Source organism: Pseudomonas sp. PsB (assembly GCF_043658375.1).
Taxonomy (GTDB): Bacteria; Pseudomonadota; Gammaproteobacteria; order Pseudomonadales; family Pseudomonadaceae; genus Aquipseudomonas; species Aquipseudomonas putida_Z.
Window position 1 is genome coordinate 1 of sequence record NZ_JBIGLU010000031.1, and the last position, 49,609, is coordinate 49,609.

Below are 49,609 nucleotides of genomic sequence, written 5' to 3' on the forward strand. Positions count from 1 at the left end.
CGCTTTCCTCATTTGCTGTCAAGCGTTTATTTTGAAGTTTTTTGCGAGAAACTCGTTTAGCTTCAAACACTTGACTCAACAGGGTGGCTGGCTTTGCTTCGCTACCGCGTTGGAGTGGTGCGCATTATAGGGCGGCGTTTCAGGAGGTCAACCTTTAATTTCAATAATTTAGGTTTTTTTGAAAAAGACCGCGTCAGGGCCGCCAGGTGCTCGATCTCACAGGCGCCAGAAAACTCATGGCCGGCACCTTGCCCCACACCCTCATAATTGCGCACTATATTGCTCACCCCACCCCGCTCAAGGATCGCTGCACAGAAATGAACACCCAGCCCCGCAGCCTGGCCGCTACCCTCTTCCCGATCGGCCTGCTGCTCATCGCCATGGCATCGATACAGTCCGGTGCCTCCCTGGCCAAAAGCATGTTCCCCCTCATCGGCGCCCAAGGCACCACCACCCTGCGCCTGATCTTCGCCAGCATCATCATGCTGCTGATCCTGCGCCCGTGGCGTGTGCGCATGACCCGCAACACCCTGCGCAACGTCATCATCTACGGCATGGCGCTGGGCGGCATGAACTTCCTCTTCTATATGGCCCTGCAAACGGTACCGATCGGCATCGCCGTGGCACTGGAGTTCACCGGCCCGCTGGCCGTGGCGATCTTCTCCTCGCGCCGGCCGATCGACTTCCTGTGGATTGCGCTGGCCATCGTCGGCTTGCTGCTGTTGCTGCCGGCCGGCCATGGCGGGCAGGCCCTCGACCCGGTCGGCGCAGCCTATGCCCTGGGCGCGGGCGTGTGCTGGGCACTGTACATCCTGTTCGGGCAGCGGGCCGGGGCCGAGCATGGTATCCAGAGTGCCGCACTGGGCGTTGTGGTCGCCGCGCTGTTCGTTGCCCCCATCGGTATCGCCCACGCCGGCAGCGCATTGCTCACTCCCGCCGTGATCCCCATGGCCCTGGGCGTCGCGGTGCTGTCCACCGCCCTGCCCTACAGCCTGGAAATGGTTGCCCTCACGCGCATCCCGGCACGCACCTTCGGCACCCTCATGAGCATCGAACCAGCCTTCGGCGCACTGTCCGGCCTGCTGTTCCTGGGCGAGGTCCTGACGATTACCCAGTGGCTGGCCATCCTGGCGATCATTACCGCGTCGGTTGGCACCACCCTGTCCATGCGCAAGGAACCCAGCCCGGCCGTCGCGGCAGACTGATATGAGAAATATTTTCATTTGAGACAGGATTAATGATTGTAGCGACCCGTCTCGCTCATTAAGCTGTCACAGAATCATCATCTTTACGCTATCTACTGGACCGAACACGGACGCTGGGGAAATTTCAGGAAGAACCGAAGCGATAACGACAGGGCCTGGCAGCTGATCCGCCCTGCATTTAAGGACAGGAATGAAACGTATTTTGCTCATCCTGGCCATCTTGGCTATTGCTGGATGTGCCGCCACGGCCAAGACTGAGGTCAAAAGGGGCAAGAAGGGCCTGCATATCAATTGCTCCGGCCTGTCTTCCTCGTGGGACAACTGCTACAGCAAGGCCGCAAGCTCCTGCAGCACGCGCGGCTACCGGGTCATTGCACGCTCGGGCGATAGCGATGAAGAACCCGGTGATTACTTGTTCGGCATCAACCCGGCGGGTTACACCAGCCGCAGCATGATCGTCATCTGCAAGTAGAAAAAAAGGGCAGCTCGCAAGCTGCCCTTTTCATTTGCCGCCTTACAAGGGCACGGTACGCGCCTCCAGCCAGGCCAGCGCGTCCCCCTTGAGCAACGGCGCCAGGCGCTCGCGTACCCTGGCGTGATAGCCGTTCAACCAGTCCAGCTCTTCCCTGGCCAGCAGTTCGGGCACCAGGCAGCGGGTATCGATCGGGCACAGCGTCAGGGTCTCGAAGTTCAGGAAGTCGCCGAAGGCGCTCTTGCCGGCCTCGCGGTTGACCACCAGGTTCTCGATGCGCACACCCCACTGCCCTGGGCGGTACGTGCCCGGCTCGATCGAGCTGATCATGCCCACCTGCATCGCCGTCTGCGGCGTGGGCGCCGCCTGGTAGGCAATGACCTGCGGCCCCTCGTGCACATTCATGAAGTACCCCACCCCATGCCCGGTGCCGTGGCCGTAATCCACCTGGTCAACCCAGATCGGTGCCCGGGCAATGGCATCGAGCAACGGCGACAGCACGCCTCGCGGGAAGGTGGCCCGCGACAGGGCGATCATGCCTTTGAGCACGCGCGTGCAATCCTGCTTCTGTGCAAGGCTCGGGTTGCCCACCGGCACCATGCGGGTGATGTCGGTGGTACCGCCAAGGTACTGCCCGCCCGAATCGATCAGCAGCAGACCATCGCCCTCGATGACCGCATGCGACTGCTCGGTGGCACGGTAATGCGGCATCGCGCCATTGCCATTGAAGGCGGCAATGGTCGAGAAGCTCAACGACACGAAGCCTGGGCGGCGGGCACGCGCGGCACTCAACTGCTCGTCGACCGTCAGTTCGGTAACCCGCTCCCGACCGAGGTTGGCCTCGAGCCAGGCGAAGAACTCGCACAAGGCCGCGCCGTCCTGCTCCATCACCTGGCGGATGTGCACCAGATCGTCATCACCTTTGCACGACTTGCTCAGGGTGCTGGGGTTGAGCCCCTCGACCAGTTCCACCCCGGCCGGCAGGTTATCCAGCAGGCCGCAGGTTACCCGGGCCGGGTCGACCAGCAATCGGCTGCCGGCCGGCATGGCGGCAAGGGCCTTGCCTGCTTCGGCGTAGTCGCGCGCCTCGATACCATCGGCCGCCAGCACCTGGCGTAGATGTTCGTCGAGCTTGTCCTGGCCGACGAACAGGATGGCCTGCTGCTGGCTGATCAAGGCAAAGGCGACGAACACCGGGTTATAGGACACATCGCTACCGCGCAGGTTGAACAGCCAGGCAATGTCATCCAGGGTAGCGATGAAATGCCAGTCGGCCCCCTTGGCCTGCACGCTCTGGCGCAACTGCGCCAGCTTCTCCGCACGGCTTACCGTGGCGTGCGGTGGCAAATGCTGGTAGACCGGGTTGCCTGGCAGCGCCGGGCGCCCTTCCCATACCTGGCCCAGCAGGTCCTTGTCCGTCACCAGTCGCGCCCCGCGCGCCTTCAGCCGGTCGCCAAGCTGGCGCGCCGAAGCCAGGGCCATGACCGCACCGTCTACCGCCACGCTGCCATTGGTCTCGACGTGCTCGCCCAGCCATTCCAGCGCACCAGGCTTGCCCGGCAACAGCTTCATCAGCTCGATGCCGCTGCCAGCCAGCTCGTGTTCCGCCTGTTCCCAGTAGCGGCTATCGACCCACAGCCCGGCAAAGTCAGCCGTGACCACCAGCGTGCCGACCGAGCCGTGGAAACCCGACAGCCACTGGCGCCCTTGCCAGTAACCGGGCAGGTATTCGGAAAGATGGGGGTCGGCCGAGGGTACCAGCAAGGCATCGATGCCCTCTGCGGCCATGGCCTGGCGAACCCGCGTCAGGCGCTGCGGCACGCTTTGCCCAAAGGTGGTCTGAACGTTCATGCGCTCTCCTGCGGCTACATCACGGTTTATCCAGTGTGCCGATAATGGAACAGCCGCCAAAGCCCTGCAATCGTGGCGACCGACACACGGCATGCATTGCCCGTCACGCCCTGCGCCTACCGGACATTTCCTACAGACGGGCCAGGACCACCGATCAAGTTGCGCTGAACTTCCTCAAAGCACCGGCTTCACACTCAGTACATTCATTGCACACAGGCAAATGACCATGCCCAATGCCTGCGCCCCTAAAAGCGGCGTGGTGCTGCTCGACACCCGCGCGCACACCCCCGACCACGAGCATGCCGTACACCTGAAGCTTGCTGATGGCCTGGCCCGCCTGCTGAGCTGCCCACATGTGCAACCCGGCCAGCCACCAAGCGCCACCGATGGCTACTACTACCTGCCCACCGAAACCCTGGTCGATCCCAAGCGCCATGCCGCCCTGGGCATCTGCAGCGAGCAGGACCTGTTCGGTGGCCTGGTCGCACACCCCTACATGGCGACCAAGGCGATCTCCCACCCGTTGCCAGCCGGGGCCAGTTTCCCGCCGGGCTGGACCGATGCCTTCGCCCGCCAAGCCAGCGACGCCCTGCTGCGCGGCTATACCGTGTTCAGCAAGGCTGATGCGCGCACCGCCGCACAGCTGTTGTTGGCGGACGGCCCGTTGCGGATCAAGCCGGTACTGGCCTGCGCAGGCCGTGGGCAACAGGTCATCACCGCGGTGGATGAACTGGAACCGCTGCTGGCCGGCATGGATGACCAGGACCTTGCGCTGTGGGGGCTGGTGCTCGAGGAAGACCTGAGCGAAGTGCAAACCTTCAGCGTCGGCCAGGTACGTGTCGCCGGCCTGACCTGCAGCTATCACGGTACCCAGCAACTGACCCGCGACCACCAGGGCACGGAAGTGTATGGCGGCTCCGACCTGGTAGTGGTGCGCGGTGACTACCAGGCACTGCTGCAACTGCCGCTGGACGAGCCGCTGCGCCTGGCCATCAACCAGGCGATGGCCTACGAGCAGGCCGCCGAGCAGCACTTCCCCGGCTTCATCGCCTCACGGCGCAACTACGACATCGCCCGCGGCGTCAATCCCCTGGGCCACCTGCGCAGCGGCGTACTCGAACAATCCTGGCGCCTGGGCGGAGCCAGCAGTGCCGAGCTGCTGGCCTTGCAGGCGTTCGCCGACGACCCGGCATTGCAACGGGTGCGTGCCTCCACCCATGAAGTGTTCGGCACCCCCGAACTGCCCACTGACGCCACCCTCTTTTACCAAGGAAACGACAGTGAACTCGGACAACTCAGCAAATTCGCGCGGATTCGTGAACATGACCATTCAGAGTGAAACCGTTGAACTGCAGGTCGAGGATGACAGCATCGTCGGCACCCTGGTCAGCCCCGGCAGCAAGATGCCGGGCATCCTCTTCGTCCACGGCTGGGGTGGCAGCCAGCAACGCGACCTGGCCCGCGCCCGGCATATCACCGGGCTGGGCTGCGTGTGCATGACCTTCGACCTGCGCGGCCACGAAAAAACCGAAAGCCAACGGCTGACGGTCACCCGCGAACAGAACCTGACCGACCTGCTGGTGGCCTACGACCGGCTGGTAAGCCACCCGGCCGTCGACACCAGTGCCATCGCCATCATCGGCAGCAGCTATGGCGGCTACCTGGCCACCCTGCTGACCCGCGAGCGGCCGGTCAAATGGCTGGCCCTGCGGGTACCCGCGATGTACTGGGACGACGAATGGAACCTCCCCAAGCAAACCCTCGACCGGCAACGGTTGAACGCCTACCGCCAGCGCCCGCTCGGCCCGGCGGACAACCGCGCACTGGCCGCCTGTGCCGAGTTCAGTGGCGATGTACTGCTGGTGGAGTCCGAGCAGGACGACTATGTGCCGCACAGCACCTTGATGAGCTACCGCTCGGCATTCGTCAGCGCCCATTCGCTCACCCACCGCATCGTCGACGGTGCCGACCACGCGTTGTCCAGCGAAGAGAGCCAGAAAGCCTACAGTTCGATCCTGGCGGCATGGATCAGTGAAATGGTCGTTGGCGCCCGCCTGGACCGCTACCCGCACTACGCGCCCTGGTATGCCTGAGGCTCGCCCACCTGGCAATGCAGGCCGCCATCGGCGCCGCGCACCAGGCTACGCAGGGTCTGGTAGGCAGCAAAGTTGACCCCACGCGCCTGATGCTGGCCAAGCAGTTCGAGGAAAGGTTCCCCGACGAAATAAACGGCCGCCGCTGCCCACGCCTGGCGGGACTGCCATTGCAGATACTGCAGCACCCGGCTGCCATCGTCGCTGGCCTGGATGCTGACACCCTGCAGCCCTTCGCAACGCGCGGCCAGCGCTTCGCTGCGCGCCACCAGCGCCTGGGCCAACGCCTGCTGGAACCTGCCAGGCACTTCATATTCGATCATCTGGGTAAACCACAGGGCATGGGATGTTGCCGTCATGAACGGTCTCCTGGTGACGGACGCCTACAGCGCGATGCCGAGCAGGGTAAAACCTCGAGTTATGTCAAGGTCAAGCGGTTTTCCGCACCGGGAACGCCCCGCGCCCTAACCCGATACCGCGAAGCGCCGCCGGTAATCACTCGGGGTCAGGCCGGTTATGCGCTGAAAAACCTTGCGAAACGCACCCGGGTCCTGGTAACCGACGCCCCAGGCGATCTGCTCGACATTGCGCCGGGTGAACTCCAGCAAGCGGCACGCCCGCCCCACCCTCACCTGCTGGCAGTACTCAGTTGGCCGTAGCCCCGTGGCAGCACGAAAACGCCGCAGGAAGGTGCGTTCCTCCAGCCCCGCGCACGCAGCCATGCCGGCCAGGTCGGCATCCTGCCCACCGTTGCCCTGCAACCAGTGCTGCACTTTCAGCACCGCCTCATCGCCATGGTCCAGGCGTGGATTGAACACTGCACCAGGCAGCGGCGCCGCGACCGGATCGACCGCCAGGTAGCGGGCAGTTTCCCGCGCCACCGTCGCGCCCATGAAGCGCTCCAGCAAGCGCAAGCCCAGGTCGGTCCAGGCCATCAGCCCAGCCGAGGTGACGATGTCGCCATCGTCCAGCAACGGTTGCTGGGCCTCGACCCGCACCTTGGGAAAACGCTGGGCAAGCGAATGCACGTAGTTCCAGTGAGTGCAGGCCGGGCGCCCGTCGAGCAGGCCACTGGCGGCGATGAAGAACACCCCGATGCACACCGATGCCAGCACCGTGCCGTGCCCGTGCAACTGGCATAACGACGCACGATGGCGCTCAAGCAGCTCACCGTGAGGCGCCGACTCCAGGCTCGGCGGAATGATCAGCACCCGCAGATCGGCCGCGGCGGCAGGTGGGCTCTCAGGGGCAGGCTGCAACTGCCCCGCCTCGTCTGCCTGCCAGAAGCTGATACGCACCGATGGCAACTCGACGGCCCCCAGTTCGGCGACCACCCGATTGGCCACCAGGAACAGGTCGGCCAGCCCATGCACGGCAGCACGTTGCGCGCCGGGGTACAGCAGCAGGCCGATGTCCAGGCTGGCGGGGTTGTCAGTTTTTGCCTGCATAGTGTCGTTCGCGCCAATCCTCAGGTCAGTGCACACAGCCTATAACTAACGTCATCCAACGACTACTGCCACAGGAGGCAGCATGAGCAAGCAGGCGCTGATCATCATCGACATCCAGAACGACTACTTCCCGGGCGGCAAATGGACCCTCGATGGTGCCGACCAGGCAGCCGACAATGCTGCCCGCCTGTTGGCGGCGGCGCGTCAACGGGGCGACCTGGTGGTGCATGTGCGGCATGAGTTCGACAGCGCCGATGCGCCGTTCTTCGCGCCAGGCTCGCAGGGTGCGGCGATCCATGCCAAGGTCGAGCCTCAGGCCGGTGAACCGGTGGTGCTCAAGCACAAGGTCAACGCCTTCCTCGGTACCGACCTTGAGCACACGCTGGACCGGCATGGCGTCGAGGCCCTGACCATCGTCGGCAGCATGAGCCACATGTGCGTCGACGCCGCCACCCGGGCCGCGGCCGACCTGGGTTACGACGTGACCGTGGCGCACGACGCCTGTGCCACGCTGCCACTGGAGTTCGATGGCAAGCAGGTGCCGGCGGCGCAGGTGCATGATTCGGTGATGGCGGCGTTGGCGTTTGCCTATGCCAAGGTGGTCAGGACCGATGAGTTGCTGAATAGCTGATCAGGCTTGCTCAGCACCTGTGGGAGCGGGCGTGCCCGCGAATCAGGCGACGCGGAGGATGGCACCGGCTCCGCCGGTGTTCGCGGGCATGCCCGCTCCCACAGGTGGTGCAGCCCTGCGCGCTCTTAGATCACCACATTGCGCACAAACCGCACCGCAACCGCCCCATCGTTGCGATAGGCATACCGGCAATTGCTGGGAAACACATGGAACTGCCCGACCTGCAGGCGATGCTCGGCCCCTTCGATAATCAGCGTCAGTTGCCCTTGCGCCACATAGATCTGCTCGCTCCAGCCCTCGGCATCAGCCTCGCTGGAATAGCACTCGCCCGGTGCCAGGTTCCATTCCCACAGCTCCACCTCGCGCCGCGCCACACTGCTGCCCAGCAGCACCGCCCGGCTCTGCGGGTGCTCCCCGGCCCAGGCCAACTCTTCGATGCGCCCGGGATCACGCTGGTCAGGTGCCTGGATCAGGGTACTGAAAGCCACGCCCAAGGCTTCGGCAATCAGGTCGAGGGTAGTCAGGCTGACATTCTTTTCGCCCGCCTCGATCGCCACCAGCATGCGCCGACTGACACCGGAGCGTTCCGCCAGCGCCGTCTGGCTCATGCCCGCGGCATTGCGCAGGCTGCGTACATTGAGGCTGACATGTTGCAGCACCGATGCCCGGTGCGAGGAATCTTTGTGCACTATATTGCTCACTGGTCGGTATTGCGCAGTATACTGCCCACTTTGCGGCGATTGTGCGCCGCCCCCTCCGAGTGCGCAAGACCATGAGCCAGCCCAACAGCAAACCGACCCCTGCCATTGCCTTTCGCCTGAGCAAGGCCGAACTGGTGCTGGTGTTCATCACCATGCTGTGGGGCGGCACCTTCCTGCTGGTGCACAACGTGATGACCGTCAGCGGCCCGATGTTCTTCGTCGGCCTGCGCTTCGCTGCAGCCGCGCTGTTCGTCGGGGTGGTCTCGGCGCGGGCGCTGCCGGGGCTGACCTTCACCGAACTGAAGGCCGGCATGCTGATCGGGGTGTCGATCATGCTCGGCTACGGCCTGCAGACCATGGGCCTTCAAACCATCAGCAGCAGCCAGTCGGCGTTCATCACCGCGCTGTACGTGCCGTTCGTGCCGCTGCTGCAATGGCTGGTGCTGGGCCGGCGCCCCGGCCTGATGCCCAGCATCGGTATCGGCCTGGCGTTCATCGGCCTGATGCTGCTGGCCGGCCCGGAGGGTGGCAGCCTGCACTTCAGCGAAGGCGAGCTGGTAACCCTGGTCAGCGCCGTGGCCATTGCCGGCGAAATCATCCTGATCAGCCGCTACGCGGGCCAGGTCGATGTGCGCCGGGTCACCGTGGTGCAGCTGGCGACCGCCTCGCTGCTGGCGTTCCTGATGATCGTGCCGACCCAGGAGCGCATACCCGACTTTTCCTGGCTGCTGCTGGCCAGTGCCGTGGGGCTGGGCGCCATGAGCGCGGTGATCCAGGTGGCAATGAACTGGGCGCAGAAGTCGGTCTCGCCCACCCGCGCCACCCTCATCTATGCCGGCGAACCGGTATGGGCCGGGATCGTCGGGCGCATCGCCGGTGAGCGCCTGCCGGGCGTGGCACTGCTCGGCGGCCTGCTGATCGTGATCGCGGTGGTGGTCAGCGAACTCAAGGTGCGCCGCCCGCGCGAGGTGGCCGAAGCACGGGACGTGCAGGATGAAGGCGAACGCCAGGCTGGCCTGTAAAGCCGCCAACTGCGGCTATGCTTTGTAAGAATCTGTTATAAAAAAACAGCTTGTCACAGCCTGTTTGTAGGATTCTGCGACAGCTTGCGTGTTGGTGATCAACCCCTCGGCACGTATGATTCTTTGCAAACTTCTCCAGAATAGAACGCTATGTCATTGATAGTGCTATTGCTTCTGCCGTTCGTGGGCAGTTGCCTGGCAGCCGTGCTGCCGCACAACGCACGTAACGCGGAGTCCATTCTCGCCGGGCTCGTGGCCCTGGTCGGCACTGTCCAGGTAGCACTGCTGTACCCTCAGGTTGCCCACGGCGGCGTGATTCGCGAAGAATTCCTCTGGCTGCCCAGCCTGGGGTTGAACCTGGTGCTGCGCATGGACGGCTTCGCCTGGCTGTTCTCTCTGCTGGTGCTGGGCATCGGTACGCTGGTGTCGCTGTATGCCCGCTACTACATGTCGCCACAAGACCCGGTGCCGCGCTTCTTCGCCTTCTTCCTCGCCTTCATGGGCGCCATGCTCGGCCTGGTGATCTCCGGCAACCTGATCCAGCTGGTGTTCTTCTGGGAACTCACCAGCCTGTTCTCATTCCTGCTGATCGGTTACTGGCACCATCGTGCCGACGCCCGCCGCGGCGCCTACATGGCGCTGATGGTCACGGGCGCGGGCGGCTTGTGCCTGCTGGTGGGTGCCCTGCTGCTCGGCCATGTGGTCGGCAGCTATGACCTGGACAAGGTCCTGGCTGCCGGCAACACCATCCGCCAGCATGCGCTGTACCCGGTGCTGCTGCCACTGATCCTCATCGGCGCCCTGAGCAAGAGCGCACAATTCCCCTTCCAGTTCTGGCTGCCCCATGCCATGGCAGCACCCACCCCGGTATCGGCTTACCTGCACTCGGCGACCATGGTCAAGGCCGGGGTGTTCCTGCTGGCGCGCCTGTGGCCGGTGCTGTCGGGCAGCGAGGAGTGGTTCTGGATCGTCGGCGGTGCCGGCGCCCTCACCCTGCTGCTCGGCGCCTTCGCTGCCATGTTCCAGAACGACCTCAAGGGCCTGCTGGCGTACTCGACCATCAGCCACCTGGGCCTGATTACCCTGCTGCTGGGCCTGAACAGCCCGCTGGCCGCGGTCGCGGCGGTGTTCCACATTCTCAACCACGCCACCTTCAAGGCCTCGTTGTTCATGGCCGCCGGCATCATCGACCACGAAAGCGGTACCCGTGACATCCGCCGCCTCAGCGGGCTGATACGCCTGGTGCCATACACCGCCACCCTGGCCATGGTGGCCAGCGCCTCGATGGCCGGCGTGCCGTTGATGAACGGTTTCCTGTCCAAGGAAATGTTCTTCGCCGAAACGGTGTTCATCAGCTCCACTGCCTGGGTCGAGGCCACGCTGCCGGTGATCGCCACCCTGGCCGGCACCTTCAGCGTGGCCTATGCCCTGCGTTTCACCGTCGATGTGTTCTTCGGCCCCACGGCGCAGGACCTCCCGCACACCCCGCACGAACCGCCACGCTGGATGCGTGCGCCGGTCGAACTGCTGGTGCTTACCTGCCTGGTGGTGGGCATCTTCCCTGCCCAGTCGGTCGGCCCGCTGCTGGCCGCCGCCGCCCTGCCGGTGGTGGGCGACACCCTGCCGGAATACAGCCTGGCCATCTGGCATGGCTGGAACGCGCCGCTGATCATGAGCCTGGTGGCCATGAGCGGCGGTATCGTGCTGTACCTGCTGCTGCGCAAGCAGCTGCGCCTGGGCCGCTTCCCCTACCCGCCGGTGATCGAGCGTTTCAACGGCAAGCGCCTGTTCGAACACGGCCAGGTGCAACTGATGCTGCTGGCGCGGCGCATCGAGCGCCTGCTCACCAGCCGCCGCCTGCAGTCGCAGCTGTTCATGCTGGTGCTCGCCGCCTTCCTCGCCGGCCTCACCCCCATGCTCTACAGCGGCCTGAGCTGGGGCGACCGGCCGAAGATTCCGGGCTCGGGCGTGTTCGTCGCGCTGTGGCTGATCGCCATTGCCTGCGCCATCGGCGCCGCCTACCAGGCCAAGTATCACCGTTTGGCGGCGTTGATCATGGTCAGCGTCTGCGGCCTGATGACCTGCATCACCTTCGTCTGGTTCTCCGCGCCCGACCTGGCCCTGACCCAGCTGGTAGTGGAAGTGGTCACCACCGTACTGATCCTGCTCGGCCTGCGCTGGCTGCCGCGGCGGATCGAAGGCGTATCGCCGCTGCCGGGCAGCCTGGAGCGTGCGCGCATGCGTCGCCTGCGCGACCTGCTGCTGGCGGTGCTGGTCGGTGGCGGCATGGCCGTGCTGTCCTACGCCATGCTCACCCGGCCGACGCCGAACGACATTTCCTCGTTCTACTTGAGCCGGGCCCTGCCCCAGGGCGGTGGTACCAACGTGGTCAATGTCATGCTGGTCGACTTCCGTGGTTTCGATACCCTCGGTGAAATCACCGTGCTGGTGGCCGTGGCGCTGACCGTGTTCGCCCTGCTGCGGCGCTTCCGCCCGCCGAAGGAAAGCATGCAACTGCCGGCGCAGCAGCGCCAGCTGGCACCTGACGTGGTCACCGACCTGATCAACCCACGGCATGCCACGGACACCGCCCTGGGCTTCATGATGGTGCCTGCGGTGCTGGTGCGCCTGCTGCTGCCGATCGCCCTGCTGGTGTCGATGTACCTGTTCATGCGTGGCCACAACCAGCCCGGTGGCGGCTTTGTCGCCGGCCTGGTGATGTCGGTGGCGTTCATCCTGCAGTACATGGTGGCCGGCACCCAGTGGGTCGAGGCGCAGATGAGCCTGCGCCCGCTGCGCTGGATGGGCACCGGGCTGCTGTGCGCAACCCTGACCGGCGCGGGCGCCATGCTGCTGGGCTACCCGTTCCTCACCACCCATACCGCCCACCTGCACCTGCCGTTGCTCGGCGATGTGCACGTGGCCAGCGCGCTGTTCTTCGATGTCGGCGTGTTCACCGTGGTGGTCGGCTCGACCCTGCTGATCCTCACTGCCCTGGCGCACCAGTCGGTGCGCGCCTACCGCCCGGGCAACCCGGCGAAAACCAGCCAAGCAGGAGCCGCCTGATGGAAGAAGTGATTGCAGTTGCCATCGGCGTGCTGGCCGCCTCGGGGGTGTGGCTGATCCTGCGCCCGCGAACCTACCAGGTGATCATGGGCCTGTGCCTGCTGTCGTACGGGGTCAACCTGTTCATCTTCAGCATGGGCAGCCTGTTCATCGGCAAGGAACCGATCATCAAGGACGGCGTGCCCCAGGACCTGCTGCACTACACCGACCCGCTGCCGCAGGCCCTGGTGCTCACCGCCATCGTCATCAGCTTCGCCATGACCGCGCTGTTCCTGGTGGTGTTGCTGGCCTCGCGCGGCCTGACCGGTACCGACCACGTGGATGGCCGGGAGCGTGACGAATGAGTGGCATGAGCCAATTGATCATCGCGCCCATCCTGCTGCCCCTGGTGACCGCGGCAGTGATGTTGCTGCTGGGCGAGAAACACCGGCAGATAAAAGCCCGGCTGAACCTGCTGTCGACCTTCGCCGGCCTGGCCATCGCGGTTAGCCTGCTGCTGTGGGTGCGCACCCAGGGCCAGGCGGAATCGATCGGTGTCTACCTGCCAGGCAACTGGCCGGCGCCGTTCGGCATCGTGCTGGTGGTCGACCACCTTTCGGCCCTGCTGCTGACCCTCACCGGCATCATCGGCTTCAGTGCCCTGCTGTTTGCCCGCGCCCGCTGGGACGGTGCCGGGGCCAGCTTCCACGCACTGTTCCAGATCCAGCTGATGGGCCTGTACGGCGCCTTCCTCACCGCCGACCTGTTCAACCTGTTCGTGTTCTTCGAGGTGCTGCTGGCCGCTTCCTATGGCCTGCTGCTGCATGGCTCGGGCCGCGCCCGGGTGCGTGCCGGCCTGCACTACATTGCCATCAACCTGTTCGCCTCGTCGCTGTTCCTGATCGGCGCGGCGATGCTGTATGGCGTGACCGGCACCCTGAACATGGCCGACCTGGCCCTGAAGATTCCGCTGGTGCCGGAGGCCGACCGTGGCCTGCTGCACGCCGGCGCGGCGATCCTGGCCATGGCCTTCCTGGTCAAGGCCGGCATCTGGCCGCTGAACTTCTGGCTGGTGCCGGCCTATGCCTCCGCCAGCGCGCCGGTGGCTGCGCTGTTCGCCATCATGACCAAGGTCGGCCTGTATGCCGTGCTGCGCCTGTGGACACTGCTGTTCTCCGGGCAGGCCGGGGCCTCGGCGCACTTTGGTGGTGAATGGCTGGTGTACGGTGGCCTGGTCACCCTGGCGGTGGCGGCGGTTTCGATCCTGGCCGCGCAGCGCCTGGAGCGCATGGCCGCCCTCAGCATCCTGGTTTCGGCCGGCACCCTGCTCGGCGCCGTCGGTTTTGCGCAATCGGCGCTGACCGGCGCAGCATTGTTCTACCTGGTCAACTCGACCCTGGCACTGTGCGCACTGTTCCTGCTCGCCGAACTGGTCGAGCGTTCGCGCTCGGCCAACGAAGCACCGCTGGACGACGAAGAAGACGCCATGCCGCCACCGCTGGAATCACTGCACCCGCCCAAGGGCATCAACCTCGACGATGAGCAGAAGGTGGTGATCGGCCAGATCATCCCGTGGACCATGGCCTTCCTCGGCCTCAGCTTCATCGCCTGCGCCCTGCTGATCATCGGCATGCCGCCGCTGTCGGGCTTTGTCGGCAAGCTCAACTTGATCAGCGCGCTGTTCAACCCACTGGGGCTGGGCGTACCTGCCGAGCGGCCGCTGGGCACGGCGGGCTGGGGCCTGGTGGCGTTGCTGATCCTGTCTGGCATGGCCTCGCTGATCGCCTTCGGCCGCGTCGGCATCCAGCGTTTCTGGAAGCCTGAGGAACGCCCGTCGCCGGTGCTGCGCCGTTATGAATGCCTGCCCATCGTCATCCTGCTCGGCCTGTGCATCATCCTCAGCTTCAAGGCCGAACCGCTGCTGCGCTACACCCAGGACACCGCCGCCAGCCTGCAGGCCCCCGACGCCTATATCGAAGCCGTGATGGCCGCCCGGCCGATTCCTGGCCCCACCTCGCTCGACGTACAGGTGCAGCCATGAATCGACTGTTCCCCGCACCGCTGTTATCGGTTTCGCTGTTCGGCCTGTGGCTGTTGCTGAACCTGTCGGTCAGCCCCGGCAACCTGCTGCTGGCTGCCGCGCTTGGCGTGCTGGCGCCGCTGCTGATGGCACCGCTGCGCCCGCAGCATGCCCATGTGCGACGGCCGCTGGCCATCGCACGGCTGATTGGCCGGGTCGGCATCGATGTGATCGTGTCCAACCTGCTGGTTGCCCGTGGCGTGCTGCGCGCCGGCAAGCAGCCGCCGCGCTCGGCGTTCGTGCACATCCCGCTGGCCCTGCGCGACCCGCATGGCCTGGCGGCGCTGTCGATGATTACCACGGTGGTGCCCGGCACGGTCTGGTCCGAGCTGGCGCTGGACCGCAGCGTGTTGCTGCTGCATGTGTTCGATCTGGACGATGAGGCGGCCTTCATCCAGCACTTCAAGGACACCTACGAACGCCCGCTGATGGAGATTTTCCAATGACAGGCCTGCTCGCCAACGCTGTCCTCGCCAGCCTGTTCATCTTCGCCCTGGCCATGGCCCTGGCGCTTATCCGGCTGTTCCGCGGCCCGTCCGCCCAGGACCGGGTGCTGGCGCTGGACTACCTGTACATCCTGGCCATGCTGACCATGCTGGTACTGGGAATCCGTTATGCCAGTGACACCTACTTCGAAGGTGCCCTGCTGATTGCGCTGTTCGGTTTCGTTGGCTCGTTTGCCCTGGCCAAGTTCCTGCTGCGCGGTGAGGTGATCGAATGACTGAAACCCTGCAACTCCCCTTCTGGCTGGAGCTGGTCACTGCCGCGCTGCTGCTGACCGGCAGCCTGTTCGCCCTGATCGGTGCCGTGGGCCTGTTGCGGCTGAAGGACTACTTCCAGCGCATGCACCCGCCGGCTCTGGCCTCGACCATTGGTGCCTGGTGCGTGGCACTGGCCTCGATCATCTACTTTTCCTGGCTCAAGGAAGCCCCGGTACTGCACGCTTGGCTGATTCCGATCCTGCTGTCGATCACCGTACCGGTGACCACACTGTTGCTGGCCCGGGCGGCGCTGTTCCGCAAGCGCATGGCGAAAGAGCCGGTCCCTGAAGAAGTCAGCAGCGGCCGCGATCGAGGCAACTGAAAGGTTGCCGCCTCACCCTTGGGCCAGGCGCTGCAGCTCGCGCCGGACCATGGCCGCATAAGGCGGCGGGCCGAGGCGATACAATTCCCCTGCCACCCAGTTCAACCAGGCGCCCTGCAACTCTTCGCGCCTGGCTAGCAAACGCTCGGCCTCGGCCACGGCATCCGCCTGATGCTGCCGATGGAACTCGGCACGCGTGGCGGGCGCGTCGTCACTGTGGGTCATTCACTGGCCTTGAAGGTGGTCAGCTCACCTTTGCGCCATTTGGCAACCTTGCCGGTCACCGCCTTGAGCAACTTGCCCAGGCCTTCCTGTACCTGTTGCTGAGCGGCGAACACCAGCATCACACCGTGGCCTTCACGGAACACGATGCCCTCGCCTTCGGGCACCGAGACGAAGGCATAGTCGCCCACGCCATACACGTTCAGCTTGATTTCGCGAAAGCGCATTTCCAGTTTGCCGCCTTCGCGGCTGGGCAGTACGGCGGCGCGAAAGTGGTCGCCCACCTTCAGTTCCAACCGCTGCTTGTCATCGACGACCAATGCGCTTTCGGTGTCGATTTCGGCCATGTACAGGCCTTCGGGACTCTGTTCGGTGACATAGACAAAGCGGCCCTGGAACAGCTGGGCCAATTTACCGCGCAAGTCGCCCAGGGCGAACAACGCATGGGTATCAAGAGTGCTGACTGCCAATGAAGTAATCCTCAACCGGTTACAACCCGCCCTCACCCAAGCTCGGTGAGGCACGGCCATTTCTTATCGATAGGCGAAAAGAGTAATGAAGCGATATGCGAAATGTCTGTGCACGCTGGCGATGCAGCGTGCAGGAATCTTTACTCTGGCTTGCCAGATCTGGCCTCAAATACAGGCTTTCGGCATATTCCCGATTCGGGAAGCGTAATATCTGACAGCAAAACCGCCAGAAAAGATGCGGCAGGCGATGCCAGAGCGCACGTGAGAACGGGCCCTGCAATCCATCAGCGCATTACTGGGGGAAGAATATGCACGAAAACACCGAAATTCGTCGAGAGGCAAAGTACATTTCTTACAGAGGAACGCCCTGAACGACACCCTGTTCGCTCGTCGGCAGCACTCACTGCACTCAAGCCGCCAGGCCCTTCTTCAACTGCTGCTGCCAGGCCGCCTGGCACTCCAGCGCTTCTTCACGGGTGGCGAATGGGGTACCACGGCGTTCGCCATTGACCAGCACCACCCAGCAGATGCGTTTACCCAGCGCACGCAGTATGGCGGGCACACCCGAACCAATCATCACGGCTACATCGACCCGGCTATTCATCATTCCCTCCGGAATTTAATTAGCACCCTAACGATGAAGCCATGATACGCCTGCGTACGGCGCGGAAACAGCGCATCCCGGTACAGCAGTGTTACGTGCGGGGCAACAAAACCGCGGCCGGCAAGAAACGCAAAAAGCCCCAGGGATCGCTCCGTGGGGCTTGGCACACCGCGCGGAGTTACACCTGGCGCTGGTGGCGGTCGAGCTGCTCGTGGCGCTCCTGGGCTTCGATGCAGTACTTGGTGGTCGGGCTGATCAGCAGACGCTTCAGGCCGATTGGTTCACCGCTGTCATCGCACCAGCCGAAGCTTTCGTCGGCAATACGGTCCAGGGCCATTTCCAGCTGCGGCAGCAGGCGCTGGTCGCGGTCGATGGCGTTCACCAGCCAGCTACGCTCTTCTTCGACCGAAGCCACGTCGGCAGGATCCGACGGGGTGTCCAGGCCTTCGATGGTGGCACGGCTCAGCTCGATGCGTTCATGGGTTTCGACTTTCATCGCCTGCAGCAGGCCAGCGAAGAAAGCCAGCTGGTCAGCGTTCATGTAGTCATCGGCCGACATGGCCAGCAACTGTTCCTTGGTCATCGATTTCTCTATGAAAAAATGTGCATTTGGGCGATTCAGGTGCCGCCGACGCCTTGACATCGGCAGCGGAATTCTTCAAGCGCCAACCGGCACTCTTTTACAGGGGGCGGCAGTCTAAGGCGCCGCGTCGCGTGGAGCAACTGCAATTGGGTGCGAATTTGCTTCCATTGCTCGGAATCCGCTGGTCGGTGCATGGATGGCTGGCCCTGGGAGAGGGGCCTGTGGGGCATGGGGGGATTGAGTAGGAGTCACCAATTGCTCGCCACAACATGTTCAGCGCCTGTGAGATCGAGCGCCGCCCGCGCGGCGCTTCGCAGCGCAAGGCTGCTCCTACATTTATTTCGGGCCAATTATTCCTGAGGCGAACGCGCGCGCCCCCTTGGTGTCCACCTCGATATCGTGTCGGACAAACAAGGCGGTCGCGCGCATTGGTACAGGCGTTACTGGCCCGAAACAGATGTAGGAGCAGCCTTGCGCTGCGAAGCGCCGCGTGGGCGGCGCTCGATCTCACAGGCGCCGGACCTCTCAAGGCATGCACCCAGAGGCCCAGCGCAAATCCACAACCAGAATCAACGATCCTTGAACTGCGCCTCGCGCTTGGCAATGAACGCAGCCATTCCCTCTTTCTGGTCTTCGGTAGCAAACGCCGCATGGAACACCCGCCGCTCGAAGCGCACACCCTCGCTTAGGGTGACTTCGAACGCACGGTTGACGCTCTCCTTGACCATCATGCTCACCGGAATCGACTTGCTGGCAATGGTCGCAGCCACCTTCAGCGCCTCTTCCACCAGTTCCGCCTGCGGCACGATACGCGCCACCAGGCCAGCACGCTCAGCTTCCTCAGCCCCCATCAGACGACCAGTCAGGCACAGTTCCATGGCCTTGGCCTTGCCCACCGCACGGGTCAGGCGCTGGGTGCCGCCCATGCCCGGCAGCACGCCAAGGTTGATTTCCGGCTGGCCGAACCTGGCATTGTCCGCCGCCAGGATGAAGTCACACATCATCGCCAGCTCGCAGCCGCCGCCCAGGGCAAAACCGGACACCGCGGCAATGATCGGCTTGCGCCGGTTGGCAATGCGGTCGGAATCGCTGAACAGGTCGTCAACGTAGATTTGCGGGTATTGCAGCTCGGCCATTTCCTTGATGTCGGCACCAGCGGCAAAGGCCTTGGCGGAACCGGTCAGCACCACGCAGCCGATGTTCGGATCGCGCTCGAGCTGGTCCAGGGCCTGGTTGATCTCGCCGACGATCTGCGCGTTCAGCGCGTTCAGCGCCTGCGGGCGGTTGAGGGTAATCAGGCCGACCTTGCCGTGGATGTCCAACAGGATGGTTTCGAATGCCATGCAGTCTGCTCCTTCAAAGATTGCGCGCAATGACCATGCGCTGAATGTCGCTGGTGCCTTCGTAGATCTGGCAAACCCGAACGTCGCGGTAGATCCGCTCCAGCGGGAAGTCACTCAGATAGCCATAACCGCCCAGGGTCTGCAAGGCATCCGAACAGACCTTTTCGGCCATTTCCGAGGCAAACAGCTTGGCCATCGACGCTTCCACCAGCGCCGGGCGCCCGGCATCGCGCAGCGCGGCGGCGTGCAGCACCATCTGCCGGGCCACGGCAATCTTCGTCGCCATGTCGGCCAGGCGGAAGGCCACCGCCTGGTGCTCGATCAGCGCCTTGCCGAAGCTCTGCCGCTCGTTGGCGTAGTCGCGCGCCACTTCGAACGCCGCGCGGGCCATGCCCACCGCCTGCGAGGCGATGCCGATGCGGCCGCCTTCGAGGTTGGCCAGGGCGATTTTGTAGCCCTCACCTTCGGCGCCCAGGCGGTTGGCTACCGGCACACGCACATTATCGAAAACGATCTGGCAGGTATCGGAGGCGTGCTGGCCGAGCTTGTCCTCGACCCGCGCCACATGGTAGCCCGGCGAATCGGTGGGCACGATGAAGGCACTGATGCCGCGCTTGCCGGCGTCCGGGTCGGTCACGGCAAACACGATCACCACCCCGGCGTTCTGCCCGGAGGTGATGAACTGCTTGCTGCCATTGAGCACGTAGTGGTCGCCGTCCAGACGTGCACGGGTCTTCAGGCTGCTGGCGTCGGAGCCTGCCTGCGGTTCGGTCAGGGCGAAGGCGCCGAGCATCGCACCGCTGGCCAACGGGGTGAGGAACTGCTCCTTCTGCTGCTCGCTGCCAAAACGCAGGATCGGCACACAGCCCACCGAGTTGTGCACGCTCATGATGGTCGAGCAGGCGCCGTCACCGGCGGCGATTTCCTCCAAGGCCATGGCATAGGCCACGTAGCCGGTGTCGCTGCCGCCCCACTGCTCCGGCACCAGCATGCCGAACAGGCCCAGCTCGGCCATCTCCTCGATGGCCTCCTTGGGGAAGCGGTGTTCCTTGTCCCATTGCTCGGCAAACGGCTTCAGGCGCTCCTGGGCAAAGGCGCGTACCGCGTCGGCGATCTGTTGTTGCTCGTCAGTTACCAGCATGGTTCACCTCAGTACAGGCATTCGACAGCCATGGCCGTGGCCTCGCCACCGCCGATGCAGATGGCCGCCACGCCACGGCGCAGGTTGTTCTGGCGCAGGGCCGACAGCAGGGTCACCAGGATGCGCGCGCCGGAAGCGCCGATCGGGTGGCCGAGGGCACAGGCGCCGCCATGGATATTGACCTTGTCGTGCGGCAGGTCGAGGTGCTTCATCGCCGCCAGGGTGACCACGGCGAAGGCCTCGTTGATCTCGAACAGGTCGACCTCGGCCAGGTTCCAGCCGGTGCGTTTCATCAGCTTGTCGATGGCACCGATCGGCGCGGTCGGGAACAGTGCCGGGGTGTCGGCAAAGGCGGCGTGGCCGTGGATCACCGCCAGCGGCTTGAGGCCGCGCTTGTCGGCTTCGGAGCGGCGCATCAGCACCAGCGCCGCAGCACCGTCGGAAATCGAGCTGGAGTTGGCGGCGGTCACCGTGCCGCCTTCGCGGAAGGCCGGCTTGAGCTGCGGGATCTTGTCCAGGCGCGCCTTGGGCGGTTGTTCGTCGTCCTTGATGACGCGCTTCTCCTTGCCCTCGGTAACCTCGACCGGCACGATCTCGGCAACAAAGCGACCACTCTTGATAGCGTCCTGGGCGCGGGTCAGCGAGGCGATGGCGAACTGGTCCTGGGCTTCGCGGCTGAAGGCATTGGCCTGGGCGCAGTCTTCGGCAAAGGTGCCCATCAGGCGGCCCTTGTCGTAGGCGTCTTCCAGGCCGTCCATGAACATGTGGTCGATGATCCTGCCGTGGCCCATGCGGTAGCCGCCCCGGGCTTTGTCCAGCAGGTACGGTGCGTTGGTCATGCTTTCCATGCCACCGGCCACCACCACATCGGCGGTGCCGGCCAGCAGCAGGTCATGGGCCATGATCGCCGCCTGCATGCCCGAACCGCACATCTTGTTCAGGGTGGTGCAGGTGGTGTGCTTGTCCAGCCCGGCGCCCAGCGCGGCCTGGCGTGCCGGTGCCTGGCCCTGGCCAGCCGGCAGCACGCAGCCGAACAGCACCTGCTCGACACTGGCAGCATCGATGCCGGCGCGCTCCACGGCACCACGGATGGCGGCGCTGCCCAGCTGCGGCGCGGTCAGGCTCTTGAGGTCGCCCTGCAGGCCGCCCATGGGCGTGCGCACGGCACTGACGATAACGATCGGGTCATTGGCGAGGGTCATGTTCGCTCTCCTTACTTGGCAGCCATGCGCAGTGCACCGTCGAGGCGGATCACCTCGCCGTTGAGCATGCTGTTCTCGATGATGTGGCGGGCCAGCGCGGCGTACTCCTGCGGGCGCCCCAGGCGCGGTGGGAATGGCACGCCGGCGGCCAGCGAGGCGCGTACTTCCTCGGTCATGCCGGCCATCATCGGCGTTTCGAAGATGCCCGGGGCGATGGTCATCACACGGATGCCGAAGCGCGCCAGTTCGCGGGCAGTCGGCAGGGTCAGGCTGGCGATGGCGCCCTTGGAAGCTGCGTAGGCAGCCTGGCCGATCTGGCCGTCATAGGCAGCGATGGAGGCGGTGTTGATGATCACCCCGCGCTCCCCCCCCTCATCGGCAGCCCCTTCGGCCATGGCCGCGGCGGCCAGGCGCAGCAGGTTGAAGCTGCCGATCAGGTTGACGTTGATGACCTTGGCAAAGCTGGCAAGGCCATGCGGGCCCTGCTTGCCCAGCACTTTCTCGGCACCGACGATGCCGGCGCAGTTGACCAGCCCGTGCAGGCTGCCAAAGGCGCTGACGGCCGCATCGACCGCCGCCTGGGCGGCCTGCTCGTCGCTGATGTCGGCCACCGCGAAACGGGCGTTTTCGCCCAGTTCGCGGGCCTTGGCTTCGACGGCCTGGGCATTGAGGTCGACCAGCATGACCTTGGCGCCGGCCTCGACCAGCATCTGCGCGGTGGCAGCACCCAGCCCGGAGGCAGCGCCGCTGACGATGAAGTGTTTGTTGGCTATTTGCATGATCGGTTCCTTTCAGGCGCTGGCAGGGGTGGCCTGTTGCGCTTGTTGTTTGGCGACTTCCTGGTTGCGCAGGATGAAGCGTTGCAGCTTGCCGCTCGGGGTCTTGGGCAGCTCGCTGACGAATTCGATTTCCCTTGGGTAGGCATGGGCGTACAGGCGCTGACGCACGTGCTGGCGCAAAGCTTCTTCAAGCTCGGCGCTGCCCTGGTAACCGCTGGCCAATACCACGAAGGCCTTGATCAGCTCGGTGCGCTCCGGGTCCGGTTTGCCGATCACCGCCGCTTCGATCACCGCCGGGTGCTCGATCAGTGCGCTTTCCACGTCGAACGGGCCGACCCGGTAGCCGGAGGTGGTGATCACATCGTCGCTGCGGCCGACGAAGCTGATGCTGCCGTCCTGGTTCAGCTCGACGGTGTCGCCGCTGAGGTAGTACTTGCCGACGAAGGCTTTGGTCGGCAGGCCGTGGTAGCCCGCGAACCAGCACAGCGGCGACTGCTCGCGGTCGACCGCGAGGATGCCCGGCTGGCCGGCGGGCAGTTCGTTGCCCTGCTCGTCCAGCACCACAATGCGGTGGCCGGGGATGGCAAAGCCGGCCGAGCCGAGGTGTACCGGGTGCTGCAGGCCATGGTGGTTGCACAGCACCATGCCCAGCTCGGTCTGCCCGTAGTGGTCGTGGATGGTCACGCCCAGTTCGTCGGCGAACCAGCGGATCACTTCCGGGTTGAGCGGTTCGCCGGCACTGCTGACCACCCGCAGGCGGCCCTTGATCGGTGCCGAGAAGTCATCCCCGGCGGCAATCAGCAGGCGGTACGCGGTGGGCGAGCCGGCCAGGTTGGTGATGCCCAGCTTGTCGATCACCCGTGCGCAACTTTCAACACTGAACGGGCCATCGTAGAAGGTGGTGGCATGGCCCAGTGACAGCGGGCCGGTGACCGCGTAATACAGGCCATAGGCCCAGCCCGGGTCGGCCAGGTTCCAGAAGTTGTCCTCGGGGCGCAGGTCGATGGCATCGCGCATGTAGCCCTGGAACGCGACGATGGCACGCAGCGGCACTTCCAGCGGTTTGGCCGGGCCGGTGGTGCCGGAGGTGAACATCAGCAGGAACGGGTCGTTGCCCGAGCGCATGACCGGCTCGCATTCGTCTGCGGCATTGTCCAGGCACTGCTGGAAGTCCAGCTCGCCACTGCGGGCATTGACGGTGATGATGGTCGGGCAGGCGTGCACATCGTCCAGCTTGGCGCGGTTGTGGCTGTCGGTGACGACCACGCGGGCGTGGGACTGCTCCAGGCGATGTTCGATGGCCTTGGGGCCGAACGCGGTGAACAGTGGCTGGTACACCGCCCCGAGGCGCCAGGTGGCGAGGATGGTGACCAGCAGTTCGGGGGTGCGCGGCATCAGCCCGGCGACCCGATCACCCGCACCCACGCCTTGCGCTTGGAGCACATTGGCGAAACGGGCAGCCAGTGTTTGCAACTGATCGAAGCTCAACCGCGCACTCTTGCCCTCGCGGTCTTCCCAGACCAGTGCGGTCTTGCCCTCACCGGCATGGCGGTCGCAACATTCGACACAGGCATTGAGGGCTTCGAGGTTGCCATGCAGCGCCGCAGCAGCAGCCTGGCCATGGTCGAACGCACGAGCGGCCTCGGTGTAATCGCGCATCGTCGGACTCCTGGTTTCTTGTTTTTGGAGTTGAACCATCGGTCCGACGATGTTCGCGCCGCGCTGGCGTCGCGGCAATGGCCTAAGTTGTCAAACTGGATGACCGGTTTGGCCGGTGGCCATCAGCCCGGTGCGCGCTCCAGGCTGATCACGTAGTGCTCGGTCAGTTGCAGTTGCAACTCCAGCCGATCGGCCTGCAGCTGCGCATCCAGAGCCTGTTCCTGGTTCAGATACTGTGCTTCACCCAGTTCATCGCGCCTTACCGCCAGTGCCGCCCGCTGCTCCGCAGCGAGTTGCTCAAGGTCATTGAACGGCCGGGCGAAGCGCTGTTGCAAAAAGCGCTGCCAGAATGCGCGCGTGCACAGGTTTGCGACTACATCAACGAGAACGTTCGCCCTTTCCACGGCCGCCTCTGCCGCCTGCAGCCGATGCTCGCTCAACCCTACGGCGGCGGCCCTGAGGCGCATTCTGGCAGGCTGGAACGGCAAACTGAGCCTGGTGCGCAAGCGCACCCTGTAGCGCATTGCCAACGTCGCCAGTACTGCCGGTTCGGCGAAGCCTTCAAGATTTTGCCGCTCGGCCTCGACATACTCGTCAAGGCGGTCCAGACGGTGCAAGGCGCGCCCCAACGCCAGCGACTTCGGACCATGGATCTGAACACCATCGCCTGCCGCGTCGCGCTCGGCATGCAGACGCAGCAGTCGGCTGAACAGTTCGATGGCACCGTTGTCATCCATTACCACATCGTCGGCCGCCAGTTGCACCTGGCGAGCGAATTCGGCGTCTGTCTCCATCATCGACAGGCACTTCCAGCACATGCGCAACAGATAGGCCCTGGGCCAGCTGAAGTCCGCCAGGCCTTGCAGAAGCTCCAGCAGATCGAACAGGCGGGCATTTTCGTCCCGGGTGCTCAGCCGGTCCCAAAGCTCGCCACGCCCTTGGCTGGCGGAGTCGGAACCGACCCACCAGGCGCGGCCGATCTCTTCCTCTGGGTCCTCCAGCAGCGGCTCCAAGGCATAGAGCTTGCCGTAATCGGCCATGCTCAGGCGGTTGCCATCGACCAGGATGCGCTGGCGAAACTCCAGCGGCATGGCCAGCACGCCGTCAGGCACACCCCGCAGGAAATTGTCACGCAGGTCGGCTCGTTGCAGGAAGCCACACAGCTCGAGCCCTCTGGGCCACTCGCTGAGCCCGCAGCGGCGCAAATTCAGCTCGATCAGATGAGGCAGGTGATGGAAGCGCATTTCGTACACCCCCAGCGGGCTGTTGTAGCTCAGGTCGAGGTGGCTGAGCAGCGGCAACCCGTTCAGTGCTTCGATGGCATGGGCATCCAGGCGAATGCGGTTATGCCCCAGGCGCAACCGGCGCAGGTTGGTCAGGTAGCCAAGCCCGCGCGGGCAGCGCAACAGCTGGTTGTGGCTCAGGTCCAGCTCCTGCAGGTAGGTGAATGCCCGCAGAAACTCCTCGTTCACCACCCCGATGGACGTCTCGCTCAGTACCAGGGTGGTGACGTGATAGAAATCGATAGGCGCGGGCATGACCGGCAACGAATCCGTTGGCAGATCATTCAGCACCAGGCGCAGCCCCTGGCGCCTGCCGTCACGGTCGACCACCACATCGTCACCAAGCGCCTGCCAGGCACGCCGTAATCGGTCGGCGAACAGCTGGCGTCGCGCCCGCAAAGTGTCACTCAGCGCAGCCGACACCCAACCATTGAGCGCGCGGTCCAACTGCTCAAAATCGTCCTGCAGCGCCAGGAGCGCATCGGCGACCGACACATTCTGCAGCAGCCAGCGGTCAACTTGCGTTTCCAGCGAATCGCCCAGCCCCGGGAAGAACTGCCTCAGGCCGGCCCGCAGCTGCTCCCTGGGTGTGGTGGGCGGTGATGCGCGCCCACTGAGCAGGTAGCCGACACGGCCATCGGCGAGGCGCTGCCCGGGGTTGAACCAGCGCTCTGTCGGTGCCCAGCCCAGCATGCGGGCGATTTCCTCATGGGTGCCCAGGTGCGCCATGAGCTTCTCGCGCAGGCGCTCGGCATTGGCGTTCTCGGCCAGGCCCAGACGGCCCAGCAGGCTGCGCGATTCGAGCGCGGCCAGCACGGCCTGGAAGATGCACGAGGAAGCAGGCGGCTGCATCGCGAGTTTTCGGCCCTGCCCGTCATACAAGGCAAAGACCCCTTGCTCACGCACCAGCACCCGCTGCTCGGCCGCATCGCCAACCGAACCGATGCGTTTCAACGCCACGGCATCCGCAGCAGCATTGCTCAACGCCAGGCTGAACGCATCAATGGCCTCGACATTCAGCAATGCCAGCACCAACATGCCCGTTTCGTCGCTATATGCACTCGGCAGATAAAACCCTGCCAGCGCCCTGCTCACCTTCGCCTGCGAGCACAACGACCTGGCCTGGGTGGCCAGGCTTTGCGGCAACTTTCCACCACTGACGAACAGCTGGCGAGCCTCGTGACTTGCTCGGTCAGCCAGATCGCGCGCATAGGGCTCAGGCAGCCCCAGCGCCATCAGCGGCTTGAGCAAAGGCTCCGCCGATTCGGGCAGGCGTGTCAGCCGTGCGAACAGCAGGTCGCTCGACCTTGGCCGGTCCGCCAGCACTGCGGCACGCCCTTTTACGCCGCCCGGTCGGGACTCGCACCAGGCCAGCAGCTGCAAGTCCTGATCGGAGACAGTGTCGCGTTCCAGGTTGCGGAAGAACGTGTCGATCCGGGCATCGGCATCGAATGCCCTGAGGGTTTCCCGCAAGGTGGCAGGCGTTCGCCGGTTTTCCACCAGCAGGCCGCGCAGTTCGTCCTCATCGATGCCGGCCATGCGCAAGATCCGCTGCGCCTGCTGGTTATCGAAAGGTTGATCGCGCGGCCAAAGGGTATCGAGCATTTTCGCAGGGTCGCGCCAACACTGCGGCTCATCATGCATCAGGCGCCAGCTGCGTTCGCCATTGTGCAGCACGACCGGGCCGTACGCCTCTTCGCGACCGGGGTGGCGCAGACGCCAGGGGCCATCGGGGTCAGGCCGATGAACTTCGTAGAAGACCCCGTCGGCCTTCATCCAGCGGCGCTCGCCATCGGCATAGGCCCCGTCCGCACCCAAGGTGATCGTTTCAGGGGTCGAGGCAAAGGCTGCCAGATCTCGGGACCACAAACGCCCCGCCCCATTGGCGAGCCTTACCGGCTCCAGCGCCGCGACAAACGCGCTGCGCACGAAGGTGACGCCCACCACAGTCGCGGCGGTGCCCGCCAGTATCTCGGCAACCCCCAGCATGTGCTCCAGCGCCTCGTGCTGATGGCCTCGCAACCAGTCCTGCGTGCCCTCGAAAACCTCCGAGAGGGTCTGGGCCACCAGTTGCCCGAGCAGCAAGCCGCCCACCACCGGAATGAACAGCCCAGCGAGGTTGAGCACATCGAGACCGGCGGCCTTCCACGCCTCATGCCGCTCACGCGATGCGGCTTCATCGGCATCGGCAGTTGCCACCAGCAACAGGCGGCCATCCTGCTTCACCCGGTTGGTCTGCTGTGCAGTCAGCGCCTGGAAAATGTCATGCTGTGGCACGCTGCCATCGAGTTCCAGGTCCGGCTGATCATCCTTCAGGCGGGCCTGCAGCTTGTGCATGAACCCGGCACGCTGATCCAGGCCGATCAACTGGCTGAACGCCTGGCGATAGGGTTCATGGCGCAGCTCGGCCACCAGCGCGCTGTTGATCGAGGCATGGCTGTCGAAGTGTCGCAACGCCTGTACCGGGTCGCTGGGCAGGTAGAGCACGCCGCCCTGCGTTTGCCCATGCGTGTCGCGAAGTTGAATCCACACACCATCCGCCACTGGGCAACCGAGGGCTTCGAGCAGGCCCGGGTGGCCCGTGAGGCTGGCGGATCGCCGATCCGCGGGTTTATCCACCAGGGCTTGCAATGCCTCCTTGACCGGCTCGGTGATCTCGCCTTTCAGCGCGGCAACCTCCACGGCCAGACGCAGCCCGGAGCGCTTGTCTTCACACAAGATGCGCTGTGCCGCGGCATCGAATGTGCGGTCCAGCTCCTGCTGGTACAGGCGCCCGGCATCGAGCTTGCGGCACGCCTCGACCAGTTCATCGGTGCCTCGCGAAAGTACCCGTTCCTGCCCCGGCGCGACCAACCCGGTTCCCAGGTAGAAATCGTTGCTGGCGGCAAAGTTGCGCATCAGGCGGAGCAAGCCGTTTTCACGCCGTTGCCCGTAAGTGGGAAATTGCAGCTCTGCGCCGGGCGTGGACGAGAAACGATGGGAAACCTCCAGCCACTCCAACTGCCAGAACGCTACGTCGCCCGGCAGCGGCTCGCGCAACAAACTGGCGAATTGCCGTTCGGCGAACTGCTGCGGTGACGGCAGCGCCAGGGTGATCCCGCGCAACCGGGCCTGGGTGGCATGATGGGCTTCCAGGCTTTCGCGCAAGGTGCGTATCTGGCTTTGCGTGGCCTGTTTGAGCCAGGCAGGCAACCGGTCACCGATGAAACCGTCGTGCAAGTGGCTGGAAGACGCAGAGGCGGGCTGTGGTGCGTGTGGTTCGCGGGTCATGGCAGGTCCCTGGATGGCTGTCGAAAGCCACGCATGGTGTGCAACCTGCCAGCGCTTGCGCAGAGGGAACCCCTGCGGTAGAAGCAGGGCGGCACACTGCGTGCCGCCCTTGAAGCGCCGTCACTTTGCCTCTGGCACCATGAACGCTTCGTGCGTAAGGCGCTGGGCAAGTCTGGCCAGGGCCTGCTCGCGTTCATCGCGCAGGGCGTCGCCCAGTTTCCGGTACTCGTCACTGGTCAAGGCCTCCCTTTGCTCGTACAGAGTTTCCATCCGCAGGGAGAATTGCGCTTCCAGGGTTTCGAAGTCGTCCGGATGCTCTGCTCGCAGTACCGGCAACCAGAAATCACGCTCGCTGATGAACACGATCCGTTGCTCACCCGCCTCCACCTCCAGCACTTCCTTGAAGGCCTCCTCCAGTTGCAGCGGCGACACGTTGGCCAGCCTGCCAAACTGCATATGACGAGGTTGGCCCAACAGGTCCAGGCGCTGGGCCAAGCCGCTGAGGTAGGCAAGATTGACCTCCACCTCCTCTTCATCATGATTTCCCCGGCTCCAGCGTCCATCCTGGTAGCGGGCGTCCATTTCGCGCCGGGCGATTTTCTCTACCCAGTGCACGCGAAACAGCCGCTTGGCCAACTGCAGGCGTGCCGAGCGGGTCGAGATCGGGTCACCGCCGCGGGTGGCCTGCTCGACATGCATGCGCACCTCGAGGCGGCTGAACACGATGGCAACGCTGTCCACACAGGTGATGGGCTCCGCTGCCAGGTCAAACAGCGCCATGCGCGTGGCGGTATCGGCATGGGCGACATCCAGCATTGCCCATACCCTGAATCCGAGTTCGGCCGGCGCCTTGCTGAATTCGGCCGTGCTCGTCAGTTGTCTAAGCAGCTCGAAGAAAGCCAGGCTGCCGGGCTCGGCATTCAGCGCATCCCATTTTCCTTGCTGCTCCTGCCGCGCTGCTGGGTCCAAGGTCTGCAACCATTGTTCCCGGGCCGGGGCGTTCCGTTGCGGGCGGGGCGTGTCCAGCAGGCGTTCGACGGAATAAAGGCGATCAAGATCCTGCACTGACAGCGCATTGCCCTCCAGGTGCATGGCACGGCGCAACTGCAACGGGGCCTGAAACAAGGCTGCCGGCAACTCGGCTATCTGGTTGTTGCGAAGGTCGGCGAAGACCAACAGGCCACACCACTCCAGGCCCCGGGGCAGCGCCGTCATCTGCACCCGGTTCAAACGCAGGATCCGCAGGCTGGGCAACCGCTCGAACTGTAGCCTGATGTCGCCGAGCGGGTTGTCACTCAGGTCCAGCGAACGCAAGAGCGCCAGGCCGGTCAGCACATTGGCCTGCGGCTCCGAGACACGAATACGGTTGCGCGGCATCAGCAACTGGCGCAAGGCGGTCAACCGCTCCAGCCCCGCAGGTAGCGCGCGCAGGGCATTGTCACTCATGTCCAGGCACAGCAGATCGGGGAAGCAGGCGAGGAACCCCGACGGGATGGCATCCAGACCGAGCGCCGACAGGGTCAATTCCGAAACGTGCGAGAAGTCCGTCCCGACCGGCAACACGGGCAGGCTGCCCACCGGTACGCCGACGATGCTCAGGCTGAGCATTGCATCGTTGCCGATAGCCCCGGCGGCGCGGTCGCTGCGCATCTGCCAGGCACGCCGCAACGAATCTGCGACGCGTCGGCGTGCACGGCTGGCGCTGCCCGCTACCTCTTCAACCCAGGCCAGCAAGCTGTCATCCAGGCGGCGGTATTCCTGCTCGACGCGCAGCAGGTTCTCGAACAGGCCCCCGCGCATGTCCAACAGGCTCTGGACATAGCGATCGACGCCGGCATCCCCGATACCGGGATACAACGCGCGCACCCGCTGCCGCACCACGCGCTCCGGCGAGCCGATGCACGACTGGCAGCCGCCTAATGGATAGCCCGCTCGGCCATCGGCCAAACGCTGCATGGGCGATGCCATGGGCCTTGCCTCCCGCCAACCGAGCAGGCGCAGCAGGGCCTGCCGGTCACCGGGTAGCCAGGCCTGCATCTGCTCGCGGATTCTGGTCGGCGCATCGGCGCCATTCCAACCCTGTCGCACCCGGTATTCCACGGGCAGGCAAGCGGCCAGCACCTCGAACAGCCCCTCGGGGGCGGCGACCTCGCGCTCATCCGGCAAGCCTCTGTCGTTGTAGAGCTGGAAGTGCCCCTCCCGCCTGACCAGCACCACGGCCTGCTCAAGGTCGGTCTCGGCGAACAGCCGCTCCATCGCTGCCCCGGCATACGGGTCACGGCGCAATACCAGGTTGAACCCGGCAGCGCCGGGGCCATGCCGACGCAGCAGGGCAAAGACCAGCGCCACCACTTCCGGCCGATAACTGCCCTGCAGGTACAACGCTTCGCGCATGCGGGTCAGGCGCGCCAGCTGCAGGGCCACCCGCGCCTGTTCAGCCAACGCCAGCGGCAGGCGAGACTCTGCCTGCATGCGCAAGCGCACAGCCTCGGTGGCCTGCTCGAGCACATCGAGGGCATAGGCGTCTGGCAGCGTCGGGAAGTCGCGCTGGATCAAGCCCAGCAGCGGGTCGTCGGCCAGATAAAGCCTGGAGAAATGCTCGAGCATCGCCTCACGCAACTCGCTTGCCGCGTCACGGATCGACAGCACCTGTTCTTCGACGGTTTCACCCTGCAGTTGCAACCGTTCGATGCACCATTGCCACAGCTCGGTAGCGGTATCAGCCTCCCCCGCTTCCAGCCGGCTGAAAAAGGCCTGCGCGCGTGCGTCCACGGCAAAGCGCTGCAAGGTATCGCGCAGCTGCACCGGCAACCCGCGCCGTTCCACCAGCAGGCCACGCAAGTAGGCCTCGTCGACATCCGCGACCTTCAGCACCTGTTCCACCCGCACGGCGTCCATCGCGGTCGCCGCCGGCCAAAGCCGCCCGAGCAACAGTGCGGCGCCCTGCCATTCCAGTGGCCGCTCGTAAGCCAGCCGCCAGCCACGCGCAGAGCAACGTTCCAGCACCGGCCCGAACGCCGTGTCACCTTCGGCATGCAGCAAGCGCCAAGCGCCATTGGCGGTTTGCCTTACCCGATACAAGGCACCATTCGACCGCCACCAATGGCGCTCACCCTCGGCGAGCAAGCCGTTGTCGAGCTCCGTCAGCTGAACGGGTGGAGTAGTGTCCTGGTAAGGCGCCAGCTCATTGCGCCACAGCCGTTGCCGGCCATCTTCGGTGATGACCGGCTCCAGGGTTTCGACGAATGCGCTGCGGGCCAGGTGGGCACCGACAACCACCGCACCGGTGGTTGCCACGCTGAAGGCCACCTGAAGCATATGCATCAAGGCCTCATGCTGATGGCCCAACTGCCAGTCGCGCACGCCCTCGAAAGTTTCGGTCAACAGTTGCCTGGCCAGGTCCGCCACCAGCAAAGCCCCGATGACCGGCACGAACAAGCCCGCCAGGTTGAGCAAGACCAGGCCAGCGCCTTTGAGCTCGTCCAGGCGCTGCTCCGCAGCCGCGTCATCGGCCTGGGCGGTGGGCACCGCAAGGAAACGTGCATCGGCTTTGATTCGCTGCATGTGCCAGGCGGCCATCGACGCAAAACCGTCCCCCGCTTCCAACACCCTGCGGGGTTCCAGGTCAGGTTGTGCATCCTGCAAGCGGGTGGCCAGGGCCTGCTCGCAAGTGGCGCGATCATTCAAGGCAATGCGCCGCACAAATGCCTGTCGATAGGCCTGGTTGCCCATCGCCGTGGCCAGGACGCGGTTCGCCTCATCCCAATTGGTGAACGCGCGCAGGGGTTGCGCCTGATCGTCAGGGGTATACAGGATCACTCTTTTCAAGCGCCCAGGCACCCCGAAGGGAAACGTGGACTGGTGGCGGGGCTGCTCGATCAACTCAACGGCCAGCGCGCCATCCACCCGGCAGCCAAGGACCTGCAGTGCACCGATCTCCAGCTGCACCGGCCCCTTGATCACGGCGGGTTCAACCTTGCACGCGATACGCAGCACCAGCAGGTCTTCCGGATCCAGCTGCTGCTTGATGGCCGCAATCTCGACCGCCACGGCCAGTTCCAGGCGCCGGTCGGTAGTCAGGGCTTTTTCAAAGTCAGGGGTCAATACCTGCGCCAAGTGCCGCTGGTAGGCGCTGCCGACATCCACCTGGCGGCACAGGCTGACAATCCGCTCGATGTCTTCGCTCACCACCTGCTCGTCCTGATGGGCCCCCGGAAGGGTCAAGGCGGTGCCGAGGAAGAAGGACTCGCTGGCCTTGAAGTTCTGCAACAGCTTTTGCAAGGCCGGCATGCGCACGAAGTACGGTTGATAATCAGGGATCAAGCCGGTTCTCACATCCAGCCGTGCGCGTGTTTCGCGCCACACCAGTTTGTCCAGGTCGACCTGCAGCTTCAGCTGGCTGTCCTGGCGCAAGGCAGGCTCGAACAGTTGCTTGGCAAAACGGTCCAGAGGCTGCAGGCGGTCGGCGAACCCTGCCATCTGCCGCTGGCTCGCCAGATAGGCGTTGAAACGCAATTGCAGCCTGGCAAGCTGCTTGGGCTTGGCCGCCTTCAGCCAGGCCGGCAAGCTTTGCGCGATGAAATCTTCGGCGGGGTGAAGCAACTTGGGGTGCAAGGCAGGTTGAGACATCGTCGATTTCCTGGTCAGTGATCGACTTGTCACGATGCTTGTCAGCGGCGCCAGCCGGCAGCGGGAAGGCGTGGTTCCCTAGCCGCCACTGCCGCGCTTGAGGATCAGCGCACGGTAATGCCCAGGGTTGCAGCCGAACCACTTGCGAAATGCCTTGTAGAACGAACTGCTGTCGGCAAAGCCCAGGCGCTCGGCGATTTCGCCCATGGCCGCGTCTTCCTGGCTCAGCCAGGCAATTGCAAGCTCACGACGCACGCTGTCCTTCAACCCTTGGTAGTTCTGCCCCTCTTCGGCCAACCGCCGGCGCAGGGTAGAAGGCGACAGGCACAACTGGCGCGCCAGGCTGTCGCCATCGGGCCACTGCCCCGGGTCCAGGCGCAGCAGGTCGGTGCGAATGCGCCGCCCGAGGCTGGCCGGGTCACGGTACTTGACCAGGATGTTGCCCGGCGCCTCGGCCAGAAAGCGCTGCAGTTCTTCTTCGCTGCGCCGCAGCGGCAGCTCGAGGCATTCGGCAGCGATGATCATGCGCGTGCGCGGGCGCTCGAACTGCAGGTTTTCCGAAAACATCACCCGGTAGTCATCGCAGAACGGCGGCTCGGCACAGCGCAGATCGATGGCCAGGATCGGGATACGCCGCCCGGCCAACCAGCAGGTCACACCGTGCACGATCATCCAGAAGGTGAAATAGGTGAAAGCGCGGCGCGGTGTGTCACGCGGTTCGTTGATGACGATTTCGGCCAGGCCTTGCTGGCGCACCAGGCTTGGCTGCAGGTCTTCAAGCATCAGTGACAGGAACGCCAGCGCGGTTTCCAGGCCGGCGCCCAGGGTTGGCTGGCCCATGCTGGCACGGCACATGAACGCCAGGCTGCCGCTGCGCAGACCGCGCGGGTCCATGGCGAAGAACTCATCGTTGCAGCGCCGCGCCAGCAGACGCCAGAGCCGGGCATAGGACTCGGCACTGACCCGTGCCGCTGGCAGGTGCAGCTGTTCGACGGCGATACCCGCCCGGGCCAGCAAGCCGGTATCGGGCTCGCCGGCGGGGCATGTCTGCAACAGCGCTTCGCGCACCAGCTGCATGGAAATGGTGTCTTTCTCGCTCATCGACGGTCCTGTCGGCTCAATGCCGGCCATCTTAGGCCGCCCCGTTGAAAACAGCCATCACAGCCCCGCCGCCAGGCCGAGGAACGCCTGGATCAGGCGCAGCTCACGGCGGCGCTCCAGGCAGCCGATCAGGTGCTGGTTGACCAGGCCGTCACCGGCCAGCGGGCGTGCCACTACCCGCGGGTCATTGGCGACTTCGGTGGACGACACCACGCCAATGCCCAGCTCCGAGGCCACCGCTTCGGTCACCGCCTCGCGGCTGTCCAGCTCCAGCAGCACCCGAGGTTGCACGGCGGCCTTGCTGCAGGCCTTGTCGAAGGTGCGCCGGGTGGTGGAGCTGGGTTCGCGCAACACCATGATCTGCTGGTGCAGCTCAGCCAGCGGCAAATCACCCTCGCCGCTGGCCCAGGCATGCCCCGCCGGTAGCAAGGCGCACAACCGCGACTCGCACAGGTTTTGCAAATGCAGGCCTTTGCGCGGCTCGATCTCGGTCAGCACGGCCACGTCGGCATGTTCGCTGAGCAATGCCGCCAGGGTTTCCTGGGCATTGCCCAGGCGCAGGTTGACGGTAATGCCCGGGTAGCGCTCGCGCAGCAGCGCCAGCATCGGCATGACCCGGTGCGGGCCATCGGCCGCCACCTCCAGGCGCCCGGTCAGCAATTGCCGGTTGGCCTCGAGCATGGCCTGCGCCTCTTCGGCCAGGCCGAACATGCCGCGGGTGATGGCCGCCAGGCGGGTGCCCTCTTCGGTCAACTCCACCCGCCGCGCAGTACGCCGCAGCAAGGTGATCTGGTAGTGCTCCTCCAGCGCCTTCACGTGCCCGGTCACCGCCGGCTGGCTGATGAACAGGCGGGCGGCGGCACGGGTAAAGCTGCCCTCACGGGCCACGGCATCGAAGGCACGCAACTGGAACAGGTTCATATTTATCAGCCTGACTTATAGCTCGGATAACAACAAACAATTTGATTGATGACAGCGCCAATTGCAACCTAGGCCCCGTAGTTTCAGCCCACCGCTTGTGAGGAATAACGGAATGAGCAACGCCCCGATTCTGCTGACCCCCGGTCCCCTGACCACATCAATCCGCACCCGCCAAGCCATGCTGGTGGACTGGGGCTCCTGGGACCGCGACTTCAACCAACTGACTGCCAGTGTCTGCGAGCAACTGCTGGCCATCATCGACGGCAGCGCCAGCCACCACTGCGTACCCCTGCAAGGCAGCGGCACCTTTGCCGTGGAAGCGGCCATCGGCACCCTGGTGCCGCGTGACGGCAAGGTCCTGGTGCTGATCAATGGCGCCTATGGCCAGCGCCTGGCGAAGATCTGCAAAGTGCTGGGCCGTGCCTACAGCACCTTCGAAACCGCCGAAGACCAGCCGACCACCGCCGCCGACGTCGACCGCCTGCTGGCCGCCGACCCAACCATCACCCACGTCGCGCTGATCCACTGCGAAACCAGCACCGGCATCCTCAACCCGCTGCCCGAGATCGCCCGGGTGATCAAAGGCCACGGCAAGCGACTGATCATCGACGCCATGAGCTCGTTCGGCGCACTGCCGATCGATGCCCGCGCCATCCCCTTCGAGGCGCTGATCGCCGCCTCCGGCAAATGCCTGGAAGGGGTACCTGGCATGGGCTTCGTGTTCGCCGAGAAAACCGCCCTGGCCGCTGCCGAAGGCAACGCCCACTCGCTGGCCATGGACCTGCACGACCAGCACACCTACATGGCCAAGACCGGCCAGTGGCGCTTCACCCCGCCGACCCACGTGGTCGCTGCCCTGCACGAAGCGCTGCAGCAATACAACGAGGAAGGTGGCCTGCCAGCGCGCCACCAGCGCTACGCCGACAACTGCAAGACCTTGCTCGACGGCATGGCCGCCATCGGCCTGCGCAGCTTCCTGCCTGCCGAGATCCAGGCGCCGATCATCGTCACCTTCCACGCACCGAACGATCCCCGCTACCAGTTCAAGGACTTCTACGAGCGGGTCAAGGCCAAGGGTTTCATCCTCTACCCGGGCAAGCTGACCCAGGTGGAAACCTTCCGTGTCGGCTGCATCGGCGTGGTCGGAGCGGACGGCATGCAGGCCGCCGTGAATGCCGTGGCCGAGGTGCTGCGGGAAATGGAAGTGCTGGACATCTGACCCTTTGCCCACCAATTTCAGGAACAAGCGCACATGAACTACAGCAACCCTACCCAGCTGCAAGCCGCCATCCTCGACTGGGCCGGCACCGTGGTCGACTTCGGCTCCTTCGCCCCGACCCAGATCTTTGTCGAAGCCTTTGCCGAATTCGATGTGCAGGTGTCCATCGAAGAAGCCCGCGGCCCGATGGGCATGGGCAAGTGGGACCACATCCGTACCCTGTGCGATGTGCCGGAAATTGCCGAGCGCTACCGCAAGGTGTTCGGCCGTACCCCGACCGACGATGATGTCACCGCCATCTACAACCGCTTCATGCCGCTGCAGATCGAGAAGATCGCCGTGCACTCGGCGCTGATCCCCGGCGCCCTGGACACTCTCACCGGGCTGCGCCAGGACGGCCTGAAGATCGGCTCTTGCTCGGGCTACCCGAAGGTGGTGATGGACAAGGTGGTGGAGCTGGCCGCGCAGAACGGCTACGTGGCCGACCATGTGGTGGCTACCGACGAAACCCCGAACGGCCGCCCATGGCCGGCCCAGGCCCTGGCCAACGTGATCGCGCTGGGTATCGACGATGTGGCGGCGTGCGTGAAGGTCGACGATACCGTGCCGGGCATTCTCGAAGGCCGCCGTGCCGGCATGTGGACCGTGGCCCTGGTGTGCTCGGGCAATGCCCTGGGGCTGACCTGGGAAGGCTACCGCGCGCTGAGCGCCGAGAAGCTGGAAAGCGAGCGCCAGCGCATCCACGCCCTGTTCGCCGGTTCCCGCCCGCACTACCTGATCGACACCATCAACGAACTGCCCGAAGTGATCGCCGACATCAACCGGCGCCTGGCCAAGGGTGAGATGCCGCAGGCATCCTGAACGTTTGCGTGATACCTGAACGTTTGCGCGATACCTGAACGTTTGCGCGATAGATGTAGGAGCGGCCTTGTGTCGCGATCGGGCTGCGCAGCAGCCCCAGGGTTTCTGCGTCAATGCGAAATTTGCTGGGGCTGCTGCGCAGCCCGATCGCGACACAAGGCCGCTCCTACAAGGATCGCCGTATCGGCAGGCCTTTCTCGAACAAGTGCTACTCCGGCAACTGCACCCGGGGTTTGGTTGCCGCGAAGATCGCCCAACTCGACACGAACAGCGCCGCGATCAATGGCCCGATCACGAAGCCATTGAGCCCGAACACCGCCAGCCCGCCCAGCGTCGACACCAGAATCAGGTAGTCCGGCATGCGCGTGTCCTTGCCCACCAGGATCGGCCGCAACAAGTTGTCCACCAGGCCGATCACCAGCACGCCGAACGCGGTCAGGATCACCCCCGACAAAATCGCACCGGTCAGCAGGAAGTACGCCGCTACCGGCGCCCACACGATCCCCGCCCCTACCGCCGGCAACAGCGACAGAAACGCCATCAATACCGCCCACACCAGCGCACTCGGGATATCCAGCACCCAGAAGATGAAACCGCCCAGCGCCCCCTGGGTAATGGCCACCAGCACGTTGCCTTTTACCGTCGCCCGCACTACACGGTTGAACTTCAGCTGCAAACGGCGCTTCTGGTGTTCGGGCAGCGGCACTGCCAGACGCACCTGGCGGGCGACCTCCGCGCCTTCGCGCAGGAAGAAGAACAACAGGTACATCATGATGCCGAAGCTGATCACGAACTCGAACGTGCCCTGCCCAAAGTTGAACGCCTGGCTGGCCAGCACCTGGCTGCCCTGGGTGGCCCACTTGCTGATCTTGTCGCGTAGCCCGTCGAGGTTGCCCATGCCCATGCTGTCCAGGCCCTGCTGGGCAAACGCCGGAAGCATGTCCTTGCCGCGCTCGACATAACCGGCAATATCCAGCTCCCCGTGCTCGATGCGCTGGTACAGGGCGGCTCCCTCCTGCACCAGCAGCGCGCTGGTGATGATCACCGGCAGGATCGCCACCAGCAGGCACACCAGCAAGGTGGCCGCCGCAGCCAGATTGCGCCTTCGGCCGAAACGCAGCAGCAGGTGGCGCTGCAGCGGGGCGAACAGGATGCCGAGTATCACCGCCCAGAAGATCGCACCGTAGTACGGCAGCAGGATCCAGATGAAGGCAATGGTCACCAGCGCCAGCAGTACTGCCAGGGCTTTGTTCTGCAGGGCGGTCTGGTTCATCGCGGGTCCTCGCATGGCTTATGCGTTATTAGTGCGCCGCACCTTGGCAAAAGTGCCGCCATTCCCTTGATGCAAATCAATACGGGCCGTATCTGCCAGCCCTAGCATCCGCGCCTTTTGCTCCGGTGCGCACATGACCACTATCGCCAAGCCCGAACTGCTGGCCCCCGCCGGCACCCTCAAGACCATGCGCTACGCCTTCGCCTATGGCGCCGACGCGGTCTACGCCGGCCAGCCACGCTACAGCTTGCGGGTGCGCAACAACGAGTTCGACCATGCCAACCTGGCCCTGGGCATCCAGGAGGCGCATGCCCTGGGCAAGCGCTTCTACGTGGTGGTCAATATTGCCCCGCACAATGCCAAGCTCAAGACCTTCCTCAAGGACCTGGCGCCGGTGATCGAGATGGCACCGGACGCGCTGATCATGTCCGACCCAGGCCTGATCATGCTGGTACGCCAGCACTTCCCGCAGATGCCGGTGCACCTGTCGGTGCAGGCCAACACGGTCAACTGGGCCAGCGTGCAGTTCTGGCAGCAACTGGGCCTGAGCCGGGTGATCCTGTCGCGCGAGCTGTCGCTCGAAGAGATCGAGGAAATCCGCCAGCAGGTGCCGGAAATGGAGCTGGAGGTGTTCGTCCACGGTGCCCTGTGCATGGCCTACTCCGGCCGTTGCCTGCTGTCGGGCTACCTCAACAAGCGCGATGCCAACCAGGGCAGCTGCACCAACGCTTGCCGCTGGAAGTACGACGCCACCCCGGCCACCGAAAACGCCACTGGCGACATCGTGCGCGAAGTGCAGCCGACGCTGGGCCTGGGTGCACCGACCGAGCAGGTATTCCTGCTGCAGGAAAGCAACCGCCCCGGCACCGAAATGCCGGCGTTCGAAGACGAGCACGGCACCTACATCATGAATGCCAAGGACCTGCGCGCCATCCAGCATGTCGGGCGCCTGGCCGCCATGGGCGTGCACTCGCTGAAGATCGAAGGCCGCACCAAGTCGCACTTCTACTGCGCCCGCGCCGTGCAGTCGTACCGCCAGGCGATCGACGACGCGGTGGCCGGGCGGCCATTCGACCGCTCCCTGATGGACAACCTCGAATCCCTGGCCCAGCGCGGTTACACCGAAGGCTTCCTGCGCCGCCACGTGCACGACGAGTACCAGAACTACCAGCGCGGCAACTCGGTGTCCGAGCGCCAGCAGTTCGTTGGCGAGCTGACCGGGGTGCGCGTCGACGGCCTGGCCGAGGTCAAGGTGAAGAACCGCTTCGCCGTGGGCGACCATCTGGAGCTGATGACCCCTCGCGGCAACTACCACTTCGATCTCGAGCACATGAGCAATGGCCAGCAGCAGCCGCTGCAGGTCGCCCCTGGCGATGGCCACACCATCTACCTTCCTGTTCCCGAGCAGGTGCCATTGGCATACGGCCTGCTGATGCGTGACCTGCCAGCTTGAGCGAGGTGGCTAGAGTTCAATCCTGGTAATGGCGCCAAGGCGCCGATCGCCCAATTCCTTACGAATCTGCTGACGAAAAGCGGCGAAACGTTCCAGGTCAAAACGGTAAACAGTGCCGGTGTTCCACACGACGATGTCACGCTGGGCCTCGCTCCAGAATCCGAAGTCGCGCATCTCCACCGTGCCATTGAAGCGAAACGAGTAGACCGCCAGATGGATCTGGCCCTCCTCGTCCTTCTGGCAGGGTGTTATCAGAAACGATGAGGCGACGTCGTTCTGCCAACCAGACTGCAGGAACTTGCTGGCGTGAGCACTGATGCGCAGTTCCTGCATGGACGCGCGCGCCAGTCGGGCCAACAGCATCGGTGTGCTGCCTGTGCCGATGGGCTCGAGCCTGGTATCGAAATCGTCATGGTCCCTGATGACCTGGGGCGGCAACTCCAGGGCGGCCGTCCTTACGCAGCCATGTTTCTCCAGGCGATTGCGGAAGCGGTCGAACCAGCTTTTCCATAGCTCGTCCCGGTCGAGGAAGCGGCTTGCGAACTCATCGGCATGGTCCAGCAACGTTTGCACGTCCTGGCGTTCCTCTTCGGACAGGTTTGGTCCGATGCCGATCAGATTGGTCTTGGAGTACAACAGGCAGTCCAGTGGTAGGGTCATGATCCAGCAGGCTCTCAGATAGGTGTGCCGCACGTTAGCCAGCGTGATGACAGGCCGGCATCCGGAACTACTACCTGGCATGTAGACTGGCTGCCTGACAACGCTGGCGAACGGCAACAGGCCGCGCTGCGCCTGAAGGCCGCTTACGCTATGCTGCTGGCCAACCGCTGGATATCGGACCGCCCCTGGGGCCGTAACGACACCGGGCGCGAGCAAGGCACTGGCTCGGTCGCTGGTATCCGCCCACGTTTTTGAAGGAGTGCTTCATGAAGCTGCGTAAACACCTGCTGCCCCTGGGCCTGCTGGCCATCACCGGCCTGGCCCAGGCTGCCGAGACCATCGACGTCTACCGCGACCCCAACTGTGGCTGCTGCAAGGCCTGGATCAGCCACCTGCGCGACAACGGCTTCACCGTCAACGACCATGTCGAGCCGAACATGAGCGAGGTGAAGCAACGCCTGGGCGTGGCGCCACGCCTGGCGTCGTGCCATACCGGGGTGATCGACGGCAAGTTCGTCGAAGGCCACGTGCCGGCCGAGCAGGTGCGCCTGCTGACCAAGCGCAACGACCTCAAGGGCCTGGCCGTGCCGGGCATGCCCATGGGCTCGCCCGGCATGGAAATGGGTGACCACAAGGATGCCTACCAGGTCATCGGCGTGACCCATGACGGCAAGGACACCGTGGTCGCCAACTACTGATGCTCAGCCTGTGGGCGCTGTTCCTCAGCGCCTTCGGCGCCGCCACCCTGCTACCGCTGCAATCGGAGGCCGTGCTGGTCGGCCTTTTGCTGCGCCAGCCCGAGGCCTGGGCCACCCTGCTGCTGGTGGCGACCCTGGGCAATGTGCTGGGCTCGGTGGTCAACTGGGTGCTGGGCCGGGCCATCGAGCACCTGCGTGACAAGCGCTGGTTCCCGTTCAGCCCTGCCCAGCTGGAACGCGCGCAACAGCGCTACCAGCGCTGGGGGCAATGGTCGCTGCTGCTCAGCTGGATGCCGGTGATCGGCGACCCGCTGACGCTGATCGCCGGCATCATGCGTGAGCCGTTCTGGCGCTTCCTGCTGCTGGTGACCCTGGCCAAGGCCGGCCGCTATGGGGTGCTGGCGATGATTACCCTGGGCTGGTTTAACGCCTGGTAACACCTTTCACGTTCCGCGTGGTCCACTGGCTGCTACAGTCGCCCCTTCCTACATGGCCCTACACGGAGTGCCCCCATGCTGCGCGCAACCGCCCTGGCCCTGGCCTGCCTCGCCGGCAGTTCGGCCATCGCCGCCGAATCGCCCACCTATGGCCCCCAGCTGGAGGGCTTCAGCTACCCGCATCCGCTCAAGCATTTCGACTTCAAGTCCCAGGGCCAGGCCCTGCAGATGGGCTACATGGACGTGCCCGCCCAGGGCCAGGCCAACGGCCACAGCGTGGTGCTGATGCACGGCAAGAACTTCTGCGCCGCCACCTGGGAAACCACCATCGATGCCCTGAGCAAGGCTGGCTACCGGGTCATCGCCCCCGACCAGGTCGGCTTCTGCAGCTCCAGCAAGCCGGCGCATTACCAGTACAGTTTCCAGCAGCTGGCGAGCAACACCCATGCCCTGCTCGAACAGCTGGGCGTGAAGCAAAGCATCGTGCTCGGCCACTCCACCGGCGGCATGCTCGCCACCCGCTATGCGCTGATGTACCCGCAGCAGGTGGAGCGCCTGGCGATGGTCAACCCCATCGGGCTGGAAGACTGGAAAGCCCTGGGCGTGCCCTACCGCACGGTGGACCAGTGGTATGCGCGCGAGCTCAAGCTGGATGCCGAAGGCGTGCGCGAGTATGAGCGCAAGACCTACTACGCCGGGCGCTGGAAGCCGGAGTACGAGCGCTGGGTGCAGATGCTGGTGGGCCTGAACAAGGGGCCGGGGCATGAAGCGGTGGCGTGGAACTCGGCGCTGATCTACGACATGATCTTCACCCAGCCGGTGTACCACGAGTTCAAGGACCTGCAGATGCCCACCCTGCTGCTGATCGGTGACCAGGACACCACAGCCATCGGCAGTGATATCGCGCCGCCGGAGGTGAAAGCGAAGTTGGGCAAGTATGCAGTGCTGGGGCCGCAGGTGACCAAGCTGATTCCCAAGGGTGAGCTGATTACCTTTGAAGGCATGGGGCATGCGCCGCAGATCGAGGAGCCGGTGCGGTTCAACCGTACGCTGGTGCAGTGGCTGGGCAAGTGAGCCAATAGTCGAGGGGCCGCTTTGCGGCCCTTCGCGGGCTCGCCCGCTCCCACAGGTAGTGCACAGCTGCCAAAACCTGTGCAGCACCTGTGGGAGCGGGCGAGCCCGCGAAGGGCTGCAAAGCAGCCCCCTACACTTTCCAGACCTGCTCCTCGGTCCAGCCCAGCTCGGCAAAGTCCGCCGCACGTAACCCCGCCTCTTCCTCGCAGAAAAACTCATCCAGCTGTGGCGGCCTCACTGCCGTGTCACTGAGCATCGCATGCACCTGCCCACGGTGATGCACCTGGTGCTCGAACAGGTGCGCCAGCAGCCGCAGCCGTTGCTCGCGCTGTACCCGCTCAGGGCGCACGATGCTCACATAGCGCCCCAGCTCACCATCGCGCAGGCCCCGGCAATAGGCGATCAGCCGGTGATCGGCCTGGGCCTGTTCGGCATGCAGGTCGGTGCAGGTGGCAAACGGCTGTTCGGGGTCGAAGAAGCGCTCGCCGTCGGCGTCGGGCTGCTCGCCACGCTGCTCGCACTCGAGCATGTGCAGGTAGAACCAGTCCACCGTCAGCAGGTGGTTGAGGGTGGCCTTGATCGACGGGAAAAAGCTGCAGCGCGGGGCGACGAATTCGTCCTGGGTCAGTTGCAGGCAGGCCTTGTACAGACGGTGGTTGGCCCAGCCATTGTTGTAGGCCTGGGTCAGCAGATGATGCGACAGCGGCTCCATGGTTCGGCTCCTTTTCAGGCGAAGCGTTGCAGTTGCATCTCCCGTAGCCGGCTCAGGGTCCGTTGGTACGGGAACGCCAGATACCCTTGAGTGTAGAGGGCATCCAGCGGCACCTGTGCCTCCAGGTACAACGCCACCCGGCGGTCGTAGCATTCGTCGACCAGGGCAATGAAGCGGCGCACTGCGTCGTCCTTGGGCGACAGCGCCGGCAGCTCGCGGTCGCCCGCCACCACCCGCGCCGCAGCATCCTCGGTGCCCCGGGCAATGCGCCCGGCCCGCTGTTCACCCCCCAGCGCCGGAATGCCCGACACCAGGATGGCCGGGAACCGGTCGCACAGGGCCATGAACTCCATGGCCGCCAGCGGCTGTTCGCACAGGTCGGTGAAGCGGCACCAGATGGCCTGCGCGCTGCGCCGCACCACCTGCACCTGCCGGGAGCCGATCGCCAAGGGCTGATCGTGGCCTGCGTCGCCGGGGCTGAGCTGGCGGAACACCTCGCCCAGCTGGCTGGCCTGCCCCGCTTGCGCCACCCAGTAACGCTGGCGCTCGGCGCCGGGGTGCAGGCGGTGGTCCTGCTCGCCGGCTACCGGCAGTACCTGCATGTGCCGCTGGATGGCGGCGATGGCCGGCAGGAAGCGCTCGCGGTTGAAGCCGTCGCGGTAGAGCTGCTCGGGTGGCTGGTTGGAGGTGGCGACAATCACCACGCCATGGTCGAACAGCACCTTGAACAGGCGGCCGAGGATGATCGCGTCACCGATGTCGTTGACGAACAGCTCGTCGAAGCACAGCACGCGTATCTGCCCTGCCAGCTCCCCGCCCAGCGCCAGCAGCGGGTCGGCGGTGCCGTTGAGCTGGAACAGGCGCTGGTGGACCCAGGCCATGAAGTGATGGAAGTGCTGGCGCCGGCTGGATACCCGCAGGCAGTGGTGGAACTGGTCCATCAGCCAGGTCTTGCCGCGGCCGACCGGGCCCCAGAGGTAGATACCCTGGGTGGGGCGGCCCTGTTCGACGGCCTGGAAACAGGCCTGCAAGGCCTCGACGGCGCGGGCCTGGGCGGGGTCGGCGACATAGCCCTGGGTGGTCAGGGCCTGCTGGTAAAGGGAATGGGGATCGATAGCCATGCGGCATTCTACACATACCTTGTGGGAGCGGCCTTGTGTCGCGAAAGGGCCGCGCAGCGGCCCCAGCAATATTCGTCGTGACGCGAAAATCCTGGGGCCGCTCTGCGGCCCTTTCGCGACACAAGGCCGCTCCCACAAGTACTGTACTGCGTCAGGTGCCGTCGCCCAGGCCTACCTTGAGCAACGCGCCGTCCTTGTCATCGGTCAGCACATACAGGTAGCCATCCGGCCCCACCCGCACATCGCGGATACGCGCCTTCAGCTCACCCAGCAAACGCTCTTCATGCACCACCTTGTCGCCATCCAGTTGCAGGCGGATCAGCTCCTGGGTAGCCAGCGCGCCAATGAACAGGTTGTGATCCCAGGCCTTGAACCTAGAGCTGTCGTAGAAGGCCATGCCGCTGATACCCGGCGACTTCTCCCATACATGGTGCGGGTCGACCATGCCCTGCACATGCTTGCCCTTGGCCTCAGGAATCGGCAGCAGCGAGTAGTTGATACCGTGGGTCGCAATCGGCCAGCCATAGTTCTTGCCGGGCTCGGGAATGTTGATCTCGTCGCCGCCGCGCGGGCCGTGCTCGTGGGTCCACAGCTTGCCGGTCCAGGGGTTGAGTGCGGCGCCTTGCTGGTTGCGGTGGCCGAACGACCAGATCTCCGGCCGTACGTTGTCCTTGCCGACGAAGGGGTTGTCCCTGGGTACTTCGCCGTCCGGCAAGATACGCACGATCTTGCCTTGCAGCTTGTCCAGGTCCTGGGCGGTCGGGCGCTGGTTGTTCTCGCCGAGGGCGATGAACAGGTAGCCGTCGCGGTCGAACACCAGGCGCGAGCCGAAGTGGTTGCCCTCCGACAGCTTGGGCTGCTGGCGGAAGATGACGTTGAAGTTTTCCAGCCGGGCGCGGTCGTGGGACAACTGGCCACGGCCGACCGCCGTACCGGCCTTGCCGTCACTGCCCTCTTCGGCGTAGGACAGGTAGACGGTGCGGTCCTTGGCGAACTCCGGCGACAACACCACATCCAGCAGGCCGCCCTGGCCCTCGGCCCAGACCTTGGGCACACCGCTGATCGGCGGGCCGACCTTGCCTTCGGCATTGACCACCCGCAAGTTGCCGGCGCGCTCGGTAACCAGCATGTCCTTGCCGCCCGGCAGGAACGCCAGGGCCCAAGGGTTGCGCAGGCCATCGGCCAGGGTGCTGACGGTCAAGGTGCCTTCTTCACTGCGAAACTGCTGTTCGGCCGCCGCCTGCGCCAGCAGGGGCAGGAGTGCGGCGGCGGTCAGGGTGACAAGCCAGGGTGCTCGAAGCATGCAGGATTCCTTTCGTAGGGCGCTCATGGCGCGCGCGGGTTGCCGCGGGGTGGTCGGGTGGGCTCCAAGTTCGGGGTTTGCTGCTGGAGGCGCAGGTTGTCGCCATTGCCGATGCTGCGGTTGTCCAGGGTGGGCGTGCGCTGGTACGGGTCGGTAGACGGGCCGCGCACGGGAGGCGTGGCCGGCATGCTGCCCTGGCGGCTGTTGGGGTTGGCGCGCTGGATCGGGCTGTTGTAGGGGTTGTTGTTGCCGGCGGCGAGTTGCAAGGGCGGCTCGGGGGCCGCTTGCGCGGGCAGGCACAGCACCAGGCCGAGGGCCAGGATGGGCAAGGTCGGGGTCATGCTTCACCTCCTGTACGAAAATGCCGCGCCTGGTGGGTTTGATAGCCTAAGGCGCGAAGGGTTCGCGGCAAAAGTGTGAATGCGGGTGGAGATGATTCCTGATGTTTCAGTATGGGCCCTGGGGGCTGCTACGCAGCCCTTTCGCGACACAAGGCCGCTCCCACAAAGACCCTACGGACGCCAAATTACTGGCCCTTGTCCACCTTGTGCCGCGCCGCATACAGACACAGCATTTCCATCGCCAGGGTCGCCCCGGCCAGTGCGGTGATATCGGCATGGTCATAGGCTGGCGCCACCTCCACCAGGTCCATGCCCACCAGGTTGATACCGCGCAGCCCGCCGAGGATCTCCAGCGCCTGCACCGTGCTCAGCCCGCCGCACACAGGCGTGCCGGTACCGGGCGCATAGGCCGGATCGAGGCAGTCGATATCGAAGGTCAGGTACACCGGCCGCTCGCCCACCCGCTGGCGAATCGCCGCGATCACCGCCTCGGTGCCCTGCCGGTGCACCTGGCGGGCGTCGAGGATGGCAAAGCCCTGGCTGTCATCATTGGTGGTGCGCAGGCCGATCTGCACCGAGCTGGCCGGGTCCACCAGGCCTTCGCGGGCGGCATGCCAGAACATGGTGCCGTGGTCGATGCGTTTGCCCTCCTCGTCCGGCCAGGTGTCGCTGTGCGCATCGAAGTGGATCAGCGCCAGCGGGCCATGGCGGCGGGCATGGGCCTTGAGCAGCGGGTAGCTGATGAAGTGGTCGCCACCCAGGGTGAGCATGGCGCAGCCTGCTTCCAGAATATGCGTGGCATGGGCCTCGATGCTGTCCGGTACCGACTGTGGGGTGCCGCTGTCGAAGGCGCAATCGCCATAGTCGATCACCGCCAGGTGGTCGAACGGGTCGAACGCCCACGGCCAGTGCCGGGCCCAGGCCTGCTGCACCGAAGCGGCGCGGATCGCCCGCGGGCCGAAGCGCGCACCGGGGCGGTTGCTGGTGGCAGTATCGAACGGCACACCACTGACCACCACATCGACACCACGCAGGTCGCGGCTGTAGCGGCGGCGAGAGAAACTGGTAATGCCGGCGTAGGTACTTTCCGCAGCGGTGCCATACAGGCTGTCGCGGGTCATGGCCTGGTCGTTGTTTGCGGCTTGCTCCACGGTCGGGCTCCTTTGTCGTTATTGGTTACTGGCGGCTGCGGAACGCGGTCCACAGGCGGTTGCGCTGGCGCAGGTCGGCCAGGGCCATGCTGCGGTCGGCATACAGGCGCTGGCGCACCGCGGCCGACGGGTAGATATCCGGGTCGTTGCGCACCGCTTCGTCCACCAGCGGCGTGGCCGCCTGGTTGGCGTTGGCGAAGAACAGCGTGTTGGTCAGCGCGGCCACCGACTCGGGCTTGAGCATGAAGGCGATGAACGCCCGCGCGGCCTCGGGGTGCGGGGCGTCCTTGGGAATGACCAGGTTGTCCTGCCATACCAGCGTGCCTTCGCGGGGGATGCGGTAGATCAGCTCGAACGGCTTGCCAGCGCGGCGCGCCTGGTCGGCGGCCATCGCCGCATCGCCGTTGTAGGTCAGCGCCAGGCACACGCTGCCGTTGGCCAGGTCGCTGATCTGCCGGCCATTGGCGACGTAGCTGATCGACGGCTGCAGCTGGCTCAGCAGGCTCTGCGTGGCGGCCAGGTCGTCCTTGTCCTGGCTGTAAGGGTCCTTGCCCAGGTAGTTCAGGGCCACGCCGATCACCTCCTGGGGCGAGTCGGGCATGGCGATGCCGCAGTCCTTCAGCCGGCTGGCGTACTCGGGTTTGAACAGCAGGTCGAGGCTGTCCAGCGGCACATCCCCCAGGCGTTGGCGCACCGCCTCCACATTCACCCCCAGGCCCAGGGTGCCCCAGGTGTAGGGCACGGCATGGCGGTTGCCGGGGTCGGCCTCGGCGAGCTTGGCCAGCAGGTCCTTGTCGAGGTTGGCGTAGCCGGGCATGGCCTGGGGGTCGAGCGGCTGCAGGGCGTTGGCCTTGAGCGCCCGGGCCAGCACGGCCGACGACGGCACCACCACGTCATAGCCGCTGCCACCGGTCAGCAGCTTGGTTTCCAGCACTTCGGTGGTGTCGAAGGTGTCGTAGCGCACCTTGTAGCCGGTTTCCTGCTCGAAGCGCTGGAGGGTTTGCGGGGCGACATAGTCGGCCCAGCTGTAGAGGTTGACGACCTTTTCTTCAGCCTGCAGCGGCAAGGCCAGGACCAGGGACAGCAGGCACAACGATCGACGCATGGCGGACACCTCGGCAAATGGGTGGATGCCGCGAGCATGCCAGCCGGGTTACATTGCAGGAATGGCAAGTTTGCAAAGCTGACATTCATCAGAGGCAATGTAATGCTCGGACAAGTGCACGACCCCGACCTGCACCTGCTGCGGCTGTTCGTCACTGTAGTCGAGGCCGGTGGCTTCAGCGCCGCGCAAGGCGTGCTGGGCCTGAGCCAGCCCACCATCAGCCAGCGCATGGCGCAGCTGGAAGCGCGGCTGGGCTACCGCCTGTGCAGCCGCGGCAAGGGTGGTTTTCACCTGACGGAAAAAGGCGCGTTGTTGCTGGACGCCGCCCGAGGGTTATTGCTGAACATCGAACAGTTTCGCCAGCAGGCCAATGGCGTTGCCGGGCGGCTGCTGGGGACCGTGCGCATAGGCATGGCGGAGAACCAGGACAAGGCGGTGAGCCTGAAGCTGGCGGCGGCCATTGCGGCGTTTCGCAGGCGCGAGGAAGCGGTGCAGCTGGAGCTGATCAGTGCGCCACCGGCAGAGCTGGAGCGCTTGTTGCTGGAGCAGCGGCTGGATTACGCCATCAGCTACTTTTCCGGCAACCAGGCAGCCTTCGATTACCAGCCGCTGTTCGAGGAGCGGCAACGGCTGTATTGCGGCAAGGGCCATGAGCTGTTCGGTGAGGCTGGCGTTGGGCGGGAGCGGTTACTGGCGATGGACCAGGTGCGCCATCCGTACCGGTTTCTCAAGGGCGGTGAGCCGTTCCAGAGCCAGCGCAGCATGGCGGTTGCGGAACAGATCGAGAGCGTGCTGACGTTCATTCTGTCGGGGCGGCATATTGGCTATCTGCCATGCCATTGCGCGCAAGCCTGGGAGGCTGAGGGGTTGTTGTGGGCGCTGGACCCGGGGTTGGACTTCGTGGTGCCGTTTACCCTGGCCAGGCACCGGGCGCAGGTGGTTGGCGAGGCACAGCAGGCGTTTGCGCAGGATTTGCTGGCGGCGTTTGTCTGACCGGGCCTCTTCGCGGGTAAACCCGCTCCCACAGGGACCGCGACTTCCTCAGGCATGTGCGGTCTCTGTGGGAGCGGCCTTGTGTCGCGAAAGGGCCGCAAAGCGGCCCCGGCAATATGTGCTGCGAAGCTGAAGTCCTGGGGGCGCTTCGCACCCCTTTCGCGACACAAGGCCGCTCCCACAGAACCGCGCAGGGTCAGTAAGCCATGCTCCAGGTCAGCACCGGGCGGCGAGGCGCAGCAGGCGTTTGCGCAGGATTTGCTGGCGGCGTTTGTCTGACCGGGCCTCTTCGCGGGCAAACCCGCTCCCACAGGGACCGCGACTTCCTCAGGCATGTGCGGTCTCTGTAGGAGCGGCCTTGTGTCGCGAA

The 49,609-nt window shown here is 64.9% G+C and carries 44 protein-coding genes; 19 read left to right on the top strand and 25 right to left on the bottom strand.

The genetic code is table 11. From position 1 onward, the window contains the following. The first annotated feature begins 317 nt into the window (after positions 1-317). Entirely contained in the window at positions 318-1,205 is an 888-nt protein-coding gene (rhtA, locus tag ACGLHT_RS24805) for a threonine/homoserine exporter RhtA (RefSeq protein WP_085619470.1), read from the top strand. Positions 1,206-1,395: 190 nt separating this feature from the next. Beyond that, positions 1,396-1,677, top strand: coding sequence for a hypothetical protein (locus tag ACGLHT_RS24810; RefSeq protein ID WP_025338390.1), 282 nt, complete (start codon positions 1,396-1,398; stop codon positions 1,675-1,677). Between the two features lie 42 nt (positions 1,678-1,719). Here ACGLHT_RS24810 and ACGLHT_RS24815 read toward each other — a convergent pair whose 3' ends face one another. After that, a complete protein-coding gene (locus tag ACGLHT_RS24815; RefSeq protein WP_274121014.1) occupies positions 1,720-3,528 on the bottom strand; it encodes an aminopeptidase P family protein in 1,809 nt (602 codons plus the stop codon). Positions 3,529-3,748: 220 nt separating this feature from the next. Here ACGLHT_RS24815 and ACGLHT_RS24820 point away from each other — a divergent pair, with 220 nt between their 5' ends. Both ACGLHT_RS24820 and ACGLHT_RS24825 read left to right on the top strand, forming a co-directional pair. Continuing rightward, the gene (locus tag ACGLHT_RS24820) at positions 3,749-4,867 is read left to right on the top strand and encodes a DUF3182 family protein (protein ID WP_274121015.1); all 1,119 of its coding nucleotides are present in this window, start codon (positions 3,749-3,751) and stop codon (positions 4,865-4,867) included. Further along, on the top strand, positions 4,851-5,621 hold the full coding sequence (locus tag ACGLHT_RS24825; RefSeq protein ID WP_274121016.1) for a S9 family peptidase: 771 nt from the start codon (positions 4,851-4,853) through the stop codon (positions 5,619-5,621). Before ACGLHT_RS24820 ends, ACGLHT_RS24825 begins: the two co-directional genes overlap by 17 nt. On the opposite strand, the gene ACGLHT_RS24830 is transcribed toward ACGLHT_RS24825, so the two are convergent. Further along, positions 5,600-5,980, bottom strand: coding sequence for an antibiotic biosynthesis monooxygenase (locus tag ACGLHT_RS24830; RefSeq protein ID WP_025338386.1), 381 nt, complete (start codon positions 5,978-5,980; stop codon positions 5,600-5,602). The genes ACGLHT_RS24825 and ACGLHT_RS24830 overlap by 22 nt on opposite strands. A 105-nt stretch (positions 5,981-6,085) precedes the next feature. Further along, the gene (locus ACGLHT_RS24835; RefSeq protein ID WP_274121017.1) at positions 6,086-7,069 is read right to left on the bottom strand and encodes a GlxA family transcriptional regulator; all 984 of its coding nucleotides are present in this window, start codon (positions 7,067-7,069) and stop codon (positions 6,086-6,088) included. A gap of 82 nt (positions 7,070-7,151) precedes the next feature. Here ACGLHT_RS24835 and ACGLHT_RS24840 point away from each other — a divergent pair, with 82 nt between their 5' ends. After that, on the top strand, positions 7,152-7,700 hold the full coding sequence (locus ACGLHT_RS24840; RefSeq protein ID WP_137163439.1) for a cysteine hydrolase family protein: 549 nt from the start codon (positions 7,152-7,154) through the stop codon (positions 7,698-7,700). 125 nt (positions 7,701-7,825) lie between these two features. On the opposite strand, the gene ACGLHT_RS24845 is transcribed toward ACGLHT_RS24840, so the two are convergent. Continuing rightward, positions 7,826-8,389, bottom strand: coding sequence for a helix-turn-helix domain-containing protein (locus ACGLHT_RS24845; RefSeq protein WP_274079634.1), 564 nt, complete (start codon positions 8,387-8,389; stop codon positions 7,826-7,828). A gap of 83 nt (positions 8,390-8,472) precedes the next feature. Here ACGLHT_RS24845 and ACGLHT_RS24850 point away from each other — a divergent pair, with 83 nt between their 5' ends. The 7 genes from ACGLHT_RS24850 to ACGLHT_RS24880 all read left to right on the top strand — a co-directional run bounded on the left by ACGLHT_RS24850 (position 8,473) and on the right by ACGLHT_RS24880 (position 15,631). Continuing rightward, a complete protein-coding gene (locus ACGLHT_RS24850) occupies positions 8,473-9,423 on the top strand; it encodes a DMT family transporter (RefSeq protein ID WP_137163438.1) in 951 nt (316 codons plus the stop codon). A 150-nt stretch (positions 9,424-9,573) separates the two neighbouring features. Next, positions 9,574-12,489 (top strand): monovalent cation/H+ antiporter subunit A, encoded by a 2,916-nt coding sequence (locus tag ACGLHT_RS24855; RefSeq protein ID WP_274121018.1) that lies wholly within the window; start codon positions 9,574-9,576, stop codon positions 12,487-12,489. After that, positions 12,489-12,833, top strand: coding sequence for a Na+/H+ antiporter subunit C (locus ACGLHT_RS24860; RefSeq protein WP_013971840.1), 345 nt, complete (start codon positions 12,489-12,491; stop codon positions 12,831-12,833). The genes ACGLHT_RS24855 and ACGLHT_RS24860 overlap by 1 nt, the downstream gene beginning before the upstream one ends. Continuing rightward, positions 12,830-14,509 (top strand): monovalent cation/H+ antiporter subunit D, encoded by a 1,680-nt coding sequence (locus ACGLHT_RS24865; RefSeq protein ID WP_137163436.1) that lies wholly within the window; start codon positions 12,830-12,832, stop codon positions 14,507-14,509. The genes ACGLHT_RS24860 and ACGLHT_RS24865 overlap by 4 nt, the downstream gene beginning before the upstream one ends. Next, the gene (locus tag ACGLHT_RS24870; protein WP_274121019.1) at positions 14,506-14,994 is read left to right on the top strand and encodes a Na+/H+ antiporter subunit E; all 489 of its coding nucleotides are present in this window, start codon (positions 14,506-14,508) and stop codon (positions 14,992-14,994) included. The genes ACGLHT_RS24865 and ACGLHT_RS24870 overlap by 4 nt, the downstream gene beginning before the upstream one ends. Further along, the gene (locus tag ACGLHT_RS24875) at positions 14,991-15,269 is read left to right on the top strand and encodes a K+/H+ antiporter subunit F (RefSeq protein ID WP_003259015.1); all 279 of its coding nucleotides are present in this window, start codon (positions 14,991-14,993) and stop codon (positions 15,267-15,269) included. The genes ACGLHT_RS24870 and ACGLHT_RS24875 overlap by 4 nt, the downstream gene beginning before the upstream one ends. Then, positions 15,266-15,631 (top strand): Na+/H+ antiporter subunit G, encoded by a 366-nt coding sequence (locus ACGLHT_RS24880; RefSeq protein WP_003259017.1) that lies wholly within the window; start codon positions 15,266-15,268, stop codon positions 15,629-15,631. Before ACGLHT_RS24875 ends, ACGLHT_RS24880 begins: the two co-directional genes overlap by 4 nt. Before the next feature lie 12 nt (positions 15,632-15,643). Here the strand turns inward: ACGLHT_RS24880 and ACGLHT_RS24885 are convergent, their stop codons facing one another. From ACGLHT_RS24885 to ACGLHT_RS24945, 13 genes are all read right to left on the bottom strand, one after another. Continuing rightward, positions 15,644-15,856: a hypothetical protein gene (locus ACGLHT_RS24885; protein WP_003259019.1), complete on the bottom strand. Its 213-nt coding sequence runs from the start codon at positions 15,854-15,856 to the stop codon at positions 15,644-15,646. Further along, positions 15,853-16,323: a hypothetical protein gene (locus tag ACGLHT_RS24890; RefSeq protein WP_003259020.1), complete on the bottom strand. Its 471-nt coding sequence runs from the start codon at positions 16,321-16,323 to the stop codon at positions 15,853-15,855. Before ACGLHT_RS24890 ends, ACGLHT_RS24885 begins: the two co-directional genes overlap by 4 nt. A gap of 409 nt (positions 16,324-16,732) precedes the next feature. Further along, positions 16,733-16,927 (bottom strand): hypothetical protein, encoded by a 195-nt coding sequence (locus ACGLHT_RS24895; protein WP_137163435.1) that lies wholly within the window; start codon positions 16,925-16,927, stop codon positions 16,733-16,735. A gap of 178 nt (positions 16,928-17,105) precedes the next feature. Further along, a complete protein-coding gene (locus tag ACGLHT_RS24900) occupies positions 17,106-17,510 on the bottom strand; it encodes a TraR/DksA C4-type zinc finger protein (RefSeq protein WP_003259022.1) in 405 nt (134 codons plus the stop codon). Between the two features lie 569 nt (positions 17,511-18,079). Continuing rightward, the gene (locus ACGLHT_RS24905) at positions 18,080-18,853 is read right to left on the bottom strand and encodes an enoyl-CoA hydratase (RefSeq protein ID WP_013971834.1); all 774 of its coding nucleotides are present in this window, start codon (positions 18,851-18,853) and stop codon (positions 18,080-18,082) included. A 13-nt stretch (positions 18,854-18,866) separates the two neighbouring features. Further along, positions 18,867-19,994 carry an acyl-CoA dehydrogenase gene (locus ACGLHT_RS24910; RefSeq protein WP_274079638.1) on the bottom strand — a complete coding sequence of 376 codons (1,128 nt, stop codon included), beginning with the start codon at positions 19,992-19,994 and terminating at the stop codon, positions 18,867-18,869. A gap of 8 nt (positions 19,995-20,002) precedes the next feature. Continuing rightward, entirely contained in the window at positions 20,003-21,196 is a 1,194-nt protein-coding gene (locus ACGLHT_RS24915; RefSeq protein WP_137163434.1) for an acetyl-CoA C-acyltransferase, read from the bottom strand. 11 nt (positions 21,197-21,207) lie between these two features. Further along, positions 21,208-21,975: an SDR family NAD(P)-dependent oxidoreductase gene (locus ACGLHT_RS24920; RefSeq protein WP_013971831.1), complete on the bottom strand. Its 768-nt coding sequence runs from the start codon at positions 21,973-21,975 to the stop codon at positions 21,208-21,210. Positions 21,976-21,987: 12 nt separating this feature from the next. After that, positions 21,988-23,634, bottom strand: coding sequence for an acyl-CoA synthetase (locus ACGLHT_RS24925; protein WP_137163433.1), 1,647 nt, complete (start codon positions 23,632-23,634; stop codon positions 21,988-21,990). A gap of 122 nt (positions 23,635-23,756) precedes the next feature. Then, on the bottom strand, positions 23,757-28,187 hold the full coding sequence (locus tag ACGLHT_RS24930; protein ID WP_274121020.1) for a dermonecrotic toxin domain-containing protein: 4,431 nt from the start codon (positions 28,185-28,187) through the stop codon (positions 23,757-23,759). 120 nt (positions 28,188-28,307) lie between these two features. Continuing rightward, on the bottom strand, positions 28,308-32,816 hold the full coding sequence (locus ACGLHT_RS24935) for an NEL-type E3 ubiquitin ligase domain-containing protein (RefSeq protein ID WP_137163431.1): 4,509 nt from the start codon (positions 32,814-32,816) through the stop codon (positions 28,308-28,310). A 78-nt stretch (positions 32,817-32,894) separates the two neighbouring features. Beyond that, positions 32,895-33,917, bottom strand: coding sequence for an AraC family transcriptional regulator (locus ACGLHT_RS24940; RefSeq protein ID WP_024086600.1), 1,023 nt, complete (start codon positions 33,915-33,917; stop codon positions 32,895-32,897). Positions 33,918-33,974: 57 nt separating this feature from the next. Next, entirely contained in the window at positions 33,975-34,838 is an 864-nt protein-coding gene (locus ACGLHT_RS24945) for a LysR substrate-binding domain-containing protein (protein WP_137163430.1), read from the bottom strand. Between the two features lie 112 nt (positions 34,839-34,950). On the opposite strand from ACGLHT_RS24945, the gene ACGLHT_RS24950 reads away from it, so the two are divergent. Beyond that, the gene (locus ACGLHT_RS24950) at positions 34,951-36,057 is read left to right on the top strand and encodes a 2-aminoethylphosphonate--pyruvate transaminase (RefSeq protein WP_274079641.1); all 1,107 of its coding nucleotides are present in this window, start codon (positions 34,951-34,953) and stop codon (positions 36,055-36,057) included. Positions 36,058-36,090: 33 nt separating this feature from the next. Beyond that, the gene (phnX, locus tag ACGLHT_RS24955) at positions 36,091-36,918 is read left to right on the top strand and encodes a phosphonoacetaldehyde hydrolase (RefSeq protein WP_025338370.1); all 828 of its coding nucleotides are present in this window, start codon (positions 36,091-36,093) and stop codon (positions 36,916-36,918) included. 208 nt (positions 36,919-37,126) lie between these two features. Here the strand turns inward: phnX and ACGLHT_RS24960 are convergent, their stop codons facing one another. Continuing rightward, entirely contained in the window at positions 37,127-38,191 is a 1,065-nt protein-coding gene (locus ACGLHT_RS24960) for an AI-2E family transporter (RefSeq protein ID WP_013971823.1), read from the bottom strand. A 133-nt stretch (positions 38,192-38,324) separates the two neighbouring features. On the opposite strand from ACGLHT_RS24960, the gene yegQ reads away from it, so the two are divergent. Then, positions 38,325-39,644 (top strand): tRNA 5-hydroxyuridine modification protein YegQ, encoded by a 1,320-nt coding sequence (gene yegQ, locus ACGLHT_RS24965; RefSeq protein ID WP_274079642.1) that lies wholly within the window; start codon positions 38,325-38,327, stop codon positions 39,642-39,644. A gap of 9 nt (positions 39,645-39,653) precedes the next feature. Here the strand turns inward: yegQ and ACGLHT_RS24970 are convergent, their stop codons facing one another. Then, positions 39,654-40,304: a hypothetical protein gene (locus ACGLHT_RS24970; RefSeq protein WP_274121021.1), complete on the bottom strand. Its 651-nt coding sequence runs from the start codon at positions 40,302-40,304 to the stop codon at positions 39,654-39,656. A 266-nt stretch (positions 40,305-40,570) separates the two neighbouring features. On the opposite strand from ACGLHT_RS24970, the gene ACGLHT_RS24975 reads away from it, so the two are divergent. The 3 genes from ACGLHT_RS24975 (at position 40,571) to ACGLHT_RS24985 (ending at position 42,513) form a co-directional block, all read left to right on the top strand. Further along, on the top strand, positions 40,571-41,002 hold the full coding sequence (locus ACGLHT_RS24975) for a DUF411 domain-containing protein (protein ID WP_137163426.1): 432 nt from the start codon (positions 40,571-40,573) through the stop codon (positions 41,000-41,002). Continuing rightward, positions 41,002-41,439, top strand: a complete 438-nt coding sequence (locus ACGLHT_RS24980; protein WP_274121022.1) for a YqaA family protein — start codon at positions 41,002-41,004, stop codon at positions 41,437-41,439. Before ACGLHT_RS24975 ends, ACGLHT_RS24980 begins: the two co-directional genes overlap by 1 nt. 75 nt (positions 41,440-41,514) lie before the next feature. Next, positions 41,515-42,513, top strand: a complete 999-nt coding sequence (locus ACGLHT_RS24985) for an alpha/beta fold hydrolase (protein ID WP_137163425.1) — start codon at positions 41,515-41,517, stop codon at positions 42,511-42,513. Positions 42,514-42,643: 130 nt separating this feature from the next. Here ACGLHT_RS24985 and ACGLHT_RS24990 read toward each other — a convergent pair whose 3' ends face one another. From ACGLHT_RS24990 to ACGLHT_RS25015, 6 genes are all read right to left on the bottom strand, one after another. Further along, a complete protein-coding gene (locus tag ACGLHT_RS24990) occupies positions 42,644-43,225 on the bottom strand; it encodes a DinB family protein (RefSeq protein WP_013971816.1) in 582 nt (193 codons plus the stop codon). A 14-nt stretch (positions 43,226-43,239) separates the two neighbouring features. Then, positions 43,240-44,346 (bottom strand): cell division protein ZapE, encoded by a 1,107-nt coding sequence (gene zapE, locus ACGLHT_RS24995; RefSeq protein ID WP_137163424.1) that lies wholly within the window; start codon positions 44,344-44,346, stop codon positions 43,240-43,242. A 151-nt stretch (positions 44,347-44,497) separates the two neighbouring features. Beyond that, complete coding sequence (locus tag ACGLHT_RS25000; RefSeq protein WP_137163423.1) at positions 44,498-45,649, bottom strand: PQQ-dependent sugar dehydrogenase; 1,152 nt, start codon at positions 45,647-45,649, stop codon at positions 44,498-44,500. Between the two features lie 23 nt (positions 45,650-45,672). Then, the gene (locus tag ACGLHT_RS25005) at positions 45,673-45,990 is read right to left on the bottom strand and encodes a hypothetical protein (protein WP_274121023.1); all 318 of its coding nucleotides are present in this window, start codon (positions 45,988-45,990) and stop codon (positions 45,673-45,675) included. Between the two features lie 185 nt (positions 45,991-46,175). Continuing rightward, complete coding sequence (gene speB, locus ACGLHT_RS25010; protein WP_013971812.1) at positions 46,176-47,141, bottom strand: agmatinase; 966 nt, start codon at positions 47,139-47,141, stop codon at positions 46,176-46,178. A gap of 25 nt (positions 47,142-47,166) precedes the next feature. Next, positions 47,167-48,246, bottom strand: coding sequence for an extracellular solute-binding protein (locus ACGLHT_RS25015; RefSeq protein WP_085619387.1), 1,080 nt, complete (start codon positions 48,244-48,246; stop codon positions 47,167-47,169). 102 nt (positions 48,247-48,348) lie between these two features. Here ACGLHT_RS25015 and ACGLHT_RS25020 point away from each other — a divergent pair, with 102 nt between their 5' ends. Then, on the top strand, positions 48,349-49,239 hold the full coding sequence (locus ACGLHT_RS25020; RefSeq protein ID WP_137163421.1) for a LysR family transcriptional regulator: 891 nt from the start codon (positions 48,349-48,351) through the stop codon (positions 49,237-49,239). Positions 49,240-49,609 lie beyond the last annotated feature (370 nt).

Bases quoted from the DNA above. Each gene is read 5' to 3' on its own strand.
- ACGLHT_RS24970 (WP_274121021.1), bottom strand. From the start codon at position 40,304: ATGACCCTACCACTGGACTGCCTGTTGTACTCCAAGACCAATCTGATC.
- ACGLHT_RS24910 (WP_274079638.1), bottom strand. From the start codon at position 19,994: ATGCTGGTAACTGACGAGCAACAACAGATCGCCGACGCGGTACGCGCC.
- ACGLHT_RS24815 (WP_274121014.1), bottom strand. From the start codon at position 3,528: ATGAACGTTCAGACCACCTTTGGGCAAAGCGTGCCGCAGCGCCTGACG.
- ACGLHT_RS24875 (WP_003259015.1), top strand. From the start codon at position 14,991: ATGACAGGCCTGCTCGCCAACGCTGTCCTCGCCAGCCTGTTCATCTTC.
- ACGLHT_RS24920 (WP_013971831.1), bottom strand. From the start codon at position 21,975: ATGCAAATAGCCAACAAACACTTCATCGTCAGCGGCGCTGCCTCCGGG.
- ACGLHT_RS24930 (WP_274121020.1), bottom strand. From the start codon at position 28,187: ATGACCCGCGAACCACACGCACCACAGCCCGCCTCTGCGTCTTCCAGC.
- ACGLHT_RS25015 (WP_085619387.1), bottom strand. From the start codon at position 48,246: ATGCGTCGATCGTTGTGCCTGCTGTCCCTGGTCCTGGCCTTGCCGCTG.
- ACGLHT_RS24905 (WP_013971834.1), bottom strand. From the start codon at position 18,853: ATGGCATTCGAAACCATCCTGTTGGACATCCACGGCAAGGTCGGCCTG.
- ACGLHT_RS24945 (WP_137163430.1), bottom strand. From the start codon at position 34,838: ATGAACCTGTTCCAGTTGCGTGCCTTCGATGCCGTGGCCCGTGAGGGC.
- ACGLHT_RS24950 (WP_274079641.1), top strand. From the start codon at position 34,951: ATGAGCAACGCCCCGATTCTGCTGACCCCCGGTCCCCTGACCACATCA.
- ACGLHT_RS25005 (WP_274121023.1), bottom strand. From the start codon at position 45,990: ATGACCCCGACCTTGCCCATCCTGGCCCTCGGCCTGGTGCTGTGCCTG.
- ACGLHT_RS24895 (WP_137163435.1), bottom strand. From the start codon at position 16,927: ATGAATAGCCGGGTCGATGTAGCCGTGATGATTGGTTCGGGTGTGCCC.
- zapE (WP_137163424.1), bottom strand. From the start codon at position 44,346: ATGGCTATCGATCCCCATTCCCTTTACCAGCAGGCCCTGACCACCCAG.
- ACGLHT_RS24900 (WP_003259022.1), bottom strand. From the start codon at position 17,510: ATGACCAAGGAACAGTTGCTGGCCATGTCGGCCGATGACTACATGAAC.
- ACGLHT_RS24975 (WP_137163426.1), top strand. From the start codon at position 40,571: ATGAAGCTGCGTAAACACCTGCTGCCCCTGGGCCTGCTGGCCATCACC.
- ACGLHT_RS24855 (WP_274121018.1), top strand. From the start codon at position 9,574: ATGTCATTGATAGTGCTATTGCTTCTGCCGTTCGTGGGCAGTTGCCTG.
- ACGLHT_RS24915 (WP_137163434.1), bottom strand. From the start codon at position 21,196: ATGACCCTCGCCAATGACCCGATCGTTATCGTCAGTGCCGTGCGCACG.
- ACGLHT_RS24810 (WP_025338390.1), top strand. From the start codon at position 1,396: ATGAAACGTATTTTGCTCATCCTGGCCATCTTGGCTATTGCTGGATGT.
- ACGLHT_RS24825 (WP_274121016.1), top strand. From the start codon at position 4,851: ATGACCATTCAGAGTGAAACCGTTGAACTGCAGGTCGAGGATGACAGC.
- ACGLHT_RS24840 (WP_137163439.1), top strand. From the start codon at position 7,152: ATGAGCAAGCAGGCGCTGATCATCATCGACATCCAGAACGACTACTTC.
- ACGLHT_RS24820 (WP_274121015.1), top strand. From the start codon at position 3,749: ATGACCATGCCCAATGCCTGCGCCCCTAAAAGCGGCGTGGTGCTGCTC.
- ACGLHT_RS24850 (WP_137163438.1), top strand. From the start codon at position 8,473: ATGAGCCAGCCCAACAGCAAACCGACCCCTGCCATTGCCTTTCGCCTG.
- ACGLHT_RS24870 (WP_274121019.1), top strand. From the start codon at position 14,506: ATGAATCGACTGTTCCCCGCACCGCTGTTATCGGTTTCGCTGTTCGGC.
- ACGLHT_RS25020 (WP_137163421.1), top strand. From the start codon at position 48,349: ATGCTCGGACAAGTGCACGACCCCGACCTGCACCTGCTGCGGCTGTTC.
- ACGLHT_RS24985 (WP_137163425.1), top strand. From the start codon at position 41,515: ATGCTGCGCGCAACCGCCCTGGCCCTGGCCTGCCTCGCCGGCAGTTCG.
- ACGLHT_RS24935 (WP_137163431.1), bottom strand. From the start codon at position 32,816: ATGTCTCAACCTGCCTTGCACCCCAAGTTGCTTCACCCCGCCGAAGAT.
- ACGLHT_RS24865 (WP_137163436.1), top strand. From the start codon at position 12,830: ATGAGTGGCATGAGCCAATTGATCATCGCGCCCATCCTGCTGCCCCTG.
- yegQ (WP_274079642.1), top strand. From the start codon at position 38,325: ATGACCACTATCGCCAAGCCCGAACTGCTGGCCCCCGCCGGCACCCTC.
- ACGLHT_RS24980 (WP_274121022.1), top strand. From the start codon at position 41,002: ATGCTCAGCCTGTGGGCGCTGTTCCTCAGCGCCTTCGGCGCCGCCACC.
- ACGLHT_RS24925 (WP_137163433.1), bottom strand. From the start codon at position 23,634: ATGCGCGATTACACCGAGGCCGCTCGTGCGTTCGACCATGGCCAGGCT.
- ACGLHT_RS24940 (WP_024086600.1), bottom strand. From the start codon at position 33,917: ATGAGCGAGAAAGACACCATTTCCATGCAGCTGGTGCGCGAAGCGCTG.
- rhtA (WP_085619470.1), top strand. From the start codon at position 318: ATGAACACCCAGCCCCGCAGCCTGGCCGCTACCCTCTTCCCGATCGGC.
- phnX (WP_025338370.1), top strand. From the start codon at position 36,091: ATGAACTACAGCAACCCTACCCAGCTGCAAGCCGCCATCCTCGACTGG.
- ACGLHT_RS24960 (WP_013971823.1), bottom strand. From the start codon at position 38,191: ATGAACCAGACCGCCCTGCAGAACAAAGCCCTGGCAGTACTGCTGGCG.
- ACGLHT_RS24830 (WP_025338386.1), bottom strand. From the start codon at position 5,980: ATGACGGCAACATCCCATGCCCTGTGGTTTACCCAGATGATCGAATAT.
- ACGLHT_RS24860 (WP_013971840.1), top strand. From the start codon at position 12,489: ATGGAAGAAGTGATTGCAGTTGCCATCGGCGTGCTGGCCGCCTCGGGG.
- ACGLHT_RS24880 (WP_003259017.1), top strand. From the start codon at position 15,266: ATGACTGAAACCCTGCAACTCCCCTTCTGGCTGGAGCTGGTCACTGCC.
- ACGLHT_RS24990 (WP_013971816.1), bottom strand. From the start codon at position 43,225: ATGGAGCCGCTGTCGCATCATCTGCTGACCCAGGCCTACAACAATGGC.
- ACGLHT_RS25000 (WP_137163423.1), bottom strand. From the start codon at position 45,649: ATGCTTCGAGCACCCTGGCTTGTCACCCTGACCGCCGCCGCACTCCTG.
- ACGLHT_RS24885 (WP_003259019.1), bottom strand. From the start codon at position 15,856: ATGACCCACAGTGACGACGCGCCCGCCACGCGTGCCGAGTTCCATCGG.
- ACGLHT_RS24835 (WP_274121017.1), bottom strand. From the start codon at position 7,069: ATGCAGGCAAAAACTGACAACCCCGCCAGCCTGGACATCGGCCTGCTG.